Annotated in this window: 47 protein-coding genes (2 of these 47 only partly in view); 17 read left to right on the top strand and 30 right to left on the bottom strand. The window is 61.0% G+C overall.

Features of this window, described 5'->3' with window-relative positions; translation table 11 throughout:
• The 4 genes from ABD837_RS08195 to ABD837_RS08180 form a co-directional block, all read right to left on the bottom strand.
• Positions 1 to 2,886, bottom strand: the 5' portion of a protein-coding gene (locus tag ABD837_RS08195) for an ABC transporter permease/M1 family aminopeptidase (protein ID WP_345052712.1). It extends 789 nt beyond the left edge of the window; the window shows 2,886 of its 3,675 coding nt (coding positions 1-2,886); its start codon is at positions 2,884 to 2,886; its stop codon lies off the left edge, out of view.
• Positions 2,887 to 2,935: 49 nt separating this feature from the next.
• Positions 2,936 to 3,292, bottom strand: coding sequence for a four helix bundle protein (locus ABD837_RS08190; protein WP_345052709.1), 357 nt, complete (start codon positions 3,290 to 3,292; stop codon positions 2,936 to 2,938).
• Positions 3,285 to 4,184 (bottom strand): ABC transporter ATP-binding protein, encoded by a 900-nt coding sequence (locus tag ABD837_RS08185; RefSeq protein WP_345052707.1) that lies wholly within the window; start codon positions 4,182 to 4,184, stop codon positions 3,285 to 3,287. Before ABD837_RS08185 ends, ABD837_RS08190 begins: the two co-directional genes overlap by 8 nt.
• A gap of 165 nt (positions 4,185 to 4,349) precedes the next feature.
• Positions 4,350 to 5,156 carry a carboxypeptidase-like regulatory domain-containing protein gene (locus ABD837_RS08180; RefSeq protein ID WP_345052704.1) on the bottom strand — a complete coding sequence of 269 codons (807 nt, stop codon included), beginning with the start codon at positions 5,154 to 5,156 and terminating at the stop codon, positions 4,350 to 4,352.
• A gap of 232 nt (positions 5,157 to 5,388) precedes the next feature.
• Here ABD837_RS08180 and ABD837_RS08175 point away from each other — a divergent pair, with 232 nt between their 5' ends.
• Complete coding sequence (locus ABD837_RS08175; protein WP_345052700.1) at positions 5,389 to 5,529, top strand: hypothetical protein; 141 nt, start codon at positions 5,389 to 5,391, stop codon at positions 5,527 to 5,529.
• 83 nt (positions 5,530 to 5,612) lie between these two features.
• Here ABD837_RS08175 and ABD837_RS08170 read toward each other — a convergent pair whose 3' ends face one another.
• Positions 5,613 to 6,017 (bottom strand): hypothetical protein, encoded by a 405-nt coding sequence (locus ABD837_RS08170; protein ID WP_345052697.1) that lies wholly within the window; start codon positions 6,015 to 6,017, stop codon positions 5,613 to 5,615.
• A 166-nt stretch (positions 6,018 to 6,183) separates the two neighbouring features.
• Positions 6,184 to 8,787: a TonB-dependent receptor gene (locus ABD837_RS08165; RefSeq protein WP_345052695.1), complete on the bottom strand. Its 2,604-nt coding sequence runs from the start codon at positions 8,785 to 8,787 to the stop codon at positions 6,184 to 6,186.
• Positions 8,788 to 9,478: 691 nt separating this feature from the next.
• On the opposite strand from ABD837_RS08165, the gene ABD837_RS08160 reads away from it, so the two are divergent.
• Both ABD837_RS08160 and ABD837_RS08155 read left to right on the top strand, forming a co-directional pair.
• A complete protein-coding gene (locus tag ABD837_RS08160; RefSeq protein WP_345052692.1) occupies positions 9,479 to 10,519 on the top strand; it encodes a sensor histidine kinase in 1,041 nt (346 codons plus the stop codon).
• 119 nt (positions 10,520 to 10,638) lie between these two features.
• Positions 10,639 to 11,373 carry a LytR/AlgR family response regulator transcription factor gene (locus ABD837_RS08155; RefSeq protein WP_345052689.1) on the top strand — a complete coding sequence of 245 codons (735 nt, stop codon included), beginning with the start codon at positions 10,639 to 10,641 and terminating at the stop codon, positions 11,371 to 11,373.
• Between the two features lie 116 nt (positions 11,374 to 11,489).
• On the opposite strand, the gene ABD837_RS08150 is transcribed toward ABD837_RS08155, so the two are convergent.
• From ABD837_RS08150 to ABD837_RS08140, 3 genes are all read right to left on the bottom strand, one after another.
• Complete coding sequence (locus tag ABD837_RS08150) at positions 11,490 to 12,653, bottom strand: M50 family metallopeptidase (RefSeq protein ID WP_345052686.1); 1,164 nt, start codon at positions 12,651 to 12,653, stop codon at positions 11,490 to 11,492.
• A gap of 330 nt (positions 12,654 to 12,983) precedes the next feature.
• Complete coding sequence (locus tag ABD837_RS08145) at positions 12,984 to 15,488, bottom strand: TonB-dependent receptor (RefSeq protein ID WP_345052683.1); 2,505 nt, start codon at positions 15,486 to 15,488, stop codon at positions 12,984 to 12,986.
• Positions 15,489 to 15,739: 251 nt separating this feature from the next.
• Positions 15,740 to 16,993 (bottom strand): helix-turn-helix transcriptional regulator, encoded by a 1,254-nt coding sequence (locus tag ABD837_RS08140; protein WP_345052679.1) that lies wholly within the window; start codon positions 16,991 to 16,993, stop codon positions 15,740 to 15,742.
• A 152-nt stretch (positions 16,994 to 17,145) separates the two neighbouring features.
• Between ABD837_RS08140 and ABD837_RS08135 the strand changes: the two genes are divergently transcribed.
• From ABD837_RS08135 to ABD837_RS08120, 4 genes are all read left to right on the top strand, one after another.
• Positions 17,146 to 17,943 (top strand): 3'-5' exonuclease, encoded by a 798-nt coding sequence (locus tag ABD837_RS08135; protein WP_345052676.1) that lies wholly within the window; start codon positions 17,146 to 17,148, stop codon positions 17,941 to 17,943.
• 124 nt (positions 17,944 to 18,067) lie between these two features.
• A complete protein-coding gene (locus tag ABD837_RS08130; RefSeq protein WP_345052673.1) occupies positions 18,068 to 19,135 on the top strand; it encodes a T9SS type A sorting domain-containing protein in 1,068 nt (355 codons plus the stop codon).
• 188 nt (positions 19,136 to 19,323) lie between these two features.
• Positions 19,324 to 19,845, top strand: coding sequence for a hypothetical protein (locus ABD837_RS08125; protein ID WP_345052670.1), 522 nt, complete (start codon positions 19,324 to 19,326; stop codon positions 19,843 to 19,845).
• 117 nt (positions 19,846 to 19,962) lie between these two features.
• Positions 19,963 to 21,501: a serine hydrolase gene (locus ABD837_RS08120; protein ID WP_345052667.1), complete on the top strand. Its 1,539-nt coding sequence runs from the start codon at positions 19,963 to 19,965 to the stop codon at positions 21,499 to 21,501.
• A gap of 273 nt (positions 21,502 to 21,774) precedes the next feature.
• Here the strand turns inward: ABD837_RS08120 and ABD837_RS08115 are convergent, their stop codons facing one another.
• From ABD837_RS08115 to ABD837_RS08105, 3 genes are all read right to left on the bottom strand, one after another.
• A complete protein-coding gene (locus ABD837_RS08115) occupies positions 21,775 to 22,827 on the bottom strand; it encodes an NAD(P)-dependent alcohol dehydrogenase (protein WP_345052664.1) in 1,053 nt (350 codons plus the stop codon).
• A 149-nt stretch (positions 22,828 to 22,976) separates the two neighbouring features.
• Positions 22,977 to 23,678 (bottom strand): DUF1990 domain-containing protein, encoded by a 702-nt coding sequence (locus ABD837_RS08110; RefSeq protein ID WP_345052661.1) that lies wholly within the window; start codon positions 23,676 to 23,678, stop codon positions 22,977 to 22,979.
• A complete protein-coding gene (locus tag ABD837_RS08105; RefSeq protein ID WP_345052658.1) occupies positions 23,671 to 24,258 on the bottom strand; it encodes a DUF1990 family protein in 588 nt (195 codons plus the stop codon). The genes ABD837_RS08110 and ABD837_RS08105 overlap by 8 nt, the downstream gene beginning before the upstream one ends.
• Before the next feature lie 118 nt (positions 24,259 to 24,376).
• On the opposite strand from ABD837_RS08105, the gene nfi reads away from it, so the two are divergent.
• Positions 24,377 to 25,066 carry a deoxyribonuclease V gene (gene nfi, locus ABD837_RS08100; RefSeq protein WP_345052656.1) on the top strand — a complete coding sequence of 230 codons (690 nt, stop codon included), beginning with the start codon at positions 24,377 to 24,379 and terminating at the stop codon, positions 25,064 to 25,066.
• A gap of 11 nt (positions 25,067 to 25,077) precedes the next feature.
• Here nfi and ABD837_RS08095 read toward each other — a convergent pair whose 3' ends face one another.
• Positions 25,078 to 25,968: a glutamate--tRNA ligase family protein gene (locus ABD837_RS08095; protein ID WP_345052653.1), complete on the bottom strand. Its 891-nt coding sequence runs from the start codon at positions 25,966 to 25,968 to the stop codon at positions 25,078 to 25,080.
• 11 nt (positions 25,969 to 25,979) lie between these two features.
• Positions 25,980 to 26,846, bottom strand: a complete 867-nt coding sequence (locus ABD837_RS08090; RefSeq protein ID WP_345052649.1) for a GNAT family N-acetyltransferase — start codon at positions 26,844 to 26,846, stop codon at positions 25,980 to 25,982.
• A 179-nt stretch (positions 26,847 to 27,025) separates the two neighbouring features.
• Here ABD837_RS08090 and ABD837_RS08085 point away from each other — a divergent pair, with 179 nt between their 5' ends.
• The 3 genes from ABD837_RS08085 (at position 27,026) to ABD837_RS08075 (ending at position 30,755) form a co-directional block, all read left to right on the top strand.
• Positions 27,026 to 28,492 carry a complex I subunit 4 family protein gene (locus ABD837_RS08085; protein WP_345052647.1) on the top strand — a complete coding sequence of 489 codons (1,467 nt, stop codon included), beginning with the start codon at positions 27,026 to 27,028 and terminating at the stop codon, positions 28,490 to 28,492.
• Between the two features lie 120 nt (positions 28,493 to 28,612).
• The gene (locus ABD837_RS08080; protein ID WP_345052644.1) at positions 28,613 to 30,013 is read left to right on the top strand and encodes an NADH-quinone oxidoreductase subunit N; all 1,401 of its coding nucleotides are present in this window, start codon (positions 28,613 to 28,615) and stop codon (positions 30,011 to 30,013) included.
• A gap of 88 nt (positions 30,014 to 30,101) precedes the next feature.
• Positions 30,102 to 30,755 (top strand): M15 family metallopeptidase, encoded by a 654-nt coding sequence (locus ABD837_RS08075; RefSeq protein WP_345052641.1) that lies wholly within the window; start codon positions 30,102 to 30,104, stop codon positions 30,753 to 30,755.
• Positions 30,756 to 30,762: 7 nt separating this feature from the next.
• On the opposite strand, the gene ABD837_RS08070 is transcribed toward ABD837_RS08075, so the two are convergent.
• The 7 genes from ABD837_RS08070 to purH form a co-directional block, all read right to left on the bottom strand.
• Complete coding sequence (locus ABD837_RS08070) at positions 30,763 to 31,323, bottom strand: Riean_0653 family protein (protein ID WP_345052638.1); 561 nt, start codon at positions 31,321 to 31,323, stop codon at positions 30,763 to 30,765.
• Positions 31,324 to 31,455: 132 nt separating this feature from the next.
• Positions 31,456 to 32,172, bottom strand: a complete 717-nt coding sequence (locus ABD837_RS08065) for a 3-ketoacyl-ACP reductase (protein ID WP_345052636.1) — start codon at positions 32,170 to 32,172, stop codon at positions 31,456 to 31,458.
• A gap of 246 nt (positions 32,173 to 32,418) precedes the next feature.
• A complete protein-coding gene (gene mrdA, locus ABD837_RS08060) occupies positions 32,419 to 34,278 on the bottom strand; it encodes a penicillin-binding protein 2 (RefSeq protein WP_345052634.1) in 1,860 nt (619 codons plus the stop codon).
• An 89-nt stretch (positions 34,279 to 34,367) separates the two neighbouring features.
• The gene (locus ABD837_RS08055; RefSeq protein WP_345052632.1) at positions 34,368 to 34,895 is read right to left on the bottom strand and encodes a hypothetical protein; all 528 of its coding nucleotides are present in this window, start codon (positions 34,893 to 34,895) and stop codon (positions 34,368 to 34,370) included.
• Entirely contained in the window at positions 34,892 to 35,869 is a 978-nt protein-coding gene (gene mreC / locus ABD837_RS08050) for a rod shape-determining protein MreC (RefSeq protein ID WP_345052630.1), read from the bottom strand. The genes ABD837_RS08055 and mreC overlap by 4 nt, the downstream gene beginning before the upstream one ends.
• A gap of 89 nt (positions 35,870 to 35,958) precedes the next feature.
• Complete coding sequence (locus tag ABD837_RS08045) at positions 35,959 to 36,984, bottom strand: rod shape-determining protein (protein WP_208177625.1); 1,026 nt, start codon at positions 36,982 to 36,984, stop codon at positions 35,959 to 35,961.
• A 315-nt stretch (positions 36,985 to 37,299) separates the two neighbouring features.
• Entirely contained in the window at positions 37,300 to 38,835 is a 1,536-nt protein-coding gene (purH, locus tag ABD837_RS08040) for a bifunctional phosphoribosylaminoimidazolecarboxamide formyltransferase/IMP cyclohydrolase (RefSeq protein WP_345052625.1), read from the bottom strand.
• Positions 38,836 to 39,112: 277 nt separating this feature from the next.
• On the opposite strand from purH, the gene ABD837_RS08035 reads away from it, so the two are divergent.
• From ABD837_RS08035 to ABD837_RS08025, 3 genes are read left to right on the top strand one after another with little or no spacing between them, the layout of a single operon-like run.
• Positions 39,113 to 40,252 (top strand): acyl-CoA dehydrogenase family protein, encoded by a 1,140-nt coding sequence (locus ABD837_RS08035; RefSeq protein ID WP_345052623.1) that lies wholly within the window; start codon positions 39,113 to 39,115, stop codon positions 40,250 to 40,252.
• Between the two features lie 39 nt (positions 40,253 to 40,291).
• The gene (locus ABD837_RS08030; RefSeq protein ID WP_345052621.1) at positions 40,292 to 41,041 is read left to right on the top strand and encodes a PIG-L deacetylase family protein; all 750 of its coding nucleotides are present in this window, start codon (positions 40,292 to 40,294) and stop codon (positions 41,039 to 41,041) included.
• 2 nt (positions 41,042 to 41,043) lie between these two features.
• On the top strand, positions 41,044 to 41,640 hold the full coding sequence (locus ABD837_RS08025) for a class I SAM-dependent DNA methyltransferase (protein ID WP_345052619.1): 597 nt from the start codon (positions 41,044 to 41,046) through the stop codon (positions 41,638 to 41,640).
• Between the two features lie 17 nt (positions 41,641 to 41,657).
• Here ABD837_RS08025 and ABD837_RS08020 read toward each other — a convergent pair whose 3' ends face one another.
• The 4 genes from ABD837_RS08020 to ABD837_RS08005 all read right to left on the bottom strand — a co-directional run bounded on the left by ABD837_RS08020 (position 41,658) and on the right by ABD837_RS08005 (position 45,336).
• Complete coding sequence (locus tag ABD837_RS08020; RefSeq protein ID WP_345052617.1) at positions 41,658 to 42,878, bottom strand: glycosyltransferase family 2 protein; 1,221 nt, start codon at positions 42,876 to 42,878, stop codon at positions 41,658 to 41,660.
• A 213-nt stretch (positions 42,879 to 43,091) separates the two neighbouring features.
• Positions 43,092 to 44,327, bottom strand: a complete 1,236-nt coding sequence (locus ABD837_RS08015; protein WP_345052615.1) for a BamA/TamA family outer membrane protein — start codon at positions 44,325 to 44,327, stop codon at positions 43,092 to 43,094.
• Positions 44,328 to 44,432: 105 nt separating this feature from the next.
• The gene (locus ABD837_RS08010) at positions 44,433 to 44,753 is read right to left on the bottom strand and encodes a (2Fe-2S) ferredoxin domain-containing protein (protein WP_345052613.1); all 321 of its coding nucleotides are present in this window, start codon (positions 44,751 to 44,753) and stop codon (positions 44,433 to 44,435) included.
• A gap of 196 nt (positions 44,754 to 44,949) precedes the next feature.
• Complete coding sequence (locus tag ABD837_RS08005) at positions 44,950 to 45,336, bottom strand: metalloregulator ArsR/SmtB family transcription factor (RefSeq protein ID WP_345052610.1); 387 nt, start codon at positions 45,334 to 45,336, stop codon at positions 44,950 to 44,952.
• 101 nt (positions 45,337 to 45,437) lie between these two features.
• On the opposite strand from ABD837_RS08005, the gene ABD837_RS08000 reads away from it, so the two are divergent.
• The gene (locus ABD837_RS08000) at positions 45,438 to 46,124 is read left to right on the top strand and encodes a carboxypeptidase-like regulatory domain-containing protein (protein WP_345052607.1); all 687 of its coding nucleotides are present in this window, start codon (positions 45,438 to 45,440) and stop codon (positions 46,122 to 46,124) included.
• A 92-nt stretch (positions 46,125 to 46,216) separates the two neighbouring features.
• Complete coding sequence (locus tag ABD837_RS07995; protein ID WP_345052605.1) at positions 46,217 to 47,593, top strand: NAD(P)/FAD-dependent oxidoreductase; 1,377 nt, start codon at positions 46,217 to 46,219, stop codon at positions 47,591 to 47,593.
• Positions 47,594 to 47,667: 74 nt separating this feature from the next.
• On the opposite strand, the gene ABD837_RS07990 is transcribed toward ABD837_RS07995, so the two are convergent.
• The 5 genes from ABD837_RS07990 to ABD837_RS07970 form a co-directional block, all read right to left on the bottom strand.
• A complete protein-coding gene (locus ABD837_RS07990; protein ID WP_345052602.1) occupies positions 47,668 to 48,951 on the bottom strand; it encodes a M16 family metallopeptidase in 1,284 nt (427 codons plus the stop codon).
• Positions 48,952 to 49,101: 150 nt separating this feature from the next.
• Complete coding sequence (porV, locus tag ABD837_RS07985) at positions 49,102 to 50,343, bottom strand: type IX secretion system outer membrane channel protein PorV (RefSeq protein ID WP_345052599.1); 1,242 nt, start codon at positions 50,341 to 50,343, stop codon at positions 49,102 to 49,104.
• 57 nt (positions 50,344 to 50,400) lie between these two features.
• A complete protein-coding gene (gene porU, locus ABD837_RS07980; protein WP_345052597.1) occupies positions 50,401 to 54,426 on the bottom strand; it encodes a type IX secretion system sortase PorU in 4,026 nt (1,341 codons plus the stop codon).
• A gap of 137 nt (positions 54,427 to 54,563) precedes the next feature.
• Positions 54,564 to 55,259 (bottom strand): CDP-alcohol phosphatidyltransferase family protein, encoded by a 696-nt coding sequence (locus ABD837_RS07975; RefSeq protein ID WP_345052595.1) that lies wholly within the window; start codon positions 55,257 to 55,259, stop codon positions 54,564 to 54,566.
• 82 nt (positions 55,260 to 55,341) lie between these two features.
• On the bottom strand, positions 55,342 to 56,010 hold the full coding sequence (locus tag ABD837_RS07970) for an MBL fold metallo-hydrolase (protein ID WP_345052591.1): 669 nt from the start codon (positions 56,008 to 56,010) through the stop codon (positions 55,342 to 55,344).
• 157 nt (positions 56,011 to 56,167) lie between these two features.
• Here ABD837_RS07970 and ABD837_RS07965 point away from each other — a divergent pair, with 157 nt between their 5' ends.
• A protein-coding gene (locus ABD837_RS07965) for an NAD(P)/FAD-dependent oxidoreductase (protein ID WP_345052589.1) crosses the window boundary here: on the top strand, positions 56,168 to 57,091 show its 5' portion. It continues 153 nt past the right edge of the window; only the first 924 of its 1,077 coding nucleotides appear in the window; it begins with the start codon at positions 56,168 to 56,170; its stop codon lies beyond the right edge, outside the window.

Below are 57,091 nucleotides of genomic sequence, written 5' to 3'. Positions count from 1 at the left end.
GTAGTAGGGCATGTTCAAATCCTCCGGGTCGTTGTCGTCCACGTCGGCCACAAAGCCAATGGCCTCGGAGAACGGAATGGTGTTGGCGAAGCTCTGGGCAAAGGAGGCATACTGCGGGAATTCCAGGATGCGCAGCTGCCGGTGCTGGTAGGGCGAAAAGTTGCGGGAGCAATACGCCAGCGCGTCTTTGGCGCCCTCGGCCATGCGCTTGAGGTTGTACTCGTGGCCCGGCTGGTAGTAGATGGTAATGGGGATGGTGCGGTGGCCGGCGGTGTCCACCCATTCGGCCTTGTACTGCTGGTAGCGGGCCGAGAGGAAGGTGTAGAAGTTTTTCATGGGCCGGTCCATCACGTAGGTGAAGTAGCAGCGGCCGTCCTGCACCCATTCCTTTTTGAGGTAGCCGGGGGCCACGGCGGTCTGGTCGGCCTCGGTGCTCACGGTGGTCTGGAAGCGTATCCAGTCGGAATCGGTGCCGATGTAGGTGTTCTGGCGGGCCTTGAGGTCGTCGACCTTGGCCATGCGGGGCTTGGGCTTGAGGCCGTAGTTTTTGCGGTCCTGGTCGCCGCTTAGTTCGGCTTCTTCGCGGTAGCCCAGGCCGGGCAGGTAGCCGTTGTTGACGAACGTGCCGTTGTACACGATGTCCGTGTTGGAGCCCGCGTTGGGGAAGCCGCGCTCCTGGTAGAACAGGTCCATGGTCAGGGCCAGCGAGTCGCCGGGGGCCAGGGGCCGGGCCAGGCGGTAGATGCGGAAGCCGAACGTGGTGTCGTTGAGCGCGAGCGTGGCCTGGCCGGGCGCGCCCAGCGCGAGGCTGCGCACCTGCGGGTGATGCTCGATGGGCAAACTCACCATCACCGAATCGAGCGGCTGCGGGTGCTTGTTCACCAGCATAAACTCGCCCCGAAACCGCACGGCGCGGGTACTGGGATAGATGTCGGTGTTCAGGGTTATGGCCGTGACGCGGGGCTGCGGCACGTCCTTGTAGCGGCGGTACTGCTGCTCGTAGGCCAACTGCTGCTTTTCGCTGGCCTTAGGGCTGAGGTACTCGTTCAGCACGTTGGTGTTGTGATAGATGTAGGCGCCGGCGCCCAGGCTCACGAGCAGGCCCAGGGCCAGCGTGGCGGTGTTGCCGGTGCCCCAGCGGCGGCGGGCTTCGCGCAGGCGGCCGGTGGTGTCGGTGCCGCGCACCCAGAGCAGCGTGGCCGCCAGCACCATCAGCAGGGCCACGCCGAACCACAGCAGCTTGGTCCACCAGAAGGCGGGCAGGAAGTGGCCGTAGCCGTTCATGGCCGAGTACGGGCCGGGCGTGGTGCCGCCCCCAAAATCGAACAGTCGGTGCCCCAGGCCAATTTGCGGCCGAAACTGGTCGGCTAGGTAATACACCAGGATGACGGCAAAGCCCACGTACTTGTTGTTCACCACCACCTGCGTCACCATCGCCAGCACGCAGAGCAGCATTAGGTACGGCAGCTGGTAGAGAAACAGCGCCTGCACGTACAGGCCGATTTCATAGTTGAAGTAGCCTTTAAAGGTTTGAATAACCAGCCCGCACGCCATCACCACGGCCATGAGCACCACCTGCACCAGCCACAGCGCCGCCAGCTTACTTAGAAACGGCACCCAGTTGGGAATCGGCACGGCGTCGGCAATCTGGGCCACGCCGGCTTGCCGCTCGCGCCACACCAGCTCGCCGCTGTAGAAAATGATGATGGTAAACAGGAATAGGAAAAAGGGCCCGCCGGCGATGGTCAGGTATTTATTGGTGACCGGGAATGTGGTGGTGTCGAACGTTTTGCCCGCCTGGGACGCCGTAGCCAGCAGCACGATAACGCCGGCGCCCGCAATGGCCGCGAAGTAGCGGCTGCGCACAATGCCGCGAAACTCCAGCTTGGTCAGGCTCCACCACTGGCTTAAGCTCAGGCCCCTGCTGAAAACCTGCGTCACGCGGGGCAGCAGGTGCAGCCCGCCGGCTATGCCGTGGCCATCCGTATCGGCAGCCCCGGCCAGCGCGCCCGCGGCAGCTGCCGAAGCGCGCCGCACCTTTTTCGACACCTTTTCCGAGGCCAGCGAGGAGAATCGGAACCGCGCGTAGCAAAAGGCCAGCAGCGCCAGCCCGAAGCTCAGCCACACGGCCCGGTTGAGCAGCAGGTAGCTGGACAGGGGCACCAGCAGGGTGTTCTTTTCCGTCGGTGTGAGGTAGCGGGTGGTGAAGCTAAAAGCCGAAAGGCCGAAGGCGTCGAGTGCCGCCACCAGGTGCTCGTTCTTCAAATCCCGCAGATAAGCGTTCGAAACCAGGTACGCCACCAGCAGCAGCACCGCCCCAATATAGGTGCTCAGAATGTTGCGCGTGAGCGTGCCCATAGTGAAGAAAATGGCGCCCGTAAACAGCAGGTTGGGCAGCACCAGCGTGAGGTAGGGCCAGAGATACGTGCCCAATTGGGTGCTGGCCAGAAACCGGTCTTTTTCTACCCACGGCATAACGCCGGCCAGCACGATGCCCAGGCCCAGTCCAGTGAACACGAGCACCGCAATCAGATAAGACCCCAGAAAGCGCCCGCCCAGGTAGCCAAACTTGCTGATGGGCGTGGTGTAGAACAGCGGGTGCGTACGGTACTCAAAGTCGCGGTACACGGGGTTGCCCATCAGCGAGGAGGCGATGATAACGCCGAACACGCTCAGTACCATCACAATGCTGGCTGCCGAAAACGGGGAGTTGATTTTCACCGCCTGGCCGTCGCCGCCAATGCTCACATCGGTGCCGGGCCCGAAGCCGCCGCCCGCCGCCGTCACCAGCAGAAACGCCAGCGCGAATAGGATGGCGAAGTAAATCCAGGTAGCCGGCCGCTTCAACCGGTATTTCAGTTCAAAAAGAAGTATGGGGAGGAACATGAGTGTTTGAGTAGCAAGACGTAAGTAATAAGTAGCAAGACGCTACTGGCTAGTTGTCGCGCAGGCTATTGCGCAGGCCGTAAAGCATTTTTTGCAATTCGCTTATCTGCATCAATAGGCTGGCAAGCTGCTCCTGCGAACAATAATTGAAGCGACCAGTAAGCAGAAGTTGGGTTTCCAACTCATAAGCCGAACCACCAGCAATGCTCAAAAACCGTCGGAAGTCCGCATTCGAGCCCCGGCCGGAGCCCTCCGCGATATTGGACGGCACGGATATGGCTGCCCGCCGCATCTGTGATATCAAGCCGTAGCGTTCCGCATCCGGTAATTGCTGGCAAATTGCGTGCACTGCCTGTGCCGTGTCCATAGCCTTTTTCCAGACATGCAATTCCTTGAAATTATGCATGACTCAATCTCTTATTACTTGCTTCTGAATTCTTAATACTAGCAAAATACACGTCCTCCAAATCCGGATTCACGCCCTCAAAACCGCTGTCCGGCGCGCTGTCGGCCAGAATGTGCACGATGGTTTTGCCCGCAAACAGGCGCGAGCTGATAACCTGCTGGCTGGCTTGCAGCGCCGGCAGCTCGGCCTTCTCAATCAGCTTTTTCCAGATTTTGCCATGGAGGTTGTTCATCACCGAAATCGGGTCGCCGGTGAGCAGTACTTCGCCCTTGTTAATGATGGCCATGTGGCGGCACAGGTCGCTCACGTCGCTCACGATGTGGGTACTGAGGATGACCACCAGGTTCTCGCCAATCTCGCTCAGTAGGTTATGAAAGCGGTTGCGCTCCTGCGGGTCGAGGCCGGCCGTGGGCTCGTCTACAATGATGAGCTTGGGGTTGCCGAGCAGGGCCTGCGCAATGCCGAAGCGTTGCTTCATGCCGCCGGAGTAGCCGCCCACGTGCTTTTTGCGCACATCGTAAAGGTTGGTTTGATGCAGCAGGGCAGCCACCATTTCCTTGCGCTCGCGGCCGTTGGCCACGCCTTTGAGGGTGGCGAAGTGGTCGAGCAGCTCTTCGGCGCTCACGCTCGGGTACACCCCAAACTCTTGGGGCAAATAGCCTAGCACGCGGCGCACGGCCTCCTTGTTGTGCAGCACGTCGATGTCGTCGAGCATGATGCTGCCGGTGTCGGCATCCTGGAGCGTGGCAATGGTGCGCATCAGGCTGGACTTGCCGGCGCCGTTGGGTCCGAGCAGGCCAAACATGCCGGTGGGAATGTCCAGGCTGACGTTTTTGAGGGCCTGGGTGCCGTTGGGGTACGTTTTGGAGAGGTTGGTAATGGTGAGGGCCATCGCGGAACAGAGAAAAAAGGGGGTGAAGTAGGGAAGATGCAGTGCAGCAGCAATCGCGGCTTGGTGGCGGCTATTACCCGCCCGAAGCCAGCCAAGCCGACAGGCAGGCCAGTGATGCAAAAGCTGAAAGGGCAGTTGCCTGGAACCTGCGAATTAATGCTTTATTTAATTGTTTCTGTACTCCGCCACGGTTGCGTCGATGCTCACACCGAAGCCGTGTATCCGCTCCCAACCGGCGGTGCTTTGGCGCGCCACGTAAACGGGGCCGCGCAGCATGCTTAGGCCAAGCATCAGCTGGCCGGGGCCCAGGTTTTTTACCATCTCCAGGCCCACGGCGATGTCGCCCTGCACGCTAATGTTGAAGCGGCGCAGGTCGGCCACCATCCGGTCTTTTAGCTGGCCTTTCCGCACCCGCACGTACACCGGCTCGGGCAGCAGGTTGGCGGTGGGCACCCCGTCGACTACCTGGTACACGTTGATGCGGTAGAATAAGCTGTCGTATGTGCAGCGCGACACGTGAAACGACACTTGCTCGAGGGTGCTGGGCCGGCGCACGTGAATGCCCTGCGCCAGCTGCTTGCCGAGGGTATTCATGGCAAAGCCACCCTGTATGCGATTGGTGTTGGCGCTGTTGCCCACCACGCGGCGGGTCAGCTTGCCGGGCCGCACCACCACTTCGGCCAGCTGCATGGGCGCCGGCCGCAGGTACACGCGGCCGCCGCTCTGGGCCAGCTGCCGCCGAAACGCGGCCACTTGCACCGTAAGCGGGGCATAGCCCAGCAGGCCGATGCGCAGCGAATCCTGGTCGTTGGCAGCGGGCAGGCTAAGGGCAAAGCGGCCCTGGTCGTCGGCCACGGTGCCCAGCGGCCGGCGCAGCACCCCCACGCTGGGGTAGGCCACGGGGGCCTGGGTGGTTTGGTCGAGCACCTGGCCGGCCAGCGCCGGCGTGGCAGAAGGGGTGGTTTGGGCCATGCCAGGCAGAGCCAGGAGCAAAGTGCTTACTAGAGAAACAAGGGGCCGGCAGCAGAAAAAAGGTGTTTTCATGGGGGTGTGGGTTGATGAGCAGTAGGATGATGCAAATGGCTGCCGGTTGGTTGCCCGGCGCATTTTTAGGCGACCAATGCCCACTCCTTCCGGACCCAATGCCCGAGCGGCGCCATCTATGGGCACCGCCAGCTGCTGACGCACCTGCGGGAGCCAGCTCATGCGCACCCACAATTCCTACCTCGTGAACCTGGCTAGCGTGGAGCGCCTCAGCGGCAACGTGCTCCTGGTGGGCCCGCGCGAAGTGCCCGTGCACTGCTCCCACCGCCAGAAAGTGCTGCGCCAGCTGCAGCTGCGCTGAGGTGGGAAGATGAGAAGTGTGAGACGATAAGGCCACACCCCCTTTTGCTAATCGGCCTGTTCACTTAACTTTCCTGAAGTGAATTAACGAGCGAGACGGAAGCGCTTTAATAGGCCCGAATGCTTATAATCAAAAACGGACACTTCTGTGTAGCCAGCCAAGCGCCGGTACACCGTTAGCGTATCGTTTTTTGGTTGTTTCACGATAGAATCGCCCACTTGCAGGTACTTCTTTCCTTCAACGCCGGCAATCCTTACCAGAACCTTGCGCTTATTCCGCAAGCGTACTATCGGATATCCCTTGTTATGAGCTGGGATAGCTGTGATGACGGAATGAATGGCCATTTTATCAAAATGATATTTGCTTAAAGGCTTGTTGCGGTTGAGGCTGAGCCAGAGGCACCAAAATAATATCCACAAGGATATGGGAATGCCCAGCCATTCCTGACGGGACGGTTTTTGAGATAAACTTGGTTCTTTCTGAGACATTGTTTCCTGACTGGTTGCTACAAGCGTTGTGACCAATTTTTCCTGCTGCTCCCCTTAATCGCCTCTGCAGAGCAGTTCAACTAAAAGGTGAAGCGCCTTTACCGCTTCTTTGGTTTTCAGGTCCATTGCCAGGCCGTGAATAAGGCGTGAAGGGGTGACGGTGGGCCTAGTTGCCCCCGCCCTGACCGTTGCCGCCGTCGCCAGCCTTCTGGTCGTCGTTTCGGATGCTGCGCTTGGGACGGCTGGGCTTGTTTTCCAGCTTGCCGAAGCGGTAGCTGAAGGCCGCGCGGATGCCGCGGTTGTACACGTAGGTGGTGTTGGTGGAGGTGGACTGGCCGGTATCGAAGTCGTTGCTCAGCTTCACGTAAGAGCTGAAGGGGTTATCGGCGTTCAGGGTCAGGTCGCCTTTGCCCTTGAACAGGTCTTTGCGCAAGCCCAGAGAATACATCTGCCAGGGCGAGCTTTTGCCCTGCAGCTGCAGGCGCGGCGAGTTGAGCATAGCAAACACCTGGAGGCTGAACCCTTTGCCCAACTTATAGCCCGAGTTGATGTTGGCCGAGTACACCACGCCGCTATTGCTGGTGTTCAGCATTTTGCTGCTCAGGTACACGTAGTAGGCACTGATGTTACCGCTGATGTCCCACTTCGGAAGCGGCTTGGCCGAGCCAAAGAGGTTGATGCCGTAGCTCTGGTTGCGGGCCACGTTGCCAAAGGTGGAAAGCACCCGGCCGTCGGCGTCGGTGCTGTACACCCGCTCGATGGCGTTGTTGGTTTGGCGCGAATACAACGCCACGTTGATGCTGGTGCCTTTGGCAAAGGTGTTCCAGTTCAGTTCGTAGTTGTCGGTGAATTCGGCGTCGAGGTCGGGCTTGCCCTGCTGAATGTTACGGGGGTCCGACTCGTTGCGGTACGGGTTGAGGTAGAAGATGCTGGGGCGCTGAATGCGGCGCGAGTAGCTGGCCCGCAGCGAGGAGCCCGGCTGCTTGAGACTGCGGGTGAAAGCCAGGTTGGGCAGGACGTTGGTGTAGCTTAGGCGGAATTCGTTTTCCTGGTTCTGGAAGTTGCCGCGCAGGTCGGTGCGCTCCACGCGGGTTCCCACCTTGGCGGTGTACTTCTTGCCTAGGTTGGTGCCGAAGGTGGCGTAGCCGGCCAGCACGTCCTGGTCGTAGTCGAACTTGTTGCTCAGGCTGGGCACGAGGACGTTGTTGCGGTACAAGTCGTAGTCGCTGTACACGGTGCGCTGAATCATCTTGGCGCCCACTTCCACGGTTTGCTTGTCGGTGAGCGGGTGCACGTAGTCGGTTTGCAGCGTGCTTTCGATGTTGCGGGCCAGGTTGGGGCTCTGCTCGCGGTACTGCGCGTTGTTAAAGTCGGGGTTGGCGAGGGGAAACTGCTCCAGGCTGTAGTCGCGGTTGTTGCGGTTGCGGCTGTGCTGGCCCAGCACCGTCCACTCGCGGCGGCTGCCGGCTCCAAAGCTGCGCGTGTAGGAGCCCAGCAGGTCGTAGCTGTAGGAACTCATGTCCATCACCTGCTTGCGGGTGTAGTTGCCAAAAAGTGGGTTGGTGCCGGCCGGCTGGCCCTCGTCGAGGGTGTAGCGGTTGTTGATGTCCACGTCGAAGCGGTTAGCGAACAGGTTGGAGCTCAACGACAAGCTCAGGGCGTGGTTGGTGGCGGGCTCAAATTCCAGCCCGATGCGGCCATTGCCGCCTCCGCCCAGGCCCGTGCCGTCGTTGCGCTGCGACAGGCGGCCGGTGGTTACCAAGCTTTGCGTGGGCTGCCCAACTACCTGGGCGCTCACGCCCCGGTCGATGCGGTCCACTTCCTGGTCGCCGGGCGCGTAGAACGAAAACCCGGTCAGTGACGCCGATACGCCGAGCCGCCCCTTGCGGGCATTCAGCCCAAAGTTGGCGCTGGAGTTGCGCGTGCCCACGGCCAGGCCCACGTTGCCGTTCACGCCCTGCAGGTTGTTTTCTTTCAGCACGATGTTGATGATGCCGGCCGAGCCTTCGCCGTCGTATTTGGCCGAGGGCGAGGTGATGACCTCCACACTCTTAATCTGGTCGGCGGGCAGCTGCTTGAGGGCGGTGGCAATGTCGCCGGCCAATACGGCCGAGGGCTTGCCGTTGATGAGCACGCGCACGTTGCCGGAGCCGCGCAGCTGCAGGTTGCCGTCGGGGTCCACGCTCACCATGGGGGCTTTGCGCAGCACGTCGGCGGCGGTGCCGCCCTTGTTGGTGTTGTCCTGCGCGGCGTTGTACACCAGGCGGTCGGGCTTGCTTTCCACCACGGGCCGCTCGCCGGTCACGGTTACTTCGGCAAGCTGCTGGGTGGCCGCTTTCAGCTCAATGGTGCCCAGGTCGGCGGTCATTTTGCCGTCGGCCAGGGTCACGGGCTGCGTCAGGGTGCCGTAGCCAATAAAGCTCAGCTGCAGGCGGTACTCGCCTGCGGCCAGGCCCTTTATTGCGAAGCGGCCTTTGTCGTCGGCCACGGTGCCGTCCACGGGCTTGTCGCCGGTAGCGGGCAGCACGGCCACGGTAGCATATTCCACCGGCTTCCGGGTGGCGCCGTCCACCACCACCCCGCTGATGCGGCCGTTGCCGCGGGCAGTGGGCAGCGTTATCAGTGCGGGGGCGGTTTGGGGAGCGCCGGGGGGGATGCCGGTGGGGGCACCAGCGGGGCGAGCGGCGGGGACTGCAGCGGGCGCCTGGGCGGCTGCCTCGCTAGCTATTACGCTGGCCAGTGCCAGCAGCGGCAGGAAGGAGTGTTTCATCTGATTGCAGAGAATAGGCGAGAAAAGCCGAGGGTGAAAGGGTGTTTTGCAGATTGAGTGGAGAGCAGTGCGGGCGAAGGTGGAGCGGCTGGAAACCGACCTTTTTCTTTGTTATAAATGGTGCATCGAGAATGGCAGGGGTGCATTACTTAGGAGTCCCCGCTTTTCTATTTGCCCGAGCGTAACTACTTGGCAATTTTGTGCTTATAAAGGCTCACCAGGCAATGTGCCGGCGGCGCAGCATCCCATAGCCTACTGCCAGCACCACTCCAACCCGGCCCAGCGACAGCCACGCTGCCGTAGCCAGGGCACCAGAAATCACGAGCCCGGGCTGCCTGGGAACCATGGCCTGCATGGCAAGCAGCGGCCGAAGGCACCGGGGCCTGGGTACTGTGGTCGAGCACCTGCCCGGTAAGCAGGCCCGCACCCAGAGTGAGGGCTTGTGCCTGCGCCCGAACCGGAATACGTGCTGCCAGGAATATTGCAGCTACTAGAGAATGAGCGGTAAGCCGTTTCATAACGCAGAGTAGGTGATGCGGTTTGATGGCTCAAATGTCCGCCAATGGGTTGTCAGGCCCATTTTCTTTGTGACCATCCGCGACCATGCCGTGACCAAAGCCCGCCCGGCGCGGACGAACACCGTTGGTCATATTTAGTTGAGGGCGGTTGCCGGGGCCTGTAGTTTTGCAGCATGACAGTTTCGCAGATTTTTTTTGGGCGGCGCGCCGTGCGTCACGGCCTGGTGTGGCTGGTGGTGGTGGTGTTCTATGGCCTGAAGGCCTGGCAAGAGCCCATTCCCACTGGCATCATGCATAGCCTGGAGTCGTCCGCTGCATGGATAGCGGTGCTGGCGCTGGTTATTTATGCGCACTTCTGGTTGCTGGCCAACTTGCTGGAGCGTCGGCGCGTGGCGCTCTACCTCCTTGCCACTGCCGGGCTGCTGCTGGCGGGCGGCGCGCTGCATTACTTCCTGAAAGAGCTGGTGACCGCCTCGCCGGTAAAATTCCCAGGGGGACTGTACGGAATAGGCTTTCGGATAGGCTATCTGGCCGGAAAGGCCGCGAGCAACTTGTTGCCCGCCCTGCTGCTGGCCACCACCGCCCGCTACGTGCGCCGTGGCACAGTGAGCCACCTGCAAATGCAGCAACTACGGGCCCTGCAACTCGAAACTGAGCTCAGCCTGCTCAAAGCCCAGGTCAATCAGCACTTCCTGTTCAACACCCTCAACAACCTGTATGGCCTGAGCCTGGCCGCCCCCGACCAGATGCCAGAGGCCCTGCTGCAGCTGGCCGGCCTGATGCGCTACCAGCTCGACAGCTCCCGCCAAAGCACCGTGACCGTGGGCACCGAAGCCGAGTACCTGGCCAACTACATCGGCCTCGAAAAGCTGCGTTTGCGTGAGAACACCAAGGTCGAATTCCTCACCGACCTGCCCCACCCCGACCGGCCCCTAGCTCCGCTGCTGCTGCTGCCGCTGGTCGAGAACTGCTTCAAGCATGCCATCGACCCCAGTGGCAAAAACACCATCCGCATCCAGCTCACCCAAACCGATACCGGCCTGACGCTGCGCACCGGCAACAGCATTCCGGCGCAGTTCCGGCCCGCACCTTCGGGGCTGGGGCTGCCTACCTTGCGGGCCCGGCTGGCGCAGTTTTACCCCGGCAACCGCCACCGTTTGGCGGTGGAAGCCACCGACACATTTTACGCCGCCAACCTGCAACTGGTATTCTAGCCGTTGCTACTGCCTCAGCATGGAACATATTTTGACCCTTTGAGCGAATATGTTTCACCGCTTGAAACATATTCGCTCAAAGGGTCAAAATATGTTCCAACCCAGCTCACCATTTCTTCATGCTGTCTCCCCTACGCTGCCTGTTGGTTGATGACGAGCCGCTGGCCCACACCGTAATGCGCGCCTACCTCGACCGCCTGCCGGGCCTGGCTACCTGGGCTGGCAGTTGCTATGGGTCCGTGGAGGCGCTCACCTTTCTGCGCACCACGCCCGTCGACGTACTGTTTCTGGACGTGGACATGCCCGTGCTCACCGGCCTGGAGCTGCTGCGTGCCCTGCCCCAGCCGCCGGCCGTGGTGCTCTGCACCGCCCACGCCGCCCACGCCCTCGATGCCTTCGACCTGGGCGTGGTCGATTACCTATTGAAACCCATTCGCTTCGAGCGATTCATCAAAACCATCAACCGGTTGCAGGCGGGTAGCCCAGCCGGCGCGACCCCTACTACAGCGCCAGTACCCGAACCGGTGGCCCCATCGGTTCCCGATTCCATTTTCCTGAAAACCGATGCCGGAACCGAGCGGGTGCGTTTTGCCGAGCTGCTATTTGTGGAGGGCTACGGCAACTTCGTGAAGTGCCACCTGGCTTCGGGCCGGGTGCTGCTCACGGCCGAAACCATGAAGCAGATGGAAAGCCAGCTGCCCGCCGGCCAGTTCATGCGCACCCACAAATCCTACCTCGTGAACCTGGCCAGCGTGGAGCGCCTCAGCGGCAACGTGCTCCTGGTGGGCCCGCGCGAAGTGCCCGTAGGCAACACCTACCGCCAGGAAGTACTGCGCCAGCTGCACCTGCGCTGAAATGGCGAGGTTTGCAATGGCGGGGGAATTCCCAGGTTTTTCCGATTGAAAAATAGTGGGCCAACGGCGGAATTACGGCCGGCCCGGATAGCTGCGAATCAGCCCCGGCTGGCTGCCTAAATGGCCCCGGCAACGGCTGGAAGCCCGGCGACTGGCGGCGCGGTGGCCCAGCGCACGGTGTCGGCCAGCCATTCGGCGTAGAAATGGGCGCTGCCCTGGTCCAGGTTGCGGGGCAGCTCACGCAGGGCCTCCTGGGCATGGGCACAGGCCTGGTCGGCGTCGCCTGCCAGGCGGGCCAGGGCGGCTTCGGCGCGGGGGCGCGCATCGGCCGGAATGAGGGACGATGGCCGGGCCTGGGCCAGAAAAGCGCGGGCAGCGGGCAAATCGTGCTGGTAGGCGGCCGCGAAAAACGCCAATTCCAGCCAGCCGCTGCCTTGCAAGCCTGCCGGCGTTCGGGCCAGCCGCTCGCGGTACTCGGCCAGGTGGTGGGCAGCCTGCGCCGTCTGGCCCGCGTCGAGGGCGGCCAGATAGAGGTAGTAATGGACGTAGAGCTTGAAGGGCAGCTCCTCGGGCCGGGCGGCAGCGGCTTCGAGCAACGTCAGGGACAGTTCACGGGGACGCATCCCGTTCACCGTGCACGCCATCGCCGACGTGACGGCGATTTCGAGCTCCCCGGCCGCGCCGCCGCGCCACAGGTTCAGCACCCGGGCTCCGTCGCTGTAGAAGCCGCCCAGATGCAGAGGCACGAGGGTGAGCACCGCCAGCAGGGCCGAGAGACCGCCGCTGGTAACCAAGGCCACCTGCAGCAACCGGCCCATCTCCGCGGCCGGCGCGGGCAGCAACGCGTAGGTGCCCAGCGCCAACCCGGCCCATACCACGCTGCCCAGCGGCCCGCCGGCAGCAAAAGCCATGTACCGGCGGCGCAGGTTGTGTTCGCCGACGGGGGTACTCAGCACCATGCCGCCGGCCGTGTTCAGGCTTTTATTCCACTCAAATCGCAGCCGGTCGTCACGCATCTTCCACGTAAACGGTCCTACTGTCAGCCAGTGAAACCGGAAACCCTGGCGCTGGCCCATCAGGGCGTGGCCCAGCTCGTGCAGCCCCACCGCTACCAGGAAGCCCAGCGGCACCAGCACCAACAGAACACTCGTGGCCAGCCACGAATGGCCAGTGGCGGCGGCCGGGTGGCCGGCATGGCGCAGGTACCGGCCCACCAGTATGCTCCCTACTACCAGCAACAGTTTCAGGGCCAGCAGCGCGTATTTCCGAATATTTTTCATGAGCTAGATAGCGGCGGCGAGGGCTTGGACAATGGAGGGCGCCAGAACGAATGTATCGCCGATTGGGACAATGCATTACCGCCAAATCGCCGCAATATGAGCAGGGATTGGCCCATCATTCCTACCTCATGAACTTGGCCAGCGTGGAGCGTCTCAGCGGCAACGTGCTGCGGGTGGAGCGCGCGAGCTGCCCGTGAGCAGCACCTACCGGCAGCACGTGCTGCGGCACCTGAAGCAGCGTGGACTCTGATGAGTCCGCGCCCTGTCGCGCCGTTTAAGTTGTATATACAACCAGTTGGAACGCGGACTCGCAGAGTCCGCGCTACGGTTCTACTGCCCGCCTTGCTTGCTGCCTCCGCTCTTCACATCGTCGTTCGAGATGGACTTGCGCCGCTTGGTTTGCTGAGCCTGGCCAAAGCGGTAGCCGAAGCTGAGGCGGAAGCTGCGCTGGAAGGCCCGGTAGGTGCTGGTTTCATCGAACGAGGGCGTAACGGTGGTGCTGCGGTAAGCCCAGGAGTTGTTGAAGGGCGCCCCGAAATTGAGGGTCAGGTCGGCCTTTTCCTTGAGGAAGGTTTTTTTGCCGCCCAGCTGGTAGTAGAGGTTGGCCGGACCGGTGCCCTGCAAGCCGGGCTGGGGCAGCGAGCCGAAGGCAAAGGCCTGCACCGTGAAGCCCTTGGGTAGTTTGTAGGACGTGTTGAAGTTCATGCTGGCCGTGAAGCCGCGCCGCTCGATACCCAGCGTGGGGCTGCGGCGCACGATGTACTGCACATCGGGGCCGCCGCTGATGTCCCAGCCCTTGGCCGGCTTGGCCGAGCCGTAGAAATTGACCTGGTAGAACGCATTGGCCGCCACGTTGGCGAAGGTCTGCACCGTGACGCCAGGCGTGCCGGCAGGCAGGCGCACCCCCTCGATGGCATTGCCCGTGCGCCGCGCCGAGGCCGCAATATTGAGCGAGCCGGCCTTGCCGTTGGTATTGAAGCTCAGCTCGTAAGAGTCCGTCAGTTCGGGGTCGAGGGCGGGGTTGCCGTAGGAAATGTTCTGCGGGTCGCTGCGGTTCACGAAGGGGTTGAGGTAGTCGATGTAGGGCCGGGTAATGCGGCGGCTGTAGGCCAGGCGCACGCTGTTGTTGTCGCTGAACGAGTACTGCGCGTTGCCGTTGGGCAGCGGCGTGATGTAGCTGCGCGGCGGGATGTCGCTGCCAGTGGTCTGGAAATCGGCCTGGAGCGACGTGCGTTCCACGCGGCCGCCCAGACTGAGGCTCAGCTTTTTGCTGGCCACAAACGAGTACGTGGCGTACGCCGCCTGCACGTTCTGGTCGTAGCTGAAGTTGGTGGCGCGGTCGGGCAGGTTCACGAAATCCAGGTTCTGGCCCAGGGTGAGGCCCGCCACGTCGGCTACCGAGCCGGTGCGCCGCCAGATGGCCTTGAGGCCGGTTTCGAGGGTTTGCTTCTCGCCAAAAGGCTGCGTGAAATCGGTTTGGAGCGTGTATTCGTGGCCGGGCGTGCGGCCCTGGCTGCGCTCGCGGTAGCTGGCCTGCCCGGGCTCCCGGGTCACGTAGGAGTTTTGGAACTGGTTGTAGTCGTAGCCAAACGTGCTGCTGTTGTTGGCGTACTGGCCCAGAATGCTCCACTCGCGCTTGGCCTGGGTAAAGGTCTTGGTGTACGTGCCCGTAAGCTCGCCGTTCACGCCGCTGAAGTTGTTGACGGTACCCCGGCTGAACAGCTGGCCCGGCTGCGCAGGAGTTGTGTAGGTACTGAACAGGTTGCTGGTATCATCGCCGAAATAGCCGTTCACCGAGCCGGCCAACGACAGGCTCTGGTGCTCGCTCAGGTCGTAGTCCAGGCCCAGCGTGCCGTAGTACCAGTTGCCGTTGCTTTTGCCGGTGCTGTTCTGGGTCAGGGCCGAGCCATCCTGCTTGCCGTAGCGTGCCCGCTCAAACTCGTTGAAGTTGTTCCAGGTGCCGGTGTTGGCCGAGGAGGTGAACCCGAACTTGCCCTTTTTGAAGTTGAGCGCGGTGCTCAGGCTGGTGTTGCGGTTGCCGCCCGAAGCGCCCACGCGGCCGTTCAGCCCGCGGTCGACACCTTTTTTCAGCACGATATTGATGATGCCGGCCGTGCCTTCGCCGTCGTACTTAGCCGGCGGGGTGGTAATGATTTCGACACTCTTAATCTGGTCGGCGGGGATGCTTTTGAGGGCTTCGGCCAGGTTGCTGGCCAGCGTGGGTGAAGGCTTGTTGTTCACCAGCACCTTAAAGTTGCCGGAGCCGCGCATGGTCACCTTGCCGTCGCCGTCCACGGCCAGCAGGGGGGCTTTGCGCAGTACGTCGGCGGCCGTACCGCCGGTGTTGGTCACGTCCTGGTCGGCGTTGTATATCATGCGGTCGGGGCGCATTTCCACCACCGGCTTCGTACCAATTACCACGGCCTCGGCCAGCGCCGTGCCGGCCACCGGCAGCTGAAACGCGGGAATAGCAGTAGCCCCGGTGGTCACGGTTACGGCCCGGGTTTGGGTGCCGTAGCCCACGTAGCTCACCCGCAGCCGGTAGAGGCCGGGGTTAAGCTTGGTGAGGGAAAACCGGCCGGACTCGTCGGCGGCCACACCTGTAATGGGCTTGTCGGGGGGTGTTGCGGAAAAGAGCGGAGGCAGCACCACCACCGTGGCGTAGGGCACGGGCTCGCGCTTCAGCGAATCGAGCACAGTACCGGTGAGCGAGCCGGTGGCAGCAGGGACCGGAGTAGCAGCAGCAGCCGGCGTCTGGGCGGCAGCGGGGCGGGCCAGCACCAGCAGGACAGCCGCCAGCAACGCGCCCAGCGGACGGAGGGTAGCAAATTTCATCAGCAGAAAAAAGGAAAGGGAATTGAAGGGACAGATGGAAGCAGGCGCGACTAGGTTGCCTGCCTGGGCGGCAATAGTTTCGGATTGCACCTTCATTATCTGAGCCGCAGGCCAAACGTTACAGAAGCCCGTGTTATTTCTTCGTGATGGCAGCATTCTCATGGCCGGATTGGAATAGGGTAAAGACTGCGTCAAAGGTCCTCCCCTGCCCCACGCGCAGCGCCCCAAACCATTATCTGGTGCGTCCCAACTTATGCTTTGGGACGCATTACCTCACTAGGAGCCTGGCCCAGCAACTTTTTGAACACGCGGTTAAACGTTGATTTTGAGTTAAATCCACTCTCCAGCGCCACGCCCACCAGCGAGTAATGGGCAAACCGCGCATCGGCCAGCTTGCGGCGGGCCTCCTGCACCCGGTAGGTGTTCACGAAGTCGTTGAAGTTCTGCCCGCAGCCCGCGTTAATGACCTTGGACAGCAGCGCCGGGTGGGTGCGCAGCCGATGCGCCAGCTCGGTGAGGGTGAGCTCGGGATCCAGCCAGGGCTGCTCGTCGGCCATCAGGCGCAGCAGCTTCTCGCGCCAGGGGTGCAGCTCGGGTGGTAAGGCCACGGCTGTTTCCGGCAGGACTTCGACGGGCGCGGCGGCTGGTTCCGCCGCGTCCGGCACGGCCGCCGGCTGTAGCTCCCCGGCGGGGCCGGTAGGCGCGTCGGGCTCGAAGCGCAAGGGGCTGGACGCGGCGGCATAATTGGCCTGCAGCCCCACTACGATGAGGCCGTAAATAAGCAGTCCGCGCAAGGCGAAATAATTCCAGGACGCAGCATAATCAAAGGTGAAGGCCGCATCCATTACCGTGAACAGCAGGCTCAGCCCCAGGCTCAGGGCCTGGATGAGCAGCAGCTGGCGCAACCCCGCGAAGCGCAGCCGCTCGGGGTCGGAGAAATTGTCGTCGAGGTAGCGACGGTAGCGGCGGTAGTCGCTTAGCACCCGCCAGCCATAGGCCGGCAACAGCACGTAGACCAGGTAGGCCACCGGCCGGTCAAGCGCGTCGAGCAATTCGGCCGCGGAACCCTTGGTGCCGAAGTGCGCCGGCAGCGGTTGGCCGCGCACCCCGTGCCACCACAGCAGGTCGTAAGCCGCCGCCGCCACAAACAGGCTGATGATGAGCAGACCCGGCAGAAAGTGCCACCACGCGCGGGGCAACAGCCGGAACTCCTGGTTGGTGAGGCTGCGGAAGTACAGATAGTAGGCCGGCCCGAGCAGCACGTTCAACTGCCAGGGCACGTAAAACATGAAGATGGAGTAGCCATCGTGGCTGTCGTACCAACCGGCATAGCCCAGCATCCACTGCGCAATGGTCAGCGTAGGCAACCCAATCAGCAGGGCCAGCAGTGTGTCGGGCGTGGTGCTGCGCCGCACCGCCCGCCCCAGCAGCCACAGCGTGGCCAACGCCCCCGGCACCACAAAAGGCAATAGCAGCGAGCTGCGCGGACCAAATTGAAACAACATGGTGGCGAAAATACAGCACTGGCTTCCGAGCGGCGGGGATTTGGCTTAGCTTTGGGAAAGCCCGGCACGTTCGGGATACGGCCAACCTGTGACCATACGCGCGGTTTATTGGTGGTTCTACCAGCTGTTCCAATTGCTCTTTCGCCTCTATCATGCAGCACCTGCACCGCACTCCGCTCGACCAGCTCTTCGTCATCGACATCGAAACCGTGCCCTGCGTAGACTGCCACGACAGCCTCGACGACATGCTGCGCCAACTCTGGGAGCACAAGAGCGAGAGCCTGCGCCGCCAGCAGGGCTACACCGGCCGCCCCCAGGCCGCCGAGCCCTTCCCCGAACACCTCTCAGCCGCCAGCCTGTTCGAGCAAGCGGGCATCTACGCCGAGTTTGGCAAGGTGGTGTGCGTGTCGGTGGGTTATTTTGTGGTCGACAAGCAGGAGGAAATTGTCCGCTTCCGCGTGAAAAGCTACGCCGACCACGACGAGAAGCAGCTGCTGCGCGACTTCGCCGGGCTGCTGGCCAATAAGCCCAACTTCCTGCTCTGCGCCCACAACGGCAAGGAGTTCGACTTCCCCTACCTCGGCCGCCGCCTGCTCATCAACGGCCTGCCCCTACCGCCGCAGCTCGACCTGGCCGGCAAAAAGCCCTGGGAAGTGCCCCACCACGACACCATGGAGCTCTGGAAATTCGGCGACCGCAAGTCCTACACCTCCCTCAACCTGCTGGCTGCGCTCTTCGGCATTCCCACGCCCAAAGACGACATTACCGGGGCCGACGTGGCGCGGGTGTACTGGGAGGACAACGACCTGCCCCGCATTGCGCACTACTGCCAGAAGGACATCATCACCACGGCCCGCATCCTGCAGAAGTTTCGGGGCGAAGAGCCGGTGCGCGACGAACACATTGTGTACGCCGACGCTACGCCCGTGCCCATGCGGCGGGCGGTATAGGCCGCAGCACCAGCAGCCATTGAATAACGGCAGCGCTGATTTCTAAAGTAAACAGCTACATAACCCGGCTTCATTTTAACGCCGGCTTCCTCGTGTTTATTCACTTCCCCTACTTCCGTTGCGCATGAAGCTTTTTACCCTTTCCACATTGGCCACCACGTTGCTGGCTTATTCGGCCCACGCCCAGGGCAGCCTGAACACCGGCCTGCTCGGCCGCTTTCCCTTCGACAACGCCACCACCGATGCCACCGGCAACATGGGCGTGAACAGCGCCACCAACATTGCCTACGGCCCCGATGCCGGCAACCGCGCCAGTGCCGCCCTGCGCCTCACCAGCACCGGCGAAGTCTGGATTGTACCGAATGGCCTGCTCGACTTCGGCATCACCGGCGACTACAGCTTCAGCATTGGCTTCAAAACAATCTCGTCGGCCACGCAGGCGTTTTTCACCAACCAGGGCAGCAGCGCCACCGCTGGCAACACCAACGCGCAGGGCTGGTTTCTGGGCTTCGACAACAGCCGGGTGGGCAAAGTATATTTCGGCCTCGGCGGCAACGCGGCCCAGGGCAACGGCATTGGCCTTTCCACCACCAACACCTACAACGACAACGCCTGGCACACCGCCGCCGTGGTGGTGAGCCGCAGCAGCAACCGCATTCAGGTATTTGTGGATGGCGTGGCCCAGGCCCTCGTCAACAACTCGCCCAACCCCAATTTTGGCAGCGTTTCGGGCACCGTTTTTAGCATTGGCGCGCAGGGCACGGCCATTTCCAACGCCAGCCCGGGCACGAGCGCCAGCACCACCGGTGTGCAAACCGTCATCAGCCGCTTTGGCCTAGGCTTCAACGGCTCGCTTGATGAGGGCCGCTTCTACAACCGGGCCCTCACCAGCACCGAGGTCGCGAGCCTGAACAGCCAGGTACTGGCTACTCTGGCCGAGCGCCGGGGCGAAACCCAACTGCAGCTTTTCCCGAACCCTGCCCCGGCCGGTGCCCCGTTCACGCTGCGCGTGGCCGCGCCGGTGGTGGCCGCCAGCATCAGCGTGCTCGATGCACTGGGCCGCCCCGTGCCGGCTACCATCACGCCCGCCGGCCCCACCGGATTTGCGGTGGCGGGCCTTGCCCCGGGGCTGTATTCGTTGCGCGTGTCGCTGCCCACCGGGCCGGCCATGCGCCGCGTGGTGGTGCAGTAACACCACCACGCAGTATCTCATCAGATTGCGGGCGCTGAAGCTTTGCGTCGTGGTTGATTGGCATGGTCCGCTTCGGCGCAAAAAGCCCGCGCCGAACCTACTTGCGCGAGCCAACGCAACCCTAGCTCCCATGCGACGGGTCATGTGAGGAGTACTCGTTTTTACACCTTTCCTCAACCCATATTAACATGTTTTTTTCCTTACCACTGCGCCGCCTTGTGGGGGTGCTGGCAGCAGCCGTAGCCCTGCCGGCTTGCGACTGCCCGGCCAACATGAGCCCACCGCCCGTATTCACGCTGGCTTTCAGCACCGATACAATGGCCAGTACTGGTGTTGGGTTCCGCAAGGCGGAGGTGCGCTCGGCCTACATCGTGCGATACCGTGACGCCGATTTCCAGTCCATGGACGACACGCTACGCCAGCCAACTGCTGCAACGGCAAATTCCAAAAATCCGGAATTCGGTATTTACTATCGGCCAGGGTACCCGCCGCAGTTTGCCTTGCCCGATTTTGAGCGACAGAACACATTTGCCCGCAGCTTCCGGCTGGTAGTGCCGGCCGCTAACCGCACTTACGACATTAACAACGTTGTGCTGAAGGAAGAGCCCGGCGAAAGCCGTTGCTCCGGCTACCGCATCACCCGCCGCGAAGCCACTATAAACGGCCAGCTTCGCGATGGACTGAAGACCTCGCCCATCCTCACCAAATAATCGGGTTCCTGGCAGCGGGTTTCGTAAGTCGTCGCCCCGAGCCTGCTTAGCTTTGAGCCGGCTGCACCACCTCAGGGTGATGCAGCCGGCTCTTTTTTGACCTTTTCTGACTCCTTAATGCGTCCTCTGTTTTTTCTGGCTGCGCTGGCTTCGGTCGCTGCTTTCGTCACTCCCGCTTATGCCCAAACGGCCAGTTCTGGCAATGCCTTCGTGCGCGACAGCCTAGCCAGCTACGTGCAGCGCGGCCTCAAGCTCTGGAACATTCCCGGCCTCGCCGTAACGGTAGTGAAGGACGGGCAAGTCGTGGTTTCGCAGGGTTTTGGGGTGAAGGCCATGGGCAAGTCCGAGCCCGTGGATGGCAATACGTTGTTCCTCATCGCCTCCAATTCGAAGCTCTTTACTGGCACCGCCATTTCGCAGCTGGTGGAGGAAAAAAAGCTCAAGCTCGACGACCCGGTGCGCCAGTACCTGCCCGATTTCCGGCTCTACGACTCGGTCAGCACGCGGCTGGTTACCATCCGCGACGTGCTGGGGCACCGCATGGGCACCAAAACTTTCCAGGGCGACTTCACCTTCTGGGATTCCAACCTGAGCCGGGCCGAAATCTTGCAAAAAGTGCGCTACCTGAAGCCCACGGGCCTGTTCCGGCAGAGCTACGGCTACAGCAACTACGGTTTCCTGGCGGCTGGCGAAATCATTCCGATAGCTACTGGCGGCACTACCTGGCAGGATTTCGTGCAGCAGCGTCTGCTCACGCCGCTGGGTATGGCCAACACCTACCCCGTCACGGCCGGGGCCAGCCAGCGGGCCAACATCGCGCTGCCCTACACCACGGCGTTTGGCCCGCTCACGCGGGTGCCGTTCGATGAAGTCGACAACTTCGGGCCGGCCGCCAGCCTGGTTTCCAGCGTGAATGACCTGGGCCACTGGCTGCGCTTCCAGCTCGATAGCGGCAAATACAACGGCCAGCGCATTATGCCCTGGGCCACCCTGCGCCGCACCCGCGAGGGCAACACGCTGGTGAGCGCAAGCCGGTCGCCCATTTTCCCCAGCCACTTCCGCACCTACGGCCTGGGCGTGTACTCCGCCGACTACAACGCCCGCCAGATTTTCTGGCACACGGGCGGGGCCAACGGCTTCGTGACCAACGTGTGCTTTGTGCCCGAAGTGAACCTGGGCCTCGCCGTGCTCACCAATCAAGACAACCAGAGCTTCTTCGAGGCCCTGCGCTACCAGCTGCTCGATGCCTACCTGGGCGTGCCCTACGTGGACCGCAGCCGCCAGCTCTACGGGTTCGCCAAAAACGGCAACGCCGAAACCGCCAAAAATGTGGCCGACCTCGCCGCCCGCGTGGCCAAGAAAAACAAGCCCGCCCGCAGCCTGAAAGACTACGCCGGCACCTACCAGCACCCCGTCTACGGCACCCTCACAGTCGAGCCCAAGGGCAAGCAGCTGCTCGTGCGCTTCTCGCACCACCCCACCCTCACCACCACGCTGGAATATATGGACGGCGACACTTTTCGCAGCAGTTTTTCCAATGCCGCTTACGGCATTTTCCCGGCCGCTTTCACCATCGAAAACGGGCAAGTGAAAACGCTGGAAATTCGCGTGAATGATGGGTTGGAGCAGGACCCGTACGTGTTCAGCAAGCAGTAGTGCTTGTTCGCGCAGCAGCACGCGCAAGCTCCGGTCCGACCGCCCTAGGCGGTCCGACCGGTCGTCGGTAGCACGTTCTGGCATGTTCTAGCACGTTCTGCTTATACAACGATAACCGGTCGGACCGCCTAGGGCGGTCGGACCGGAGCTTGCGCCATCGGACGATTGCGGCGGCATCGCTACTTACAAGAGCAACAAAAAGAGGCTTCCGCAGCAGCAGAAGCCTCTTTTTTATTTTGCTGCCCGAACGATGTCGGGACGCATACCGTCAGGCTAGTTGTTCAGCGTGGCCAAATCAATCACGAAGCGGTACTTCACGTCGCCCTTCAGCATGCGCTCGTACGACTCGTTGATGTCCTTGATATCAATCAGCTCGATGTCGGACATGATGTTGTGCTCGGCACAGAAGTCGAGCATTTCCTGCGTTTCGGCAATGCCGCCGATGAGTGAGCCGGCAATGCGGCGGCGCTTGCCAATGAGGTTAAAGGCGTGCACTTGCGGAGCTTCGGGCGGCACACCCAGCAGAATCATGGTGCCGTCGCGGCGCAACAGGTTCAGGTACGAAGCCAGGTCGAGCGGAGCCGACACGGTGTTGATGATGAAGTCGAAATAGCTGCGCACTTCTTTCAGCTGCGCCTCGTCTTTGGTTACCACAAACTTGTGGGCACCAAGTTCCTTAGCATCGGCTTCCTTGTTGGGCGAGGTGCTGAGCACGGTTACTTCGGCGCCCATGGCGGCGGCGAGTTTCACAGCCATGTGGCCGAGGCCGCCGAGGCCCATTACACCCACGCGGTGGCCGGGGCCCACCTTCCACTGGCGCAGGGGCGAGTAGGTGGTGATGCCGGCACACAGCAACGGGGCCACGCGGGCCAGGTCGAGCTTTTCGGATACTTTGAGGGTGTACTTCTCATCCACCACAATCTGGCTGGAGTAGCCGCCGTAAGTGGGGCGGCCGGTTTCCTTTTCGGTGCCGCCGTAGGTGCCCACCATGCCGGTGGTTTCGCAGTACTGCTCCAGGCCCTCCTGGCAGCTGGGACAGGTGCGGCACGAGTCGACCATGCAACCCACGCCGGCCAGGTCGCCCACTTTGAAATTCTTGACGTGGTCGCCCACTTTGGTGATGCGACCCACGATTTCGTGGCCGGGCACCATCGGGAAAATGCCCGCGCCCCACTCGTCGCGCACCTGGTGCAGGTCGGAGTGGCACACGCCACAAAACTGAATATCAATCAGCACGTCGTGCGGGCCGACTTCGCGGCGCTCAAAATCAAAAGGAGCGAGAGACACGCTGGGGGCCGGGGCGGCGTAAGCTTTCGTTGGAAGCATTATAAAAGGGTTGAGTTTTGAAGGTTGAGGGTTGAATCAGCACGTCATGCAGAGCGCAGCAAAGCATCTCGCGTGCCGCCACTAATCCTATCGATTGGATTGCTTGTGGCGGGCAAGATGCTTCGCTGCGCTCTGCATGACGCTCAATCCTAACCGGCCGGCACCGCCAAAGGTTGCGGCGGCAAGGGCTTCCCGGCCAGCTGGACCGCCACCAATTTCCGCATCCGGCGCTGCGACTCGCGGGCGAACTTGCGCTGGAGCATCCGGCCAAACAACTTGAACCCCAGCCAATAAAACGGATTGCGAATCTGGCCAAGCTGCGAAACGGCGTGGATGCGAAACTGCACCGCACCCGTCGTCAGGTTTTTGTGAATGGTGAAGTCAATCTGGCCTTTTTCGAAGTGGCCTTCGAGGGTGCGGTAGCCGTAGCCCCACACGCGCTCGGGCCCGTCGGGCGTGGTCCGCGAGGCTTCGTCGGTCACCTCACTCACCCGCACGCCGAAGTAAAAATTGAACACCAGAAAACGCGCCCGCAGTAGCATGATGCGCTTTTCGAGGGGAACTTTGGGGTCGAAGTAGCCGGTGATGAGGTCGGGCGGCGGGAAGGCATAGCGGCGCAGCACGTCCTGGGCGGCAGCAAACGAGCCGGCGGCTTCGGGCGGGCCGGGGGCTTCGGCGGGCAGGTCGGTAGCGTAGTCGTCTAGGCGCCAGCCGGTGGCGCTGGTGTACTCGTTCTGGCGTGCGAAGTCGTAGTTGACTTTGGCATCGGTATAAGTCTCGATGCGGGCGCGGTACTGCTCCCAGACAGGTGGCTTAGCCGAAGTGGGAACAGCGGCAACTTGGCTAGTCATGGCGGGTGTGTTCAACATGGCCGGACTCATCGTGCCGGAAGGTTTCGACTACCACATTGCCCAGGGCCTGGCCGCCGCTGGCCGCCGCCACGCGCTGGCAGAAGGCTGTCCAGGTGGCTTCCTGTAGCAGCTTGCCCCCGCCGGTGGTGTCGTAGGCAAAGGCCACCAGCCCGTCGCGCGAGCGGGCCGAGGAGCGGATTTCAAACCGCAGCACCTCGGGCGCCTGGTCGCGGTAGTGCGCCTCGAAGCGGATACGGCCGGCCTCGGGGTGGCCTTCGAGGGTGATGAACTCGAACGAAGTAGCGCTGATTTCGGTCACGCGCACAGAGCCGTTCCAGGGGCCGAGGATGGTGATGTGGAACTCGTCGCCCAACTTAATTGGCCCGTCGTCGCCGTCTTTTTTCTTGAAATTGGCCAGCGCATCGGGCGAGAAGCGGGGCACGTCGGCCTGTACCTCAGCCATGAGCTGGGCTGGTGACTTGCGGGGCCGCGCCACATCAATAAAATAACGGCGCTCGAGTAGCGGGCCGGAGCCGGTAGCCGCGGGTTGTTCGGAGGGTTCGGAAGCAGAATCAGACATGGCCGTTGAAGAAACGTATGGCCCTAATACGCCCCTCACCGCCACAAGATACTACGGTCGAGCTAATACAGGGCTTTTTGAGTTTATCAGCTACAATCCAGCACCTACCAATCCCACAATGGCTTACTACCGCCCGCCCGGCCCCCCACCCGACCCCGCCCTCGTCAAAAGCCTCACCGAGCAGCAGCAGGAAATGCGCCAGCGCGTGCGCCACGAGCCACTGGCTGCCGAACCCCGTCTGATTGCCGGCTGCGATTCGTCGTTCCCTACGCCCGACACCATCCTCTCAGTGTTTGTGGTGCTGAAATTTCCCTCGCTGGAATTGGTGGAGAAAGTCTACAACTACGGGCCGGTAGACATGCCTTACGTGCCCGGCTTCCTGTCGTTCCGCGAAGCGCCCAACGTAATTCACGCCTTCGCCAAGCTCGAAAACAAGCCCGACATCATTATGGTCGACGGGCACGGCATTGCGCACCCGCGCCGCATGGGCATTGCCGCGCACCTCGGCGTGCTGCTCGATATGCCCACCTTCGGCGTGGCCAAGCAGAAGCTGACCGGCACTTTCCAGGAGCCCGGCATCGAGCGCGGCAACATCGAACCCCTTATCGATGCCAAATCCGGCGAGCTTATCGGTGAAGTCATCCGCAGCAAGGACAAAGTGCTGCCGCTGTTCGTGAGCCCCGGCCACCGCTGCGACCAGGCCACCGCTACGCGCCTCACGCTGGCCTGCCTGCGCGGCTACAAGCTGCCAGAACCGACCCGGCTGGCCGACCATTGGGCCGAGCAGTTCAAGAAGGAAGTGCGATAGGGCCCGTGTTTCTAAGCATTGAAGTGCAGATAATTCCAATCATCCGGTAGCCAGAACATTAGTTCTTCCAAAGAACCAGAATTACCGGGCGGTAGTCCCCACAAATCAGTAATGGCTTCGAAAACCATTTCTGGCCCTTCGCGACCACTCAATACGCCCGCGTCAACCGGCAACTGCTGCGACTTAGAGAGCTTCTGGCCTGCGGCATTCGTCATCAGTGGATGATGGTAGAATTGAATGCGCGATGCGTTGAACGCCGCCGTTTCCGAAAGCTGGCTGGCCAGCCACAACTGTGCGGCCGTGCTGGGCTGCAAGTCGAGTCCACGCACAATTAAATTGGTACCAAGGCGCAGGTCATCGACCACCGAAGCCACTTGGTAGGCCGCGACGGCATCCTTCTTACGAATCACAAAATCTGGCATGAGCGCGCCGAGCGGCACGAGGGTTTCACCTTGCCAGTAGTCGGTGAAGCTGATTTTAGTGCCCGCCAGTACATGCGCCCGCCACGGCGCGCCGGGCGTTTCGAGCGGGACGGGTGCGTCGGGACCACCGGTGCGGGTACGCTGACTGGCCTGCACCAGGCCGGGCTGCTGAGCCAGCCTGCGCAGCGTGCGGTTGTATTCGGGCAGATGCAGCAGTTGCGAGTGGTGGCGCAGGAAGTCGTCGGGACCCGTAGGGCCGTGGTCGTAGTCGATGCCGAGCCAGTCGATGACGCGAAAGATGTTGGCGAGGTAGGCCGGGCGCAGGCGGGCACGGTCCAGGTCGTCGATTCGCAGGTGCAGCATGCCGCCGGCGCGCCGCGTGAGCAGCCAGGTGAGCACGAAGTTCACGGCATTGCCGAGGTGCAGGTAGCCGCTGGGCGTGGGCGCGAGGCGCGAAACGACGGCCGGATTTTCAGGCATAAGCGCAGGCATCAGGTCAGCAACAGCTGCATTTGCACGTCGGCCCGGGCGTAAGGCGAGGGGTTGGGCTCAGCCAAATCCTGAAAACCAAGCTTGCGGTACAGTGCCAACGCTGGTGCAAGCTTTGAGTTGCTTTCCAGATACAGGCGGGCACCGCCCAGGTCCCGAACCCGCTGCACCGCCGCCTGGCCCAACAGATAGCCAATCTGCTGGCCTTGCGCGGCCGGCGACACCGCCATTTTAGCCAGCTCGTAGCTGCGGCCGTCGCCCATCCTGATAAGTGCGCAAGTGCCCACCACCTGGCCGTCCAGTTCGGCAAATAAAATGCTTCCGCCCGGCTCCAGTATGTATTCTTCTGGGTGCTCGAGAGCCTTCAGGTCGGCCGGCTCCAGCCTGAAGTAGCGCGAAATCCATTCCTCATTTAGCTGCCGGAAAATGGGCTGGTCGCCGGAGCGAAAATCACGCACCGTCACCGCTAAGGCTTCGTGCGGCGCCCACCTTGCTTGCTGCAGCACCACGCGGTAGCCGTCGGGGTCTTCAAACGTGCGGCCGTGCGCATCCCAATAGGGGTTGTAGGAGGGCACCGGCGCGAAACCGGCCGTTTCCATCCGTTGCACGGCGGCGCGCCACTCTTCCGCATCGGGCAGGTAGAAGACGAGGAGGTTGTCGGGAGTGGGAGCGCGGCCCACGATGTGGCCGGGCTGATGCGTAAATTCCAGATGATACGGGGCCTGCGGGTGGGCCAGCACGAGGCCGTCGAAGCCGTTGTGAGCCGTGAAGGCGGCTAGTTGCCGCAGGCCTAGACCGTCGCAGTAAAAACGCCGCAGGGCGGGCAGATTATCGGTGGGCCGGGCCACGCGCAGAATGGGGGCTGCCATAGAAGCGAATGAGATGAGCGCCAAAGTTCGTCGCCAACAGGCCTAAGCGCATCAGCCGCAAAGTGGCCCGCTAGCAGAAGTTGTACAGAAACGGTGGTGCCTTCCTAGTCCGTGCGTAAGTTTGCGGTCAATTTGCGCACGGGTTCCCCCATGTCGCAACGCGCCCAATCCGCCTGCTGATGCTGACTGCTGTACTGCTTTTTCTCCCTTTGGCCGCTGCCCTGCTGCTGCTGTTCGTTAAGGGAGCCGCCGCCCGCGCCCTCGCTTTTGGGGCTTCACTCCTCGAATTCGCCCTCGCGGCTTATGCGGCCTTCGCTTTCAAAACCCACGGCTCGGAAGCTTTCAACCTGAACTACAACTGGATTCCGTCGGCTGGCATCAACTTTCACATTGGGCTCGATGGCCTGAGTTTGCTGCTGGTGCTGCTCACCACTTTCCTGGTGCCGCTGATTTTGCTCAGCGCCTTCAAACGCGACTACGACAACCCGTCCACGTTCTACGCCCTCATCCTGTTCATGCAAACGGGCCTGCTCGGCGTGTTCACCTCGCTCGATGCCTTCCTGTTCTACTTCTTCTGGGAAGTGGCCCTGATTCCGATTTACTTCCTGGCCGGCGCCTGGGGCGGCGAGCGCCGCGTGGCCGTCACCCTCAAGTTTTTCCTCTACACCGTGGTCGGCTCGCTGCTGATGCTGGCCGGCTTCGTGTACCTCTACCTGCAAACTGGCCCGGCTGCCGGTTCGCTGGCCCAGCACTCTTCGGAGCTGTCGGCCTTCTATAACCTGAAGCTCAGTTCCTCGGAGCAGTCGTGGCTGTTCTGGTTGATTTTCGCCGCCTTCGCCGTGAAGATGCCCATCTTCCCCTTCCATACCTGGCAGCCCGACACCTACACCGAAGCCCCGGCTCCCGCCACCATGCTGCTCTCGGGCATCATGCTGAAAATGGGCATCTACGGCACCATGCGCTGGCTGCTGCCGGTGGTACCGCTCGGCGTGAGCCAGTGGCAAAAGCCGGTTATCATCCTCTCCGTCATCGGCATTATCTACGGCGCCATCATCGCCATTCGCCAGCGCGACGTGAAGCGCCTCATTGCCTATTCCTCGCTTAGCCACGTGGGTCTGATGGCGGCCGGCGTGTTCTCGCTCACTCAAATCGGTATGCAAGGCGCCGTTATCCAAATGCTGGCCCACGGCGTGAACGTGGTGGGCATGTTCCTGGTGGCCGATGCCATCGAGCGCCGCACCGGCACCCGCTACATTCCCGACCTCGGCGGCCTCACCCGTCGCACGCCGCTGCTTTCCGTCTGCTTTCTCATCATGCTGCTGAGCACGGTGGCGCTGCCCCTCACCGGCGGTTTCGTGGGCGAGTTTCTGCTGCTCGAAGGCGTGTTCCAGTACAACGCCTGGGTGGGCGCGGTAGCGGGCCTCACCATCATCTTCTCGGCCGTGTACCTGCTGCGCATGTTCCAGCGCGTGATGCTCGGCCCCGATTCGTCGTTCTCCGAAACCATCACCGACCTCACCGGCGGCGAGCTGCTGATTTTCGTGCCGCTCATCGCCCTGGTTTTCTGGATTGGCTTGTTCCCCAACACCTTCCTGCACATTTCGGAGCCGGCTGTCACGAACATTTTGGGGCTGGTTGGCCGGTAACCCCACCCCAACCCCTCCCCGATGGGGAGGGGCTTTTGATTTACTTAACCAAGAGCCCCAGCATATCGCCTGGCACCCCCTCCCTACTGGGGAGGGGGCCGGGGGGTGGGGTTACCCGATATGACCTCCATCATTCTCCTCTCCGTCTTCGGCATCCTCAACCTGTTCCTGGGCTTTCTGCGCTCGAACAAGGTGCTGCTGCCCGGCGCCATGCTGCTGCTGCTGGCCGTGTTCGGGGCCAACTACGCCGACTGGAACGTCGTGCACGCGCCCTACTTCAACCACATGCTGGTGGTGGATAACTACACGGTCGCTTTCACCGGTATCGTGCTACTCACCACCATTCTGCTGCTGCCCTTCTCGCGCAGCTACGTAACCTCGGGCGAGCCCAACCTGGCCGAATACTACGCGCTACTGCTCTTCTCGCTGGTCGGGGCCATCATGATGATTGCCTACGACCACCTGATAATGCTTTTCTTGGGCATCGAAATCCTGAGCATCTGCATGTATGTGCTGGCCGGCAGCAACAAGCGCGACTCCCGCTCCAACGAAGCGGCCCTCAAGTATTTCCTGATGGGCGCGTTTGCCACCGGCATCCTGCTTTTCGGCATCGCGCTACTCTACGGTGCTACCGGCACGTTCGCCCTCTCGCAATTGGCCACCGCCGTAGCTGCGCCCGCCAACGCTAGCCTGCAGCCCATGCTCTACATCGGAATTCTGATGATGATTATCGGCATTGGCTTTAAGGTATCGGCCGCGCCGTTCCACTTCTGGACGCCCGACGTGTACGAAGGCACTCCTACCTTCTTCACCGCCTTCATGAGCACGGTGGTTAAAACCGCTGGCTTTGCAGCCTTCCTCAAGCTGCTGGCCGTGGCCCTGCCCGCCGCCCAAGGCTTTTGGATGCCCACCATTCAGGCCATGTGCGCCCTCACGCTGCTGCTTGGCAACGTGGGTGCGGCTGCCCAAACCAACACCAAGCGCATGCTGGCCTACTCCAGCGTGAGCCACGCCGGCTACCTGCTCATTGGCTTGGTAGCCAGCAAGGGCGTGTTGCAGGGCGAGGCCGCCAGCGCCATCTTCTTCTACTCGCTGGCCTACTCCATCGCCACAGTAGCTGCATTCGGGGTCCTGAAACTGGTGACCGACCACCGCCAGGATGATTCTTACGCCGGCCTCAACGGCCTGGGTAAAACCAACCCGCTGCTGGCTTTTGTGATGACGGTGGCCATGCTCTCGCTGGCCGGCATTCCGCTCACTGGTGGCTTCATGGGCAAGCTCTTCCTGCTGATTGCGGCCGTGAACCAGGGCAACATTGGCCTCGTAGTGTTCGCGGTTATCATGACCATGGTGGGCCTCTACTACTACCTGCGCCCCCTCATCGCCATGTACCTGCGCCCAGCCGATGACAATGCTACGGCTGTGCCAGTTGATGGCATCCAGAATGCGACATTGGTAGTGTTGGCGCTCCTCACGCTTCTGCTGGGCATTGTGCCCGGCTTTCTGAGCGGGATTTTGTAGCATTTGCTTTCGATTCCGAAAACAGAAAAAGCAGCTTGATGAGCTGCTTTTTCTGTTTATTAACGTCTCCTTTGTCTTCACCTATCCCATGATAAAACTTCTATTGCGGCAGTTGTGGCTAGTTGCGCTACTCAGCATCGTCAGCAGCTGCGCGGCCCGGCCACCGCACGAAGCCGGTCCCTTCCGCCCTGGCGAACTGGTAGAACTGACCAAGCTCGACCCCAGCATTCGGCTGGATATCCGCTACGCAACCACCCAAAACTTCATGGGCCGGGTGCTCTATCCGCAGGCGCGGGCGTTTTTGCAGCGCCCCGCCGCCGAAGCCCTGGCGCAGGTCCAGGCCGAACTAAAACCGCTAGGCTACGGCCTGCTGGTGTTCGACGGCTACCGCCCCTGGCGCATCACCAAGCAGATGTGGGACCACACGCCGGCCGACAAAAAGGAATTCGTGGCCGACCCGCGCAAGGGCTCCCGCCACAACCGCGGCTGCGCCGTCGACCTGAGTTTGTGCGACCTCGTCACCGGCCGCGAAATCGAGATGACCGGGTCTTACGATGAGATGAGCCCCCGCTCCTACGCAGTCTTCGGGGGTGGCACCACCGCCCAACGCGAGGCCCGCGACCTGCTGCGCGCCCACATGGAAGCCCACGGCTTCACGGTGCTGCCGGCCGAATGGTGGCATTTTGATTTTCAGGATTGGAAGTCCTACCCGATTCAGAACGTGCCATTCGAGGAGTTGTAGGGTAGTTTTATTGATACTTGATATCAAACCGCCCGTCGGTAATACGGACCTGTTTGGTCGAGTCAACTCTTTGCGCTACTGCGCCCTCGAAGGTGCCCGCAATAATGTGCTTAACTGTGTCAAGTTTAGTAATGGTGACATTTGTCTTTGTGCCATTCGGCGAATAGCCGTAGTACAGCTTATCTGATTCCCCGCTAAAAATCAGTATCCTTTCTGCCCGGCGTGTGGCACCCGATGCCACGTTAGCGTTGGCCCGATACGTTCCGGTGTTTACTAAACTGTCTAAAAACAGATAGAACCTCTCGTACCGGTTGCGGTCAATTAGTCCCGCATTTAAGGTGAACCTGCCATGTGGAACATAAGAACTACTCAGGTTATCGCTTTCAGCGGCGGTGTAGGGTAGCCAGCCATAGTTGCGCCATACGCGGCCATCGAGTACAAATCCGAAAGTATTGGCACCGGTTTGAGTAGCTGGCGGCAGCGTAAACGTCGGCGCTACTTCTCTCTCGCATTTCCTCATGCCCAGCAGAGGCAATACTAGCAGCAATGCAAAGCGGCATATTTTCATGGCAAATCAGTTGACGGTTCATTTGATTGATGAATATACCCGCGCTTATACTCCATTGAAAAAACGCAAAAGGAAAGCGCCCCCGTAACTCACGTCACAGGGGCGCTTTGGCTACCTATTATAATCACTCCATTACGGATTAGTCGACCACATACCTGCCTCTTTAATGAAAATGCGACGGTTCAGCTTCAACTGCGACACCATGAATTCGGCCAGGTCCTCAGGCTGCATCACCTTGTCGGGGTTGCCATCGGTGAGCTTATTTTCGAGGGCCAGCGGCGTGGCCACCGTGCTCGGCGTGAGGGCCGACACGCGGATGTTGTGCTTACGCACTTCCTGCATCAGCGCCTCGGTAAGGCCCATAATGGCAAATTTGGAGGCGCTGTAGGCGCTGCTGCCGGCAGCGGCCCGCAGGCCCGAGGTAGAGGAAATATTGATGATGTCGCCGGTCTGGCGCGCAATCATCACCGGCAGCACGGCGCGGGTTACGTAGTAGGTGCCCATCAGGTTCACCTGAATGATATGCTCCCACTGCTCGGGTTCCATCTCCAGAAATTTGGCGAAGCTGCCGATGCCGGCGTTGTTAATGAGGATATCAATCGGGCCCAGCTCATCGTGAATTTTGGCCACGGCGGTGTTCACGGCGGCGCGGTCGGCCACGTCGGCCACTACGGTAGCTACCGTGCCGCCGGCGGCTTTAATTTCGGTGGCGAGGGTTTGCAGGTCGCTATCGGTGCGGGCCAACAGGCCGACATGCACGCCTTCGGCAGCCAGTGCCAAAGCCACCGCGCGGCCAATGCCTTTGCCCGCGCCCGTTACGAGCGCGACTTTTCCTTGAAGGGATTCCATGTGTTTATGCGATTGGTTGGGGAGGTGCTACAACCCGGCCAAGCGGCGAATTGTTGGCACTTTTAAGGAAAACAACGTCATGCCGAGCGTAGCCGAGGCATCTCGCGTGCCGCCACTAATCAATGACACCTTCGCGATTGAATTAGCTGATGCTGGCGCGCCTGCTTAACAGCAGTTGATTACTAACCCAAGCGAGATGCCTCGGCTGCGCTCGGCATGACGTACAAAGGACAACTTGGCTAACGCTTACATTCCGTGCAGCTTCTTCGTGAAGTCGCCGTACATAATCCAGTCCTCCATGCGGTGGCGGTAGGGGGCCACTTTGCCGCGCAGGTATTTCTCTATCATTAGGCCGGCGGCCGGGGCGGCGCTGGTACCGCCAAAGCCGGAGTTCTCGATGAACACGGCAATGGCAATTTTGGGGTCGTTGGCTGGGGCGAAAGCCGCGAATGTGGCGTGGTCGAAGCCGTGGGGGTTTTGCACGGTGCCGGTTTTGCCGGCCACCGAAATGCCGTACTGAGCCAGCGAAGCCAGTTCGCCGGTGCCCCCGTTGCCATCTACCACCTGCTGCATACCCGGGATGATGTACTTAAACAGCGTGGTATCGATGGCCGTGAAATGCTTCTCGCGGAACTGCGGCAGCGGCCCGCCCTGGCCAATGCCGCGCACAAAATGCGGCGTGATGTACCAACCCCGGTTGGCAATGGTGGCCAGCACGTTGGCCATTTGCAGGCCCGTGATGCCAATTTCGCCCTGCCCAATGGCCAGCGAGTACACGTTGCGGAAGCTCCAGCGGTGCTGGCGGTTTTCCTTTTTGTTGAAAAACTTCTTGTCGTAGAACTCTGGCGACGGAATCAGGCCGCGCTTTTCTTGGCTCATGTCCACGCCCAGCTTTTCACCCAGGCCGAAGGATTTCACCATTTTCTGCCACTGCGCCAGGCCAATGTGAGCATCTTCGTACTTGTTGGGGGCTTGGCCCCGCACCACCGCCGCCCGCAGCACCTGGTAGAAGTATGGGTTGCAGCTCTGCTTAATGGCAATGCTCACGTTGCGCGGCGCCTCGTGGCGGTGGGTACAGCGCACCAGCTTTTGGTTGCACTCAAAAGCAGTGCTAGGGGTAACTACTCCCAACTGCAAAGCCACCAGCTCGTTCACCAGCTTAAATACCGAGCCGGGCGGGTACGTCGCCATCAGCGGGCGGTCGAAAAGCGGGCGGTCGGGGTTGTTGAGCAGCGCCATGTAGCGGTTGCCTGCTCCCTTGCCCGTGAGCAATTGCGGGGTATAGTTCGGCACCGACACAAAAGCCAGGATTTCGCCCGATTTGGGGTCGATGGCTACAATGGAGCCGCGCCGGCCAGCCAGCAGCTTCTCACCGTAAGCCTGCAATTCGGCGTCGATGCTCAGGTGCAAATCCTGCCCGGCTACGGAAAGCGTATCGAACTCACCGCCCCGGAACTTGCCCTTCTCAATGCCGCGCACGTTCACCATCTTGTACTGCACGCCGCGCCGGCCCATCAGCGTGTCTTCGTAATAGGCTTCCAGCCCCGAGATACCCACGTTTTCACCCGCTTGGTACTTGGCATAACGCGGCTTTTCGAGGAAGGCTGGCGTGATGGCGCCCACATACCCCAACGCGTGGGCCAGGTTGGTTGTGCGGTAAGCGCGCGCCATGCGCGCCTGAATGCGGAACCCCGGAAAGTCCGCCAGTCGGTCGGAAATAGCCGCCAGGTCGGGCGTGGTCAGGTTCTGCACCACCGGCGAGGGCTTGATGCGCGAATACTTCTTCGCGGCTTTCAAACTGGCCCGTAGTCCTTCGAGTGGAATCTGAAGTAGCTCGCAGAAGCGAACCGAATCGAGTTGCTTCACCTCGCGCGGCACCACCATGAGGTCGTACACCGGCGTGTTCTGCACCAGCAGCTGGTTTTTGCGGTCGTATATCAGCCCACGATACGGAATCTGCACGATGCGCTGCAGCGTGTTCTTATCGGCCGCCAGCTTGTAGGTGCCATCCAAGACCTGCATAAAGAACAGGCGCGTCAAAAAGATGAGGGCCACCACCAGAAAAATGCCCTGCACGACGTATTTGCGGCCTTCTAGGTATTGCATAAGTAGGACGCAGCCTTTGCTGCGTCAGTCGTTGAATAATTAGCAAAACAGGTAGCGGCGCGAACGCCCGACGCAGCAAAGGCTGCATCCTACTGCCGCCCGCGCCGCACCGGATAAAACAGCAGTTGGATAATCAACAGCGCGACACTAGTAAAGAGTGCACTCACCAGGATTTTGCCCAGCGTGGTGCCGAAATGGCGAAAGCTGCCCAGCTCCAGCACGAAAAACGCGGCATGGTGCAGCACAACCAGCAGCAGCATGTACACCATAAACCATTGCCAGCCCATCTGGTGCACGTTCACGGTGTCGCCGCTGTCGTAGCCGTCGCGCGGGGTGAGAATGCGCAACACCCACGGCCGCACGAAGCCCAGCAGCACCGCCGCCGCCGCGTGCAGCCCGCCCGTGTCGTAAAATATATCCATTGCCAGGCCCATCCCGAAGCTCAGCAGCAGTTGCACCACAATGGGCGTGCGCAGCGGCAGGAACAGCAGAAAGCCCAGGTACAGAAAGCACCAGCCGAGGTCGAAAAGCACCAGCCGGCTAATCAGCAGCACGTGCACGCCCGCATAGAGTACGAAGCGAAACAGCTGCACAATAATGTCACGCAGGCCACTCATGGGCGCTTCCCTCCTTTCGGGGCCGCCGCTGGGGTGGCCTTGGGAGTAGCGGCCGGAATTGGCCGCAGTGTACGGGCTTCCAAAGTGTCACGCTCTGCCTTCTGGCGGTTGGTAACGACGTACGCGTAGGTCAGATTTGAAAAATTAATGCCCAGCTTCACCCGAATGGTCCAGAAGTTTTTGTCGGGCTCCTTCACAAACGAGTCGATGGTACCAATAAAAATGCCTTCCGGAAATACCGAGTTGTAGCTGGAAGTCACCACAGTATCACCCTTAACGAGTTTGGTTTCGCGCAGCACGTTGTCGAGCAGTGCGTGAGTGGGGTCGTCGCCCAGCCAGCGGATGGTGCCGATGGTGCCGTCGCGCTCGATTTTGGAGGCAATGCGGGTTTCCGAATGCAGCAGGCTGGTCACGGTGGCGTAGTGCTCGCTTACCACTTTCACCCGGCCCACCACACCATTGGCCGCCACCACACCCCGACCCGACACCACGCCATCGGCGCTGCCTACGTTCAGAGTAAGGTAGTTATCCACATTACGCAGCATATTGTTGATAACCCGGGCCGGAATAAGTGGATAACTCGGGTCGCGGGCTGCAATGCCCCGCTGGCCGAGTAGCAACGTGTCGGGCCGGCGGGCCGGGCGCTGGTAGCGCACGCGCCGCAGCGAATCGCGCCGGGCGGGCGGTAGCGCCACCGAGTCGGCCTCGCGCCGCGCCGAATCGGCGGGGTACAGCTGCTGGCGCAGGCTGGCATTCTCGGCGGCCAGCTGCTGGTTCTGTTCGGCTAGGAGGAAGTAGTCGGCTACCTGCGCGCGACGGGCCAACACGGTGCCCGCATACGTGTTAGCGGAGTTGAAAAACGCGGCCCGATGATACGAGCTGTTGGTGACGAACAAGTACAGGCAAAAGATTTCCAGCAATACAAATACCAACGCCCCGCGAAAGCGAAAAAGGAAAAGAAACAGGTTCCGCACGGGGTGTCTTGAATTGGGAATGAAGAATGAGGAATGAAGAGTTACCGGCTGGCAATTCCTCATTCCTCATTCTTCATTCCTCATTTAATTTAAGTCAGCAGCACGCCTTTGAAGGCCTGAATATCCTTAATGGCCTTACCAGTACCGCGCACCACGGCACGCAGCGGGTCTTCGGCAATGTGAATGGGCAGCTTGGTTTTAGCAGCCAGGCGCTTATCCAGCCCGCGCAGCAGGGCACCGCCGCCGGTGAGGTGAATGCCGTTTTCGTAAATATCAGCCGACAGCTCGGGCGGCGAAATTTCAAGGGCCTTCAACACGGCCTCCTCAATTTTAGCTACCGACTTATCGAGGGCAATGGCAATTTCAGAGAAAGTTACCTTGATAACCTTCGGAATGCCCGTCATTAGGTCACGGCCGCGGACTTCGTGGTCGGGCGGTGGCACATCGAGTTCAGTAAGGGCCGCACCCACTTCAATTTTGATGCGCTCAGCCGAGCGCTCGCCGATGAGCAGGTTGTGCTGCCGGCGCATGTAGTCGAGAATATCCTGATTGAACACGTCGCCCGCCGTTTTAATCGACTGGTCGCACACAATACCCGACAGCGCGATAACGGCGATTTCCGTGGTACCACCTCCGATGTCGATAATCATCGAGCCCACGGGCTGCTCCACGTCGATACCGATACCGATAGCGGCGGCCATGGGCTCCTGAATCATCCAGACTTCCTTGGCTCCGGCGTGCTCGGCGGAGTCACGCACAGCGCGTTTCTCCACTTCGGTAATGCCCGAGGGAATGCAGATAACCATGCGGTGCGAGGGCTGAAACAGGCGATTGCGCGTGTCAATCATCTTAATCATGCCCTTAATCATTTCCTCGGCAGCGTGGAAGTCGGCAATTACCCCGTCCTTCAGCGGGCGGATGGTGCGGATGTTATCGTGCGTTTTTTCGTGCATCTGCTGGGCCTGGCGGCCCACGGCGATGACCTTATTGGTGGTGCGGTCTTTGGCGATGATGCTCGGCTCATCCACCACGATTTTATCGTTGTGAATGATGAGCGTATTGGCCGTTCCCAGGTCGATGGCGATATCGCTGGTCAGGAAATTAAAGAAACCCATTGAGTTAGCGGCAATAAGGCGGAGTCTGGTTTTAAAGCCAGCCTGAATAATGTGCAAAGGTACGGAAGGTTTGCGCCGGGATGGTGAACGTGATTATGGGATTCCATCCGTCATTGCGAGTGGAGCGGAGCGCAACGCGGCAATCTTTCCTCTATTGCCACCAGCCCTGAATTGTGATGCAGTTCCTTCTTAAAATAAAAGCTTGCTTTAAAGCAAAGCCCCGACTCCTATGCGGGGCCGGGGCTTGGTTATTTTATTAGCGGGACCGGTGGAAGCAGTACGAATTTCTTCGTTACACTACTTCCACTGAAACAGTTAATGCTTGAAATGGCGCGTACCCGTGAGCACCATGGCCATGCCTAACTCGTCGGCGGCTTTGATGCTGTCAGCATCTTTAATAGAACCACCGGGCTGCACCACGGCGCGGATGCCGGCCGCGCCGGCAATTTCCACGCAGTCGGGGAAGGGGAAAAAGGCGTCGGAGGCCATCACGGCGCCGTGCAGGTCGAAGCCGAAAGTGTGAGCCTTCTCAATGGCTTGGCGCAGCGCATCCACGCGCGAGGTTTGGCCGACGCCGGAAGCCAGCAACTGGCCGGCGCGAGCCAGCACGATGGTGTTGCTTTTGGTGTGCTTGCAGATTTTGCCAGCGAACACGAGGGCTTCCGTTTCGTCGGCCGTAGGGGCCGACTGGCTGACAACCCGGAAATCGTCGGCCGATTCCGTCTGACGGTCGGCATCCTGCTCGATGATGCCGTTGAGCAGGGTTTTCACCTGCTTTTGTGGGAAAGCAACTGGCTTTTGAATCAGTAGAATCCGGTTTTTCTTGCTTTGGAGCACTGCCAGCGCGTCGGCGGCAAAACCGGGCGCAATCAGTACTTCGAAGAACAACTGGTTGAGTTCAGCGGCGGTGGCCGCGTCCACTTCCTTGTTCACGATGATAACGCCGCCAAAGGCTGACGTAGGGTCGCAGCTCAGGGCATTGAGGTAGGCTTCGCGCAGCGTAGCAGCTTGGGCCACGCCGCAGGCGTTGGTGTGCTTGAGGATGGCGCAGGCGGGCGCGCCATCGGTGAATTCGGCCATCAGGGCTACCGCGGCGTCCACATCAACTAGGTTGTTGTAGCTGAGCTGCTTGCCGTGCAGTTGGTCGAACAGGGCCGAAAGGTCGCCGTAGAACGTGCCGGCCTGGTGCGGGTTTTCGCCGTAGCGCAACGGCGTGCCGGGCTGCTGGCTCAGGCGCAGAGCCGAGCCGGCGACTTCAGTGCCCTGGCTCAGGTAGCCGAAAATCTCGGTGTCGTAGTGCGAGGTGGTAGCAAAGGCGGCGGCGGCGTAGTGGCGACGGTCTTCGAGGTCGGTAGCGCCGTTTTTGGCGGTCAGCAGCTCGGTTACGGCGGCGTACTGGTCGCGGCTGCTCACCACCAGCACGTCGCGGTAGTTTTTGGCAGCGGCCCGCAGCAGTGAGATTCCACCGATATCGATTTTCTCAATCACGTCCTGCTCTTCGGCACCGCTGGCGACGGTTTCTTCGAAGGGATAGAGGTCGACCACCACCAAATCAATGGGCGGGATGGCGTGGTGCTCGGCCTCAGCGAGGTCGCCCACGTCGTGGCGGCGGTGCAGGATACCACCAAACACCTTGGGGTGCAAGGTTTTTACACGACCGCCAAATACCTCGGGAAAGCCGGTGAGGTCCTCTACCGCAGTTACCTCGGCTCCTTCGTCTTCCAGGAATTTCTGGGTGCCGCCGGTGGAGTACAGCGTGACGCCGTGCTGGCGTAGCACCTGTACCAGGGGGGCCAGGCGGTCTTTGTGGTACACGGAAAGCAACGCTGCGCGAATGGGACGGGACGACATAAAACGGGCGGTTTGGGAAGGCACAATTGCCGGGGCAAAGGTAGGGCCGGGCCCAGGCGGCGCGGGACTGCCGCAGCGTTACCGAATTGTTACCAGCGAATATTTCAGCGCTTATGGCTGTACCGCAACAGCCTGGCCGAACACTGGGCCGTTTTCTTAAGTATAGTTGATATCTATCCTGGAACTCCGCGGTCAACCAGCTTTCAGCGTTGAACTACTACGCTGCCGCAGCTGCAAGACTATTTTTTTAGATATCATCGCTGCTTCAACGACCATTTTGTCCATTACCAACCCGCTCTTATCCTCGCCCGCCGCTGCCGAAGCAGCTGCGGCCCACTTAGCTCCTCACCTATTTGCCCAGGCGGCCGAAACCGATGTGGAAGGGGGCTTCCCCACGCAGTCATTTGCCGATTTGGCGGCGGCCAGGCTGCTTACAGCCGCATTGCCAGTGGCCTTTGGCGGGGCCGGGCTTAATGATTCGGCGGCCACGCTACCGCTCCTGCGGGTGCTGCAGCACGTGGGCCGTGGCAACCTCGCCGTAGGTCGCGTGTACGAAGGCCACCTGAACGCCTTGCTGCTTATTCAGCAGCTGGGCAGTGCCTCGCAGGTGGCGCGCTACGCTGCCGATGCCCGCGCGGGCCACCTGTTTGGCGTCTGGAACACGGAAGACCCGGCCGAGGGCGTGCACCTGGAAGCGCTGCCGAATGGGCGCTACCGCCTGCGCGGCGCCAAAACGTTTGCCTCGGGGGCCGGGCACGTAAGCCGGCCGCTCATCACCGGGGCGCTGCCCGATGGGCAGGGCTGGCAGCTGTTTGTGCTGCCGGCCGAAGTGCAGCCCCCAGTGCTCGACCGCTCGTTTTGGCAGCCGCTGGGGATGCGGGCTACGGCCAGCTTCCGGGCCGATTTGACGGGCATCGAACTGGAGGCCGATGACCTTATCGGGTCGCCCAATTCGTATTACCAACAGCCGGCATTCAGCGGCGGAGCCATTCGATTTGCAGCGGTGCAGCTGGGCGGGGCCGAGGCAGTGTTTGAGGAAACCCGGAATTTCCTGCGCGGCCTAGGCCGAACCGACGACCCTTACCAGCGCCAGCGCCTGGGCGAAATGGCTATTCTGCTCGAAAGCGGCCGCCAATGGGTACGCGGCGCGGCGGAACATGCCGCCCGCCCCGGCGCTGCCACCGCCGAAGGGGCCGAAACCACGGTGGCGTATGCCAACATGATGCGCACCGCCATCGAAACCATTTGCCTCGACATGCTGCGCCTGGCCGAGCGCTGCGTGGGCGCACGGGGCCTGTTGCGCCCCCAGCCTTTCGAGCGCCTGCACCGCGACCTGACGCACTACCTGCGCCAGCCCGCGCCCGATGCCGCCCTGGCCGATGTCGGCCGGTTTGTGCTGGATGGCAAAGAATTTTAGCAGTTGAATCCTTGTTGTCAGATTTTTTCTGTTCCCGCTTTGCTTCCTTTTGCTGAATATCCGCTGCGGCCTTCCGACTTTGCCGCCAGCCTTGGCTCGACTGTAGCTATTGCCCCGCACCCGGACGATGAGGCCCTGGGCTGCGGTGGGCTGCTAGCACTGCTACACCAAGCGGGCCAGCCCACTGCCGCCGTGCTGGTGAGCGATGGCAGCATGTCGCACCCCAACTCGAAAACGTTTTCGGCCGCCGCACGTCGGGCCGTGCGCGAGGGCGAATTCCGCCACGCCCTCACCGTTCTGGGAGCCGATACAACTGAGCCTTTACTACTTGAGCTACCCGACAGCCAGGTGCCCGGCACTGCGGCCGAACCTGGCTTTGCAACCGCTGTTGCACGGTTGCGCGCATACCTGCTGCAACAGCAGGTTGCTACCGTGCTGGTGCCCTGGCGGCGCGACCCTCACCCCGACCACCGTGCCACCGCGGCGCTGGTGCAGGCGGCGCTGGCAGGACTGCCCCAGCCGCCACGCTGCCTCGAGTACGTGGTGTGGGCCTGGGAGCGCGCTACGCCCGAAGACTTGCCCACCGACGCCGATGCCGTGAGCGGATTCCGCCTCGACATAACATCGGTATTAGCACAGAAGCAGCGGGCTATTGCCGTGCACCGCTCGCAGGTGGCGCCCGGCGTTTTCGTCGATGACGAGGCGGGATTTCTGCTTTCGATGGAGGTGTTAGCACATTTTGCCGTGCCCTATGAAGTGTATTTTGAAGCCAATGAGCCAGAAATCTAGTGATGAACGAGAACCAACCCAATACCCTGACGCCCGAATACTTCAACCACGTGTACCAGGCCAACCGCGACCCGTGGAATTTCGAAACCAGCCCGTACGAGCAAGGTAAATACGCCGCCACTCTGGCCGCCCTGCCCCGCCCGTACTATGCCGAGGTATTTGAGCTTGGCTGCTCGCTGGGCGTACTCACGGCCCAGCTTGCCCCGCGTTGCGGCCACCTGCTGGCCGTCGATGTTAGCGAAGCTGCCCTGGCTCAGGCCCGGGCCCGGTGCGCGGCACTGCCGCAAGTCGAAACCAAGCTGATGCGGGTGCCGGAGGAATTTCCACCTCAACAGTTCGACTTGATTCTGCTTTCTGAAGTCGGCTACTACTGGTCATCGGCCGACCTGGCCCGTGCCGCCGACCAACTCTTGGCAGCCTTAAACCCCGGCGGCCAGCTGCTGCTGGTGCACTGGACACCCCCGGTACACGACTACCCCCTGACGGGAGATGATGTGCACCAATTCTTCCTCGATAAAACCAGCCCCAGTGGCTCGTTACGGCACCTAACTGGCCAGCGGCACGAAACCTACCGCCTCGATTTGCTGGAAAGAATTTAGGTTGCCTTAGCCGCTCGCTACAAGGCAGTGTAATTGCTACGAATAAGGCGTGGCAGCACCAAAAGGGCCTCCGACAGCGGCACCTGAGCCATCGTTAGACTGGAACTGTGCGCTAATGCCCATTCCCAGAGCTGGCCAAACGTGGCGCATTGGCTTAGTTGAGCCAGCAGCGTGGCGGCCGGCAAAGCCAAGCGGGTAAGTAGCGCATCGGTATCGGCGCCGGGCGTGTTGGCCCAACAGGCCCGCAGCTGGCGGCGCAGTTGCCACTGCCGGGCCAGTTGCACCGGGTTGTCGACGTGGGGCTCGCGCTGCTGCTGGCTCAAGAGCAGCCATTCGCGCAGCTGCCACGACAACCCCACTTCCACGCGGCCATCGCGCCTAGCGGAGGTGAGCACCTGCACGTGTGGGCTGTGGCGCAGGGCCAAATCATGCCGTCGCAGCTGTTGCCACAGGGCTTCATCTTCCAGGAAACGAACTGCCGGCAGGCCGCCCACCCGGCGATAGGCCCGAGCGCTAATAGCCAGACTAGCGCCAAAATGCTGATGATGCCTGGGCCACGGGTCGGCCGCCGTCGGGTCGAGCAAATCCTCAAGCCGGGCACAGAGCAGTCGGTAAGCGGCATCACGCGACTGCAGGCGTTGCAGCGCGGGCAGGCCCTCCTGGTCCAGCTCAGCAGCCTCAGTCAGAATGCGGCCTCCCACAGCATCAGCCCCAGCAGCTGTTTCGGCCTGAATAGCGGCCAACCACGTTGGGGCCACGCGGGTGTCGGCGTCGGTGCTGGCAATAATGCCGGCGGGTTGTCCAACGCATTCGAGTCGGGCGCAGGCTTCATCCATCAGCAGGCGACGGGCGCGGCCTACGTGAGCGTGCTCATTGGGCAGGCATAGCTCGGCTACGTGCAGCACCAGCCTCGGAAAACGCTGCGCCTGGCGACGCACTAGGGCGGCGGTATCGTCGAGGCAGTTGTTGGCCAGCACAATAACTTCGTAGCTGCCGGCGGGTAGCGAGTGCCCAGTAGATGTGGTTTGGGCGTCGAGGGCAGCTAGTGTTGCCGCCAGATTGGTGGCTTCGTCTTTCGCCGGAATGATGACGCAGGCGCGCAAGGCGGTACGCGGCGGCGGCAGTTGGCGGCGCAGTTCTTTAGCAAGGGCATCGGTAACACCAGACAGGAGCAGCGATGGGGCCGACGCCGTGGTTTCGTGAGCCGCCAGAAAGCGCGCGGGGGTAGCGTGGTCCATTGGTTGGATGTACGCCAAGCCGGGAGAAAGGATAAGGTTCAGCTTATTCACCAAGCTGTGCGGCTCACCGTCCTGGCTCCGGCAGCTTCAGGTATAAACTACATAATCAAGGGTGTATTCTATTGCTATTGCTGCGCTTTTATTACCGACCATTAGGCAGAAAAAAGCCTCTCCCGATAATCGGAAAAGGCTTTTTGAACCGAGACTTAGTCCTTAGAAAGCTTCGCCGATGGCAAACAGGATGCCCGGCTTGCTCCCGGTGCCGCCAGCATAATCCAGGCGCAGGTTCACGCGGTCGCGCTGCAGGAAGTTGAAGCGGATGCCCGCGCCACCGGCATATTTGGTGTCCTTCAGGGCAAACTTGTCGATATACTGGTTTACATTACCCACGCCGCCGAAAATGGCTGCATCGATGCGCCAGAACAGCTTCTGGCGGAGCTCAGCCTGAAACATAACCATCTGGCGGTCGCGGAAGCGCTGCTCGTAGATGCCGCGCAGCAGGTTGGCGTTGTTGTAGAGCGTGCCGCCCAGGTTGGCGCCCAACCCGGCCAATTCGCGGAACGGCACATCGCCGGTATGGAACTGTCCCAGAAACTGTGCCGCCAGAATGGTTCGCGTCGAACCAAGCGGCTGGAAGTGGCGGGCATCAACCTGGTAGCGCACAAAACGGTAGTCAGAACCCAAACCGGTGCCATTGAACGTAGCGCCAAGGTCCAGCAAGTCGCCTTTGAATGCGGCCAAGGGCACATCGCGGGTATCGTAGGTAATAACCGGCCCCAGACCCGAGATGCGGGTATCCTGGCGCTCGCGCTCGGTCATGCGCGAGTCGGTGTAGAACACGTTTGTTTTTCCGTCCTTCGTTGCTTCCGGAGCAGTAATACCGGTAATGTTCGTGAGACGGTACTGAGCGCCAAAAAACAGCTTGGGTGCAACCTGCTTTTGCAGACGTTGGTTGATGATGAACAGCTTGTAGTCAGTTTTCGACTCGTTGTCACTCGCTGTATTCGGCCCCTTGCCGTAGTAGAATAGCAGAATGTCGTAGGCACTGATTTCGCCGTTCAGGTAGAACTTCTCGCCCGGCGTGTATATCGAGTGCACCAGCTGAACCAGCGACTGGCCCTTTTGGGTGGTCCAGTACTGCACCCGCGCATTGGAGGGCCGGGTGAGCGTATCCTGCGTGAAGCGGCCGCTCAGGAGCGCGCCCAGGCCGTAACCAAAGCCGGTTTCAGCCTGGTAAAATATCACCGGAATGGGCAGCAGGGTCAGGGTTTTGTTCTTGCCCAGCTGGCCGAACGACTTAACAGCGCGCGGCTGCATCTGGGCGGCCAGCGGAGCAAGGCCCGGGGCTGAAGCTGGCGTAGTATAAACAGAATCGGCGGGCGCGGCGGGCTGGGCAGCAGCAGTGTAAGCCAACCCTGACAGAAGCAGAGCCGCAAGAGAAAAGCGCATAGGAGCGGTGGGGTAAAAACAAATGAATTGCTCTATCAACGGATTAAGCCCTACTACGGTTGGAATCCAGTGGGCATAACGAGCCCAGGCAGTGGGCTGCCTTCGCTATTTTTCAACGCGTAACCGCTTTAGCACTTGGCCACGGCCAAAGTGTTCGGCTACCAACGCAGCCGCGTCGGTCGGCAGCACATTGCCGTAGGTCACCGCTTCAGGGTAGGCAATGAGGGCAGCACCCGGGCCTTTTTTGCAGTTCTTACACAAGTCCAGGCAGTCGCAGGTCTGCACCTGAATGCGCACGGTTTCGCCGTTTACTTCCTGCTTGTGCAGGCCCTGGTGCTTCAACTCTTTTTTTAGCGCCTTCACTACGTCCTTCCCCACGCCCGACTTCTGGGCGGTGCACACAAACAGGCGGTGGATTTGCTTCATATGCCCGCTTGAACGCAGGCGGCGCGCAGGCGTTGCCAGGCTTGAAGTAAAACAACCGTCATGCCGAGCGCAGCCGAGGCATCTCGCGTGCTACCACTAATTATTTCCTTACGGCTGAGTTACTATCACAAACGAGATGCCTCGGCTGCGCTCGGCATGACGTACAGTTTGCTCCCTTTGCCCTCCAGCTACTCCGCTACCGGCCGTGCCAGTGGCGGTTCTGCAGCTTGTAAGCCGCCAGCTCGCGGTTCGACCACAGGGTCTGGTATATCTGTTGGTCGTGCAGCAGCTGGGAGTCTTTTTCCATTAAAGCCAGCAACTGCTGCAGCAGTTCGACTGTTTCTTCCTTCAGCGAGTAGTACATCCAGTTATCGAGCCGGCGCACGTTCACCAAACCTGCATTCTTCAAGTACGATAATTGCCTACTGGTTTTGGTCTGCGTAAAATCAAGCACCTGCTCGAGGTCGGCCACCACCATTTCGCGGTTGCGCCACAGCAAATGCAGGATGCGAACGCGGCTTTCGTCGCCTAAAGATTTAAAAAGTTGTTGCCCGAAAGCAACCGTGAAATGTTTCAAGCGCATCTGCTGTCTGGGAAGGGAGTTCCGCCCTTCGTACATTCTCACCCAAAGGTATTAACGCCCCCGCTCCGGCACGCGTATATTTGTTCTTCAGCTATCTGAATATGCCTGATTTCTTGCGCCTTCGCGGCCTTCCCGTTTTTATTACCGTGCTGCTGCTGGGGCTGTTGCTGGCTGCGCCCGGCGCGCACGCCCAGGGCAAGCGCCAGGTTATTCAGTTCACCGGCATCGTAGCTGCTACCGACAGCCTGCTCGGAGTGCCCGGGGCCAGCATCTATGTGCCCAAGGCCGGGCGCGGCACCACGTCCAACATCTACGGCTATTTTTCGTTGGCCGTGCTGGCCGGCGACAGCATTGTTATTCGCTCGCTGGGCTACGCCAATCAAACCATTATTATTCCGCCCGATTTCCGGCGCCAAAGCTATTCGGTCGTTATCGAGTTGATTGAAGATGCCACCATTCTACCCGAGGTGCGCGTATTTCCCTACACCACCGAGCGAGACTTCAAAAAGGCTTTTCTGGCCCTGCGCCTGCCCACTGAGCGCGGCAGCGCCGCCGCCGACAACCTGAATGAGGAGCTGATGAACCGGATTTTCCGCAGCCAGCCTGTGGGTGCCACGGCCAACTTCCGCCAGACGATGAGCAACCAGAGCCTCGACTACGACCGCAAAATGGGCATGGCTCCTAACCAGTATTCCAACAACCCGCTGCTCAACCCTTTCAGCTGGCTCCAACTCATTCAGCAGGTGAAAAAGGGCGAATTCAAGAAGAAGGCCAGCGACGACTACTAAGCGGCACGCTAGCGAATAGGGATGCTAGCGAATTTTGGTAACCGTACCCGGGGTTTCCCTGTTTACCTTGGGTTTGACTATTGCTTAGCCTTATGGATACCAACCTCCCTGTTTCGGATAAGCCCCGCGTTGTTATTGTGGGGTGTGGTTTTGGTGGCCTGCGCCTGGCCCAGGCACTGCGCAAAGCGCCGGTGCAGGTTGTGGTCGTCGACCGCAACAACTACCACAACTTCCAGCCGCTGCTGTACCAGGTAGCCACCGGGGCCCTCGAAGCGGACAGCATTGCGTACCCTATTCGCAAGATTTTCGCGGGGCAAACCAACTTTTTCTACCGCATGGCCGACGTGCAGCGCGTCGACCCGGCGACGAATACGCTCGCTACCAGCGTCGGTGATATTCGCTACGATTACTTGGTACTGGCTACGGGCTCGCTCACCAACTTCTTCGGACTGGAGAGCATCGAGCGCAACGCCATGCAAATCAAGAGCATCCCGAATGCCTTGAACCTGCGCAGCTTCATCTTCCAGAATTTCGAGAAGGCCCTGCTCACCAGCGACCCCGACGAGCGGCAGGCACTGCTGAACATCGTGGTCGTAGGCGGCGGCCCTACGGGGGTTGAAATCAGCGGTTCGCTGGCCGAGATGCGCAAGCATGTGCTGCCCAAAGACTACCCCGAGCTGGATTTGCAGCACATGCAGATTTTTTTGGTTGAAGCCGGCCCGGCGCTGCTTGGGCCCATGTCGCCCGCCTCGCAGGCCGACGCCCGGCGCTACCTCGACGAGTTGGGCGTGAAGGTGCTGCTGAACACCTCCATCAAGAACTTTGAAGACTGCCGGGCCTACTACTCCGGCACGGAGTTTATCGCCACCGAAAACTTGGTGTGGGCGGCTGGGGTGAACGGGGCCGAAGTGCCCGGCCTGCCCGCCGAAGCCATCACCCGCAACAAGCGCATCACCGTGAATGGCTGGAACCTGGTGCAGGGCCAGCACAACATCTTTGCCATCGGCGACGTGGCCAACATGGTGACGGAAGACATGCCCAAGGGCCTGCCCATGCTGGCGCCCGTGGCCCAGCAGCACGCCGACCACCTCGCCGCCAACCTGCAGCGCATGCTGCGCCTCGAAAAGCCGCTCGATTTCGTGTATAACAACAAAGGCTCCATGGCCATTGTGAGCCGCAACAAAGCCGTGGTGGACCTGCCCAAGAACATCCACTTCAACGGTTTTTTTGGTTGGCTTACCTGGCTTTTTGTGCACCTGATGACGTTGGTGGGCTTTCGCAACAAAGTGGTGGCCCTCGTCGACTGGGCCTTCAGCTACTTCAGCTCCGACCAGGCTCTGCGCCTCATTATTCGCCCTTTCAGCCGCCGCGACGTAAAGGACGACAAGGGTAAGAAAAGCGCCGAGCACCGCACCGCTACGCCCGAGTACAACGCCACACCGCCCGCCATTCAGGAAACAGTAAGCTGATATAGCTAAGCCCTAAAAGGAGAATGCCCTGCTCAACCTAGGTTGAGCAGGGCATTCTCCTTTTAGGGCTTAGGCTACGCGTTGGCTGGGCCAGCAACTACTACCTGCATGTTTTCGGCGCTTAGGTACTGTTGCGCCAGGGCTTGGAGCGTTTCGGCATCGGCAGCTTCGGTTTGCTGCACAAACTGGGTGTAGTAATCGGCGGGCAAGCCCAAAAACACGAGGTTCTTGTACTTGTCGCACTGCTCAAAAACAGTAGACAGCTCGTTGGCGAACTTGCCCAGCAGGTAGCTTTTCACCGTTTCCAGCTCTTCGGCCGGAATGGGCTCCTCCTGCAAACGGCGCAGTTCCAACTCGATTTCGCTTACCGCAAAGTCGGCACTTTCGCCCTTCACATCGGTGCCGATAACTAGCGATGTGCCGTATTCGCGCGGGGCCACGCTGGCGTAAATGCCGTAAGTGAGGCCTTTGTCTTCGCGGATGTTGCGCATCAGGCGCGAGCCAAAATAGCCACCCAGCACGTTCACCAGCAGCTTCAGACGGTGCGTGTCGGGGTGGGTTGGCGCCGGCCAGGACTGGCCCATGCGGATGGATGCCTGCAAGCTGCCGGGCACGGCCACACGGTCGGGGGCAGCAGCCAAAGCTTCTGGCAGCACCACATTGGGAGCGGGTAAGGCAGCGCCCGCCAGCGCATCGGTGCCAAAAGCCTGGGCTACGAGGTCGCGCTCGGCGGCTACATCGCCGCACAAAAACAATTCGGCATTAGCCAGCGAGTAGGCGGCCCGGTGGAAATCGCGGGCCTGCTCGACCGTCAGGCTTTGGTAGGCGGCTTCGTCAAAAGGCCGGCCATAAGCCGTATCATCCCCAAACAGCAGCTCATTGAACCGCTCGGTGGCGAGGTAGCTGGTCTTCTGGCGTTCAACGCGCACGTTTTGAATGGTGCGGGTTTTCAACTGCTGCAGCTCAGCAGTCGGAAAGGCCGGGTTTGTTAGCACGTCCAGCACCAACGGCAGCAGCGTGGGCAAGTGGCGCGTGAGGCAGTAGAGCGTGAGCGTGGAGCGGTCGAAACCGGAGTCGCACTCCAGCGAAGCCCCGTAGAAAGCCACTTCATCAGCAATCTGGCGGGCGGTGCGGGTGGTAGTGCCTTCCAGCAACATGCGGGCCGTGAGCGAAGCCAAGCCGGGCGTGGGCTCGGCGAGCTTGCCCGCTTTAAATACGGCTTGCAAGCGCACTACGGGCTGGGCAACGTTGGGTAGCACATGCAGGCGCACGCCACTGGGCAGGTTCAGTACCTCGGCGGCGGGCAGTGCTACGCGAGCAAGCGGCTGCACGGGTGGGGCAAGGGTACGGTCAAGCATTCAGAAAGTAGGAATAAGAGAGAAAAAGGGTATAAAAGAACGTCATGCTGAGCTCGTCGAAGCATCTCTACCACATGAGTAAATGAATACTGCTGCAGTAGCGATGCTTCGACAAGCTCAGCATGACGCTCAAGAAGCCAAACAGCGAATCTAGTTCGATGGATTTTCGCCGCCGGTGCCGCCTGCGCCGTTCTCATCGAACGCATCGGCCAGCTTGTTCAAGTTGAAGTGCAGGCCGACCCGAATAGTTTGGGCCAACGGATTGTTTTTGGTACCGCTGCCGGTGGGCACCAGATAGGTGCCATCGATGCCGAATACCTGGTAGCGCACGCCCAGGCCCAGGCTCACGTACTGGCGGTCGCCCTTATCAGGGGCCTCGTAGAAGTAGCCGCCGCGGGCATACAGCAGGTCGTTGTAGTTGTATTCGAGACCGGTGGAGAGCACAACTTCGCGAAGCTCTTCCTTAAAGCCGCCCGGCGCATCACCAAACGAGCTGAAAAGCGCGCCCACGATGGTTTGTTCGTTGCGCTCATCATTTTTTGCTTTGATGCGGGCGAGTTGCGCTGGGTCGCTCGGGCTGGTCAGTTCTTCGTAGTAAGGCGAGGGCACCAACAGCTTGCTGGCATCAAAAACCAACGTGATTTTGTTGTACTGGTCAATCTCGCGGGTGATGGCTGTGCCCAGCTTCAACGTAGTTGGCAGGAAGCTCGGCTTAGCGGGGTCAGTGTAGGTAATCTTGTTACCTAGGTTGCTCAATGCCGCGCCCAGCGCCAGGTTATAGATACCGGTGCCAACCGTCAAATCCTTGTGGTAATACATGCCTAGGTCGACGGCCGCCGCGTTGCCAGGCTTAGCGTCGTTGTTGTTGATAGCTCCAACCAAGTTGGAACGGATGTAGCGGGCCGATACCCCCACGCCCAAGTTATCGGTGAGCTGCAGGCCGTACGACACTGCAAACGCATATTCCTTAGGGCTAAAAGAGCCGTAAGGCGTGTTGTTGGCCGTGCGGTAATCGATGGTACCCAAATCGAAGTACATCAGCGAAGCACCGAAGGCAGAGCGTGCACCCACCTTGCCGTAACCCGATAGGTAGGAAATGCTCATGTCGTCGGTTATGTTGCGCAGCCAGGGCGAATACGACAGGCCCACCGAGTATTTGTAGGGCACAAAGCCCAGCTTGCCGGGGTTGAAATATGAGGAATTGGCGTCGGGCGAGGTAGCCACTCCAGCATCGCCGAGGGCCGACGAACGGGCATCGGGCGCCAGTGTGAGGATGGGCACCGCCGTGGTGATGGTGTGGGGATTGGCTTGATTCTGGGCCTGGGCCGTAGCTGCCGATGCCAGCAGGCCCGCCGCCAGGGCCAGGCGCGAACGCGAAACGAGTACTTGCATAAGGGGAAACAATGGGGCCAGGGCGCGGCCGGGGCGCAAAGAAACGCGGAAATGTGATTAGTTGAGAATGACGAGCTTTTCGTACTTCGATGCCACGGTTTGGGTACGTTGGGAACGCACCGTGAGGCGGTATACGTATACGCCCCGGGCCAGTGGGTCGTCGAAGTCATCACGGCCATCCCAGCTCAGGCTTCGCTGGTAGCCGTCGGTGGTGGCCACCGAGCTATTCAGGGTGCGCACCAAATGGCCGGCTACGGTAAAAATCTGCACCTGTACATCGAGGTTGTCGGGTTCGGCACCCGCCTGGTTGTGCTCGAAGAAGAACGTAGTATGGTGGGCAAACGGATTGGGGTAGTTTAGCACGTGGTCGAGGGCCAGCTTTTCGTCGTGGGCCACCACAAATTCAATGGTGCGCTCGGCCGAGTTGTTGTAAGTATCCCAAGCTTTCAGCGTGATGGAGTGCGGACCGGGAGCCAGTTCTTTATACGGATTGTTGACGCGGCCCACGGTGAAGTCGCCCACGTTGGCCACATACGTATCATTCAGCACCAAGAGTTTGCTGGGGTCGTGGTCGATAATGGCCGTGATGTCGTGCCCAATGCCCGCGCCCGTCGTATTGATGCCGCTTTCGTCCTGCAGCTTGGCTAGCAACTTCGTGTTTTGCGCGGTAAGGCCGCCAAAAGCAAACTGCTCGCTGTCCATGAACAGGCTGATTTCCGGGGGCTTGGTGTCGCTGGGCGCGCCCTTAAAAGCGCCGCCTACTTTGGGCAGCTGGTAGCCGTTGGCATCGGTGCCGTGGCCAGTATCAGCGGCGTAGAGGCTGATTTTGCCCACACCCACGCTGTAGTTAATATCCTTGGGTACCACAAAGCTTATACTGAACTGACCGTTCACCACATCGGCCTGCCCACCGTAAATAATGCTTTCCTGCACTTCAACCGGCCGGGGGCCGTCGGGGTCGTCAGGGTCGGTTTTGTTCACGGCCTCGTCGCCCAGCGTCATTGCATTCGTGGGCTTGTCGTAAATCGTTACCTGAGCCCGGCCCGTAAAACCAGTGCTCAGCGCACCGCCATTGAGCACTTTGCCGTGCAGACGCACCCGCGATAGCGCCAGCAGCGTGTCGGCGGTTACCCACGCGCCCTTGGTGTCGCGGCGGCGGATGCTGTCGAGCACCATCGTTTGCCGCGGATAGGCCAACGTCATGCTGGGGTCGGCCAGCAAGGTATAGTTGCGGTTGTTGATTACACCAGACAGACCAGGCCCCGGGTAGTCGTTCTTGCTCAACATGATGGCGGTACCAATAGCCGGGTATTGCCCAACGGCCAGCGGCTGCAGTATGCGGTTGAAAAAGGCCTGGTTGAGCCCAGCATTGGAGCCCGCATCGACCACCCGGGTGGTGGTGAACAGGCCCACCGCGCCCCCAGTCGTATTATCGGTGAGCACCTGCTCGCCGGCCGACGTAAAGTCGGGGTTATCATACGTGCTGAAATCGCAGGTGCCGGTGGTAAGAAAAGTCAGATTGTTGGAGTTGCGCAGCGCCAGTACCGAGGCATTGGTCACTATCTGCTCATCGGCCCAGGCCTTAGGACCGCCGTGGCCCAGGTAGTTCACAATCAACGAGCCCTGTTCGATAGACTGGTCGATGGCTTGGTTGGCGGCCGGCGAACGTTGGCCGGCAGCTACTGCCAATTGCGGGTACAGGTCGAGGTATACTTTGTGGACGTTGTAGGCCGGGTGGTTCGTTTGAATAATACCAGCCATCAGCTCCGAGCCTATGCCGGGGTAACCGGGCTTGCCAGGCGCGGGACCCACAAACAGGCTGCCATTGCCATCGTCCGACACCAACGTAATGCGGTTGCGCCACTTGCCATAAGAGGGGGCTGCATCGTAGCTTTTTATCTTGTCGACCATGGCCCGGGCCTGGTCGGTATTCGTGAGCTCGCCCTTGGGTTGGCGCACCGGCAGCCGGCCGACGCCCACATCAAGCAGCTCGGTACCGGGCGCGTCTTCGCTCCATTCGCCTTCCTCATCGTCGAGCAAGCCGTAGTAGTCTTCCGACGAATAGCTGGCCCTGCCCCCGCCGCTGTACGCCGTCAGCGACTCGCGCGATTGGTAGGTTGGCACGTAGTTTTGGTTGGCTTTGTCGAAATCAGCGTCGCTTTTGAACGGCACCCGGTCGCGCCACCAGGCCGGCTCAAAATCCTTATTGTTGTAGGGGTCCGATTTGTAGTCGAACGAAGCATCGCCGAAGAGCAACAGCTGCAGGTGCTTGCCGGGCGTAGCCCGCTGGTACACCTGTTTCATAAAGTCGCGGATAGCCGTCACGTCCTGCCCACCCGAGCCGTACTCGTTGTATACCTCGGTAGTGGTTACCACCACAGCGCGCAGGTTGTCGTGCTGGGCACGGTGGTCGGCCAGGCGCTGGGCCTGCGCCCGAAATACCGGCGGCGCTACAATCACCAGGTCAAGGCGTTGGTCGAGGTTAACGGCATGTAGGTTCTGATTGGACACTTTGCCGAAGGCGCGGGGCGTTGCAAACGCACCGCCGCGCTCCAGCGCTACGAATTCGCGCAGGGTATCAGCCGGAGCCACGAAAGCACCAGCATCGAGTGTCCGGGCCTGGGCCTGCCGCGGGTCGGTTACGTCCCACACCTGGGTATTGGCCGTGGTGCCCGTTAGTACGTAGCGGTTGCGCGCTCCGCGCCCAATGTTAGCCAACGTGCGGAACTCCAGCTGCGCACCGCTCAGGCGCAACTGGCGCTCGGCGTTGAGGTCGAGGTAATCGAGGTAGCCACTGGCAGCAGCATCCGGGCTATTGTACGTCAGGCCAACCTTCAGCTCGCTGCCGGGGTTGGCTACCGTGGCTTGTAGGGTCGAAGTACCCGTTGTCGCAAGGGCGCAATAATCGCAGGCGGGGCGCGGGTCGAGCGTAATGCTACCCAGCGCCGCGCCATTCAGGGTAAATTGAAAGTTGCTGGCCGGAGCCGAGCTGGCCAGCACCGAAGCAAACACCCGCACGGGAGCACCAGCTACCAAATCTGCAATTCCCGAGAATGTAATATCCTGCTGCCTGCCAGCCCCGAAACCTTCGCCCACCCATTCGCGGCCCGAGTGCAGGAGGTTGGCCAGGTCGTGCTCGTGAAAGGCGCGGTAGGTGAACGTGCTGACAGTGGTAGCGCCCGTCGCGGGCAGTGCGGCGGCAGTAGTTACCCGGCGGCCGGCCGTGCCGTTGGCCCCCACGAAGTAATAAGTGGTGTCGGTGTAGATGTTGTTGCGGTGCCGGAACACGCTGCCCTGCGCCTCCCAGGTATGAGCCCCCGGTGAGTAAAACAAGAAGTATTCGTTATCGTCGAATACATTGTCGTTGTTGGCGCTGACAAACAGAATGTTATTCTCAGTCAGGTCGTCGGGGCGCTTGGTGGCATTGGGCTGGGGCAGAATCCCCATCGAGTTGCCGTAGAGGTGCAGGTTGTTGGGGTTGAGGCTGCCCACGTTCAACCCCATTTTGCTCAAAGCGGCTTTGTCGAGCTTATATATGCCACTTTCGGCTACGCCGATTTTGAACCAGTCACCGGTAGCAAGTACCGACTTTGACCCGTACACGTGCGCCGTATTGGCTGTGGTGCGGGCTGCTATAGGCTGGTAGCGGTAGTCGAAGGCCACCAGGCGCTCGGCCTGACCGGTCTGCGAGTTGCGGCGGACCGGGCGCAGGCTCAGGTACGTCACCGGCAGCTTCATCTCGGTGCCGGTGTTCAGGCGCGGCTCGGGGCCGGCGGGCAGGCGGGCGGCATCAAACAGCTTGGCGTCGGCCGGGGCAAAGGGCTCGTACACCACATTCAGCAGCTCGCCCTGAGCCGTGGCCCCGCGCAGGCGCATGCTGTACCAGCCCACTTGGTCATCGACGGCCATTCGGGCTTCCTCAAACGTCGGCACTTTCTGGTGGCTGGTACCCTGGGTAGGCACCTCGGCATAGCCGCCCCACTTTATAGCACCGTGCACCGTGGTCTGGGCCTGCACCGGAGCCGCCGCTCCCAGCCCCACCATCATCCCTGCCAACGCAACCAAGAGAAAAAAAGGACGCATATATACTTGGTAATTTGCTACGTATCGCCGATACGGCTGCCCCCGCAACAGCGGGTTGGGCCTGGGGGTTCGCCGGCGGTAGCTTTAACCGCCAACGCCGAAATTTATTGCCACGCTGCCTCGAATATTGTGATATATCAGCGAGCCGCCGTTTTGGGCACCGACAGCAGCACGTAGAGCAGCACTACCAGCGGTACGGCAGCGGCCTGCAGTCCTAGCAATAATCCTGCCGCCAGCAGCATAAAAATAAACCGGCGCCGGTTGTCGCCCCAACGCAGGCTCTTGAATTTTAGGGCAAAGAGCGGCAGCTCAGCCACCAGCAGGCCTGAAAGCAGTACCGTGAGGCCCAGCAGCAGCAACGGGTTCAACACCACGTCGTGCAGGCCAAACCGGTCGTGCGAAAGAATAAGGGGCAACGAAGCCACTACCAGTGTGCAAGCCGGTGTAGGCAGGCCGATAAAGGAGGTCGTCTGCCGGGTATCGTTATTGAACTTGGCCAGCCGCAGCGCGGAGAAGATGGTCACCAAAAACCCCACATAGGGCAGGTATTGCGTGAGTGGGGTAGCAGGTTCGCTGGATGTAAGCAACTTAAACAGAATAGCGCCCGGCACCACGCCAAACGAGACCATGTCGGCGAGCGAATCCAGGTCCTTGCCAATGGCCGACGACACCCGCAGAGCCCGGGCCAGCAAACCGTCGGCGAAATCGGCCAGGGCGGCAGCGGCCACAAACCAGGCGCCGACGTCGAGCCGGCCGGCGAAAATATTAGTCAGCGCCAGGCAGCCGCACAGTAGGTTGAGGCAGGTAACGGCGTTGGGCAGGTGTTTTTTCAAGGGTCAATTAATAATGAGCAATGAACAGTGAGCAAAAATGCAGCAGCGCTGTACAGTATGGTTGCGTAGCGCGGCGTAGTGCTTATTGCAAAAACGGGTTGCTGCGGCGCTCCTCCCCTATTGTGGTGGCCGGGCCGTGGCCGGAGTATACGGTGGTGGTGTCAGGCAAAGTCATCAGCTCGGTGGCAATGCTGCGCAACAGCGTGGCGTGGTCGCCACCGGGCAAATCGGTGCGGCCAATGCTGCGCTGGAAGAGTACGTCGCCGCCGATGACGGTGGCCGTGGGCTCGTGGTAGAACACGACGTGGCCAGGCGCGTGGCCGGGCGCAAAGCGTACTTCCAATTCGGTCTGGCCGAAGCGCACGGGCTGCCCGGCGGCCAGTTCGCCAGTGGGCTCGGCCGGCTGGTACTGCGGGAAACCGTAGTTGCCAGCGTAGGCAGGCACGGCCCGCAGCGTAGGCAAATCGAGCGGGTGCAGCAGAAACGGCGTGCCCGGCCAGGTAGCCAGCACAAACTGGTTGCCAAGTACGTGGTCGATGTGGGCGTGGGTGTTCAGCAGCAGCGCCACCTGCAGGCCCTGGGCTACGATGTAGCCGCGCAGGGCTTGCTGCTCGGCGGCCGAGTAACAGCCGGGGTCCACAATGGCGCACTGCCGGGTAGCTTCGTCGATGAGCAGGTAGGTGTTTTCGGAAAAGGCGTTGAACGTGAAACCGGCGACCGTCATGGCGACTTCTGTGGTATAGATAAGCAAAGCGGAAAGGTACAACGCTGCGCCTAATGAGAAATTGGCCTCGCGCCTAACAAGGAATCGGGAATGAAAAACATGGGTCAAAGAACCGTGCGGCTATTAATTCAACATTCTTAATTATTAATTCCTGATTAAGCACAGCGTTCTTACCTTGCCAGCCATGACGGACTGTGACTTTTTGCTGGTGGGCCACGGCATTGCGGGCGCCACGCTCGCCGATGTGCTGCGCGCGCGCGGCCACCGCGTGCTTGTCTACGACCCCGGGCAAGTCAATTCGGCCTCAAATGTGGCGGCGGGGCTCATGAACCCCGTGGCCGGCAAGCGCTTCGCCCTCAGCTGGCGCGCCGCCGAATTGCTGCCCGCTGCCGCAGCTTACTACCGCACGCTCGAGCAGCGCTACGGCCAGTCCTTCTTCACTGAAACCCCGATTTTCAAAATCTTCGGCTCGCTCGAAGAGCAGAATGCCGTGCTGGCCCGTAGCGCAGACCGCCCCTGGGGCGATTTTGTGGCGGCGCTCGCTACCACCGACCCCGGCCTGCCCGGCGTGCACGCGCCCTTCGGGGGGGCCTGGCTGCAACACGGCGGCCACGTGGCGGTGCGCGAGTTACTGGCTGCCCTGGCCGCCGAGGGCCACCGCGACGGCTGGCTGCGGCCGGAAGCCTTCGACTGGACCGATGTGCAATTTGATGCTGAAGGCGCCACCTACGCCGGGCAGGTGCGGGCCCGCCACGTGGTGTGCTGCGAGGGAGCGGCCGCCGTGCGCAACCCCTACTTTAGCTGGCTGCCCCTCACCCCCAACCAAGGCGAAGTGCTCGATGTGGAATGTGCCCACCTCAGCCCAACCCAGGTGCTGAACCGCGGGGCCTACGTGGTGCCGGTGGGCAACGGGCGCTTTCGGGTAGGGGCCACCTACCGCTGGCCGCCGTTTGCGCCGGGCATCACGGCGGTGGGGCGCGAGGAACTGGCGGCCCGGCTCACCGTAGTTACCGACCTGCCATTTGCCGTGGTGGAGCAGCGCGCCGGAGTACGGCCCGCCGTGCGCGACCGGCGGCCGCTCGTTGGTCCTCACCCCACCGTGCCCAAC

It is taken from the genome of Hymenobacter glaciei, from assembly GCF_039539585.1.
In the GTDB taxonomy this organism is placed as follows: domain Bacteria; phylum Bacteroidota; class Bacteroidia; order Cytophagales; family Hymenobacteraceae; genus Hymenobacter; species Hymenobacter glaciei.
Note: the sequence above shows the minus strand (reverse complement) of the source record. Positions and strands in the feature narration are given on the sequence as shown.

What these genes read in the sequence shown, in the direction of transcription:
- ABD837_RS08190 (WP_345052709.1), bottom strand. Translation starts at nt 3,292, where the DNA reads ATGCATAATTTCAAGGAATTGCATGTCTGGAAAAAGGCTATGGACACG.
- ABD837_RS08185 (WP_345052707.1), bottom strand. Translation starts at nt 4,184, where the DNA reads ATGGCCCTCACCATTACCAACCTCTCCAAAACGTACCCCAACGGCACC.
- ABD837_RS08180 (WP_345052704.1), bottom strand. Translation starts at nt 5,156, where the DNA reads ATGGCCCAAACCACCCCTTCTGCCACGCCGGCGCTGGCCGGCCAGGTG.
- ABD837_RS08175 (WP_345052700.1), top strand. Translation starts at nt 5,389, where the DNA reads ATGCGCACCCACAATTCCTACCTCGTGAACCTGGCTAGCGTGGAGCGC.
- ABD837_RS08170 (WP_345052697.1), bottom strand. Translation starts at nt 6,017, where the DNA reads ATGTCTCAGAAAGAACCAAGTTTATCTCAAAAACCGTCCCGTCAGGAA.
- ABD837_RS08165 (WP_345052695.1), bottom strand. Translation starts at nt 8,787, where the DNA reads ATGAAACACTCCTTCCTGCCGCTGCTGGCACTGGCCAGCGTAATAGCT.
- ABD837_RS08160 (WP_345052692.1), top strand. Translation starts at nt 9,479, where the DNA reads ATGACAGTTTCGCAGATTTTTTTTGGGCGGCGCGCCGTGCGTCACGGC.
- ABD837_RS08155 (WP_345052689.1), top strand. Translation starts at nt 10,639, where the DNA reads ATGCTGTCTCCCCTACGCTGCCTGTTGGTTGATGACGAGCCGCTGGCC.
- ABD837_RS08150 (WP_345052686.1), bottom strand. Translation starts at nt 12,653, where the DNA reads ATGAAAAATATTCGGAAATACGCGCTGCTGGCCCTGAAACTGTTGCTG.
- ABD837_RS08145 (WP_345052683.1), bottom strand. Translation starts at nt 15,488, where the DNA reads ATGAAATTTGCTACCCTCCGTCCGCTGGGCGCGTTGCTGGCGGCTGTC.
- ABD837_RS08140 (WP_345052679.1), bottom strand. Translation starts at nt 16,993, where the DNA reads ATGTTGTTTCAATTTGGTCCGCGCAGCTCGCTGCTATTGCCTTTTGTG.
- ABD837_RS08135 (WP_345052676.1), top strand. Translation starts at nt 17,146, where the DNA reads ATGCAGCACCTGCACCGCACTCCGCTCGACCAGCTCTTCGTCATCGAC.
- ABD837_RS08130 (WP_345052673.1), top strand. Translation starts at nt 18,068, where the DNA reads ATGAAGCTTTTTACCCTTTCCACATTGGCCACCACGTTGCTGGCTTAT.
- ABD837_RS08125 (WP_345052670.1), top strand. Translation starts at nt 19,324, where the DNA reads ATGTTTTTTTCCTTACCACTGCGCCGCCTTGTGGGGGTGCTGGCAGCA.
- ABD837_RS08120 (WP_345052667.1), top strand. Translation starts at nt 19,963, where the DNA reads ATGCGTCCTCTGTTTTTTCTGGCTGCGCTGGCTTCGGTCGCTGCTTTC.
- ABD837_RS08115 (WP_345052664.1), bottom strand. Translation starts at nt 22,827, where the DNA reads ATGCTTCCAACGAAAGCTTACGCCGCCCCGGCCCCCAGCGTGTCTCTC.
- ABD837_RS08110 (WP_345052661.1), bottom strand. Translation starts at nt 23,678, where the DNA reads ATGACTAGCCAAGTTGCCGCTGTTCCCACTTCGGCTAAGCCACCTGTC.
- ABD837_RS08105 (WP_345052658.1), bottom strand. Translation starts at nt 24,258, where the DNA reads ATGTCTGATTCTGCTTCCGAACCCTCCGAACAACCCGCGGCTACCGGC.
- nfi (WP_345052656.1), top strand. Translation starts at nt 24,377, where the DNA reads ATGGCTTACTACCGCCCGCCCGGCCCCCCACCCGACCCCGCCCTCGTC.
- ABD837_RS08095 (WP_345052653.1), bottom strand. Translation starts at nt 25,968, where the DNA reads ATGCCTGAAAATCCGGCCGTCGTTTCGCGCCTCGCGCCCACGCCCAGC.
- ABD837_RS08090 (WP_345052649.1), bottom strand. Translation starts at nt 26,846, where the DNA reads ATGGCAGCCCCCATTCTGCGCGTGGCCCGGCCCACCGATAATCTGCCC.
- ABD837_RS08085 (WP_345052647.1), top strand. Translation starts at nt 27,026, where the DNA reads ATGCTGACTGCTGTACTGCTTTTTCTCCCTTTGGCCGCTGCCCTGCTG.
- ABD837_RS08080 (WP_345052644.1), top strand. Translation starts at nt 28,613, where the DNA reads ATGACCTCCATCATTCTCCTCTCCGTCTTCGGCATCCTCAACCTGTTC.
- ABD837_RS08075 (WP_345052641.1), top strand. Translation starts at nt 30,102, where the DNA reads ATGATAAAACTTCTATTGCGGCAGTTGTGGCTAGTTGCGCTACTCAGC.
- ABD837_RS08070 (WP_345052638.1), bottom strand. Translation starts at nt 31,323, where the DNA reads ATGAAAATATGCCGCTTTGCATTGCTGCTAGTATTGCCTCTGCTGGGC.
- ABD837_RS08065 (WP_345052636.1), bottom strand. Translation starts at nt 32,172, where the DNA reads ATGGAATCCCTTCAAGGAAAAGTCGCGCTCGTAACGGGCGCGGGCAAA.
- mrdA (WP_345052634.1), bottom strand. Translation starts at nt 34,278, where the DNA reads ATGCAATACCTAGAAGGCCGCAAATACGTCGTGCAGGGCATTTTTCTG.
- ABD837_RS08055 (WP_345052632.1), bottom strand. Translation starts at nt 34,895, where the DNA reads ATGAGTGGCCTGCGTGACATTATTGTGCAGCTGTTTCGCTTCGTACTC.
- ABD837_RS08045 (WP_208177625.1), bottom strand. Translation starts at nt 36,984, where the DNA reads ATGGGTTTCTTTAATTTCCTGACCAGCGATATCGCCATCGACCTGGGA.
- purH (WP_345052625.1), bottom strand. Translation starts at nt 38,835, where the DNA reads ATGTCGTCCCGTCCCATTCGCGCAGCGTTGCTTTCCGTGTACCACAAA.
- ABD837_RS08025 (WP_345052619.1), top strand. Translation starts at nt 41,044, where the DNA reads ATGAACGAGAACCAACCCAATACCCTGACGCCCGAATACTTCAACCAC.
- ABD837_RS08020 (WP_345052617.1), bottom strand. Translation starts at nt 42,878, where the DNA reads ATGGACCACGCTACCCCCGCGCGCTTTCTGGCGGCTCACGAAACCACG.
- ABD837_RS08015 (WP_345052615.1), bottom strand. Translation starts at nt 44,327, where the DNA reads ATGCGCTTTTCTCTTGCGGCTCTGCTTCTGTCAGGGTTGGCTTACACT.
- ABD837_RS08010 (WP_345052613.1), bottom strand. Translation starts at nt 44,753, where the DNA reads ATGAAGCAAATCCACCGCCTGTTTGTGTGCACCGCCCAGAAGTCGGGC.
- ABD837_RS08005 (WP_345052610.1), bottom strand. Translation starts at nt 45,336, where the DNA reads ATGCGCTTGAAACATTTCACGGTTGCTTTCGGGCAACAACTTTTTAAA.
- ABD837_RS08000 (WP_345052607.1), top strand. Translation starts at nt 45,438, where the DNA reads ATGCCTGATTTCTTGCGCCTTCGCGGCCTTCCCGTTTTTATTACCGTG.
- ABD837_RS07995 (WP_345052605.1), top strand. Translation starts at nt 46,217, where the DNA reads ATGGATACCAACCTCCCTGTTTCGGATAAGCCCCGCGTTGTTATTGTG.
- ABD837_RS07990 (WP_345052602.1), bottom strand. Translation starts at nt 48,951, where the DNA reads ATGCTTGACCGTACCCTTGCCCCACCCGTGCAGCCGCTTGCTCGCGTA.
- porV (WP_345052599.1), bottom strand. Translation starts at nt 50,343, where the DNA reads ATGCAAGTACTCGTTTCGCGTTCGCGCCTGGCCCTGGCGGCGGGCCTG.
- porU (WP_345052597.1), bottom strand. Translation starts at nt 54,426, where the DNA reads ATGCGTCCTTTTTTTCTCTTGGTTGCGTTGGCAGGGATGATGGTGGGG.